General features: G+C 72.3%; 53 protein-coding genes and 2 pseudogenes (1 of these 55 only partly in view). 35 read left to right on the forward strand and 20 right to left on the reverse strand.

The features are described from left to right. The first annotated feature begins 91 nt into the window (after nt 1-91). Genes EOT10_RS01910 through EOT10_RS01920 form a run of 3 tightly spaced genes read left to right on the forward strand, consistent with a single transcriptional unit; the run spans nt 92 to nt 4430 of the window. On the forward strand, nt 92-2947 hold the full coding sequence (locus EOT10_RS01910) for a DEAD/DEAH box helicase (protein WP_189490978.1): 2856 nt from the start codon (nt 92-94) through the stop codon (nt 2945-2947). Next, the gene (locus EOT10_RS01915) at nt 2944-3147 is read left to right on the forward strand and encodes a hypothetical protein (RefSeq protein ID WP_127826244.1); all 204 of its coding nucleotides are present in this window, start codon (nt 2944-2946) and stop codon (nt 3145-3147) included. Before EOT10_RS01910 ends, EOT10_RS01915 begins: the two co-directional genes overlap by 4 nt. Further along, the gene (locus EOT10_RS01920; RefSeq protein ID WP_127826245.1) at nt 3144-4430 is read left to right on the forward strand and encodes an SWIM zinc finger family protein; all 1287 of its coding nucleotides are present in this window, start codon (nt 3144-3146) and stop codon (nt 4428-4430) included. Before EOT10_RS01915 ends, EOT10_RS01920 begins: the two co-directional genes overlap by 4 nt. A 58-nt stretch (nt 4431-4488) precedes the next feature. Here the strand turns inward: EOT10_RS01920 and EOT10_RS01925 are convergent, their stop codons facing one another. After that, entirely contained in the window at nt 4489-4947 is a 459-nt protein-coding gene (locus EOT10_RS01925) for a hypothetical protein (RefSeq protein ID WP_127826246.1), read from the reverse strand. A gap of 72 nt (nt 4948-5019) precedes the next feature. Here EOT10_RS01925 and EOT10_RS01930 point away from each other — a divergent pair, with 72 nt between their 5' ends. Continuing rightward, nucleotides 5020-5754, forward strand: coding sequence for a DUF7873 family protein (locus EOT10_RS01930; RefSeq protein WP_127826247.1), 735 nt, complete (start codon nt 5020-5022; stop codon nt 5752-5754). Nucleotides 5755-6149: 395 nt separating this feature from the next. Here the strand turns inward: EOT10_RS01930 and EOT10_RS01935 are convergent, their stop codons facing one another. After that, the gene (locus EOT10_RS01935) at nt 6150-7358 is read right to left on the reverse strand and encodes a pyridoxal phosphate-dependent aminotransferase (RefSeq protein WP_127826248.1); all 1209 of its coding nucleotides are present in this window, start codon (nt 7356-7358) and stop codon (nt 6150-6152) included. Between the two features lie 104 nt (nt 7359-7462). Here EOT10_RS01935 and EOT10_RS01940 point away from each other — a divergent pair, with 104 nt between their 5' ends. Next, nucleotides 7463-8188, forward strand: a complete 726-nt coding sequence (locus EOT10_RS01940; protein WP_127826249.1) for a winged helix-turn-helix transcriptional regulator — start codon at nt 7463-7465, stop codon at nt 8186-8188. A gap of 57 nt (nt 8189-8245) precedes the next feature. On the opposite strand, the gene EOT10_RS01945 is transcribed toward EOT10_RS01940, so the two are convergent. The 3 genes from EOT10_RS01945 to EOT10_RS01955 all read right to left on the reverse strand — a co-directional run bounded on the left by EOT10_RS01945 (nt 8246) and on the right by EOT10_RS01955 (nt 11703). Next, nucleotides 8246-9046 (reverse strand): hypothetical protein, encoded by an 801-nt coding sequence (locus tag EOT10_RS01945; protein WP_127826250.1) that lies wholly within the window; start codon nt 9044-9046, stop codon nt 8246-8248. Continuing rightward, on the reverse strand, nt 9046-10317 hold the full coding sequence (locus EOT10_RS01950; protein WP_127826251.1) for a VWA domain-containing protein: 1272 nt from the start codon (nt 10315-10317) through the stop codon (nt 9046-9048). The genes EOT10_RS01945 and EOT10_RS01950 overlap by 1 nt, the downstream gene beginning before the upstream one ends. 117 nt (nt 10318-10434) lie before the next feature. Further along, nucleotides 10435-11703, reverse strand: a complete 1269-nt coding sequence (locus EOT10_RS01955; RefSeq protein ID WP_317617321.1) for an FAD-dependent monooxygenase — start codon at nt 11701-11703, stop codon at nt 10435-10437. Between the two features lie 168 nt (nt 11704-11871). Here EOT10_RS01955 and EOT10_RS01960 point away from each other — a divergent pair, with 168 nt between their 5' ends. Further along, nucleotides 11872-12786 carry a HipA family kinase gene (locus EOT10_RS01960; protein WP_127826253.1) on the forward strand — a complete coding sequence of 305 codons (915 nt, stop codon included), beginning with the start codon at nt 11872-11874 and terminating at the stop codon, nt 12784-12786. A gap of 208 nt (nt 12787-12994) precedes the next feature. Here the strand turns inward: EOT10_RS01960 and aceB are convergent, their stop codons facing one another. Both aceB and EOT10_RS01970 read right to left on the reverse strand, forming a co-directional pair. Continuing rightward, entirely contained in the window at nt 12995-14626 is a 1632-nt protein-coding gene (gene aceB / locus EOT10_RS01965; protein ID WP_127826254.1) for a malate synthase A, read from the reverse strand. A gap of 227 nt (nt 14627-14853) precedes the next feature. Then, nucleotides 14854-15450, reverse strand: a complete 597-nt coding sequence (locus tag EOT10_RS01970; protein ID WP_127826255.1) for a nucleotidyltransferase family protein — start codon at nt 15448-15450, stop codon at nt 14854-14856. Nucleotides 15451-15694: 244 nt separating this feature from the next. On the opposite strand from EOT10_RS01970, the gene EOT10_RS01975 reads away from it, so the two are divergent. Beyond that, nucleotides 15695-16009: a DUF5955 family protein gene (locus EOT10_RS01975; RefSeq protein ID WP_127826256.1), complete on the forward strand. Its 315-nt coding sequence runs from the start codon at nt 15695-15697 to the stop codon at nt 16007-16009. Nucleotides 16010-16223: 214 nt separating this feature from the next. Here the strand turns inward: EOT10_RS01975 and yczR are convergent, their stop codons facing one another. Beyond that, nucleotides 16224-17717 carry a MocR-like transcription factor YczR gene (gene yczR / locus EOT10_RS01980; RefSeq protein WP_127826257.1) on the reverse strand — a complete coding sequence of 498 codons (1494 nt, stop codon included), beginning with the start codon at nt 17715-17717 and terminating at the stop codon, nt 16224-16226. 110 nt (nt 17718-17827) lie between these two features. Between yczR and EOT10_RS41640 the strand changes: the two genes are divergently transcribed. Together EOT10_RS41640 and EOT10_RS01985 are read left to right on the forward strand one after the other, a co-directional pair. Next, entirely contained in the window at nt 17828-17971 is a 144-nt protein-coding gene (locus tag EOT10_RS41640; RefSeq protein WP_223280706.1) for a hypothetical protein, read from the forward strand. Then, complete coding sequence (locus EOT10_RS01985; protein WP_223280707.1) at nt 17968-18525, forward strand: universal stress protein; 558 nt, start codon at nt 17968-17970, stop codon at nt 18523-18525. The genes EOT10_RS41640 and EOT10_RS01985 overlap by 4 nt, the downstream gene beginning before the upstream one ends. 346 nt (nt 18526-18871) lie before the next feature. Here EOT10_RS01985 and EOT10_RS01990 read toward each other — a convergent pair whose 3' ends face one another. Then, nucleotides 18872-19501: a response regulator gene (locus EOT10_RS01990; RefSeq protein WP_127826259.1), complete on the reverse strand. Its 630-nt coding sequence runs from the start codon at nt 19499-19501 to the stop codon at nt 18872-18874. Continuing rightward, nucleotides 19498-20691, reverse strand: coding sequence for a sensor histidine kinase (locus tag EOT10_RS01995; protein ID WP_127826260.1), 1194 nt, complete (start codon nt 20689-20691; stop codon nt 19498-19500). Before EOT10_RS01995 ends, EOT10_RS01990 begins: the two co-directional genes overlap by 4 nt. Nucleotides 20692-20826: 135 nt before the next feature. On the opposite strand from EOT10_RS01995, the gene EOT10_RS02000 reads away from it, so the two are divergent. Both EOT10_RS02000 and EOT10_RS02005 read left to right on the forward strand, forming a co-directional pair. Next, the gene (locus EOT10_RS02000; RefSeq protein ID WP_127826261.1) at nt 20827-21903 is read left to right on the forward strand and encodes an ABC transporter permease; all 1077 of its coding nucleotides are present in this window, start codon (nt 20827-20829) and stop codon (nt 21901-21903) included. Next, nucleotides 21900-22658: an ABC transporter ATP-binding protein gene (locus EOT10_RS02005; protein ID WP_127826262.1), complete on the forward strand. Its 759-nt coding sequence runs from the start codon at nt 21900-21902 to the stop codon at nt 22656-22658. Before EOT10_RS02000 ends, EOT10_RS02005 begins: the two co-directional genes overlap by 4 nt. On the opposite strand, the gene EOT10_RS02010 is transcribed toward EOT10_RS02005, so the two are convergent. Next, on the reverse strand, nt 22601-23401 hold the full coding sequence (locus tag EOT10_RS02010; protein WP_127826263.1) for an IclR family transcriptional regulator: 801 nt from the start codon (nt 23399-23401) through the stop codon (nt 22601-22603). The genes EOT10_RS02005 and EOT10_RS02010 overlap by 58 nt on opposite strands. A gap of 301 nt (nt 23402-23702) precedes the next feature. On the opposite strand from EOT10_RS02010, the gene allB reads away from it, so the two are divergent. Both allB and alc read left to right on the forward strand, forming a co-directional pair. Next, on the forward strand, nt 23703-25043 hold the full coding sequence (gene allB, locus EOT10_RS02015; RefSeq protein ID WP_127826264.1) for an allantoinase AllB: 1341 nt from the start codon (nt 23703-23705) through the stop codon (nt 25041-25043). Nucleotides 25044-25047: 4 nt separating this feature from the next. Next, nucleotides 25048-26172 (forward strand): allantoicase, encoded by a 1125-nt coding sequence (gene alc, locus EOT10_RS02020; protein ID WP_127826265.1) that lies wholly within the window; start codon nt 25048-25050, stop codon nt 26170-26172. 137 nt (nt 26173-26309) lie between these two features. Here the strand turns inward: alc and EOT10_RS02025 are convergent. After that, nucleotides 26310-26885, reverse strand: a pseudogene (locus EOT10_RS02025) (SDR family oxidoreductase); the annotation flags it as partial. 183 nt (nt 26886-27068) lie between these two features. After that, nucleotides 27069-27248, reverse strand: a pseudogene (locus EOT10_RS02030) (SDR family NAD(P)-dependent oxidoreductase); the annotation flags it as partial. Between the two features lie 151 nt (nt 27249-27399). Between EOT10_RS02030 and EOT10_RS02035 the strand changes: the two are divergent. The 3 genes from EOT10_RS02035 to EOT10_RS02045 all read left to right on the forward strand — a co-directional run bounded on the left by EOT10_RS02035 (nt 27400) and on the right by EOT10_RS02045 (nt 29602). After that, complete coding sequence (locus tag EOT10_RS02035; RefSeq protein ID WP_127826267.1) at nt 27400-28008, forward strand: dihydrofolate reductase family protein; 609 nt, start codon at nt 27400-27402, stop codon at nt 28006-28008. 168 nt (nt 28009-28176) lie between these two features. After that, complete coding sequence (locus EOT10_RS02040; RefSeq protein ID WP_127826268.1) at nt 28177-29085, forward strand: DMT family transporter; 909 nt, start codon at nt 28177-28179, stop codon at nt 29083-29085. 109 nt (nt 29086-29194) lie between these two features. After that, nucleotides 29195-29602, forward strand: a complete 408-nt coding sequence (locus EOT10_RS02045) for a guanyl-specific ribonuclease (RefSeq protein ID WP_127826269.1) — start codon at nt 29195-29197, stop codon at nt 29600-29602. A gap of 27 nt (nt 29603-29629) precedes the next feature. Here EOT10_RS02045 and EOT10_RS02050 read toward each other — a convergent pair whose 3' ends face one another. After that, complete coding sequence (locus tag EOT10_RS02050) at nt 29630-29830, reverse strand: hypothetical protein (protein WP_127826270.1); 201 nt, start codon at nt 29828-29830, stop codon at nt 29630-29632. A gap of 242 nt (nt 29831-30072) precedes the next feature. Here EOT10_RS02050 and EOT10_RS02055 point away from each other — a divergent pair, with 242 nt between their 5' ends. Together EOT10_RS02055 and EOT10_RS02060 are read left to right on the forward strand one after the other, a co-directional pair. Then, a complete protein-coding gene (locus EOT10_RS02055; protein ID WP_189490981.1) occupies nt 30073-31338 on the forward strand; it encodes a sensor histidine kinase in 1266 nt (421 codons plus the stop codon). Between the two features lie 154 nt (nt 31339-31492). Further along, nucleotides 31493-32158, forward strand: a complete 666-nt coding sequence (locus EOT10_RS02060) for a response regulator transcription factor (RefSeq protein WP_223280708.1) — start codon at nt 31493-31495, stop codon at nt 32156-32158. 223 nt (nt 32159-32381) lie between these two features. Here EOT10_RS02060 and EOT10_RS02065 read toward each other — a convergent pair whose 3' ends face one another. Continuing rightward, a complete protein-coding gene (locus tag EOT10_RS02065) occupies nt 32382-33386 on the reverse strand; it encodes a Gfo/Idh/MocA family protein (RefSeq protein WP_127826272.1) in 1005 nt (334 codons plus the stop codon). 127 nt (nt 33387-33513) lie between these two features. Between EOT10_RS02065 and EOT10_RS02070 the strand changes: the two genes are divergently transcribed. From EOT10_RS02070 to EOT10_RS02100, 7 genes are all read left to right on the forward strand, one after another. Further along, nucleotides 33514-34251 (forward strand): GntR family transcriptional regulator, encoded by a 738-nt coding sequence (locus EOT10_RS02070; protein WP_127826714.1) that lies wholly within the window; start codon nt 33514-33516, stop codon nt 34249-34251. Nucleotides 34252-34391: 140 nt separating this feature from the next. Continuing rightward, nucleotides 34392-35399, forward strand: a complete 1008-nt coding sequence (locus EOT10_RS02075) for a sugar ABC transporter substrate-binding protein (protein WP_127826273.1) — start codon at nt 34392-34394, stop codon at nt 35397-35399. A gap of 116 nt (nt 35400-35515) precedes the next feature. Then, nucleotides 35516-36520: a sugar ABC transporter substrate-binding protein gene (locus tag EOT10_RS02080; protein WP_127826274.1), complete on the forward strand. Its 1005-nt coding sequence runs from the start codon at nt 35516-35518 to the stop codon at nt 36518-36520. Next, nucleotides 36517-37566, forward strand: a complete 1050-nt coding sequence (locus tag EOT10_RS02085; RefSeq protein ID WP_189490984.1) for an ABC transporter permease — start codon at nt 36517-36519, stop codon at nt 37564-37566. Before EOT10_RS02080 ends, EOT10_RS02085 begins: the two co-directional genes overlap by 4 nt. After that, on the forward strand, nt 37533-38372 hold the full coding sequence (locus EOT10_RS02090) for an ATP-binding cassette domain-containing protein (RefSeq protein ID WP_127826275.1): 840 nt from the start codon (nt 37533-37535) through the stop codon (nt 38370-38372). Before EOT10_RS02085 ends, EOT10_RS02090 begins: the two co-directional genes overlap by 34 nt. A 188-nt stretch (nt 38373-38560) precedes the next feature. Continuing rightward, nucleotides 38561-39745 carry an ROK family glucokinase gene (locus EOT10_RS02095; RefSeq protein WP_223280710.1) on the forward strand — a complete coding sequence of 395 codons (1185 nt, stop codon included), beginning with the start codon at nt 38561-38563 and terminating at the stop codon, nt 39743-39745. Then, nucleotides 39746-40321 (forward strand): sugar kinase, encoded by a 576-nt coding sequence (locus tag EOT10_RS02100; protein ID WP_127826276.1) that lies wholly within the window; start codon nt 39746-39748, stop codon nt 40319-40321. A 9-nt stretch (nt 40322-40330) separates the two neighbouring features. Here the strand turns inward: EOT10_RS02100 and EOT10_RS02105 are convergent, their stop codons facing one another. Next, entirely contained in the window at nt 40331-41536 is a 1206-nt protein-coding gene (locus tag EOT10_RS02105; protein WP_189490987.1) for a hypothetical protein, read from the reverse strand. 101 nt (nt 41537-41637) lie between these two features. On the opposite strand from EOT10_RS02105, the gene EOT10_RS02115 reads away from it, so the two are divergent. Genes EOT10_RS02115 through EOT10_RS02125 form a run of 3 tightly spaced genes read left to right on the forward strand, consistent with a single transcriptional unit; the run spans nt 41638 to nt 44518 of the window. Next, nucleotides 41638-42543 (forward strand): glycosyltransferase, encoded by a 906-nt coding sequence (locus EOT10_RS02115; RefSeq protein ID WP_223280711.1) that lies wholly within the window; start codon nt 41638-41640, stop codon nt 42541-42543. Beyond that, nucleotides 42540-43832 carry a bifunctional 3-oxoadipate enol-lactonase/4-carboxymuconolactone decarboxylase PcaDC gene (pcaDC, locus tag EOT10_RS02120; RefSeq protein WP_127826279.1) on the forward strand — a complete coding sequence of 431 codons (1293 nt, stop codon included), beginning with the start codon at nt 42540-42542 and terminating at the stop codon, nt 43830-43832. Before EOT10_RS02115 ends, pcaDC begins: the two co-directional genes overlap by 4 nt. 50 nt (nt 43833-43882) lie before the next feature. Next, nucleotides 43883-44518: an MBL fold metallo-hydrolase gene (locus EOT10_RS02125; protein WP_127826280.1), complete on the forward strand. Its 636-nt coding sequence runs from the start codon at nt 43883-43885 to the stop codon at nt 44516-44518. 88 nt (nt 44519-44606) lie between these two features. On the opposite strand, the gene EOT10_RS02130 is transcribed toward EOT10_RS02125, so the two are convergent. Then, entirely contained in the window at nt 44607-45179 is a 573-nt protein-coding gene (locus EOT10_RS02130) for an isochorismatase family protein (RefSeq protein WP_127826281.1), read from the reverse strand. 140 nt (nt 45180-45319) lie between these two features. On the opposite strand from EOT10_RS02130, the gene EOT10_RS02135 reads away from it, so the two are divergent. Continuing rightward, nucleotides 45320-46099 carry an exodeoxyribonuclease III gene (locus tag EOT10_RS02135; RefSeq protein ID WP_127826282.1) on the forward strand — a complete coding sequence of 260 codons (780 nt, stop codon included), beginning with the start codon at nt 45320-45322 and terminating at the stop codon, nt 46097-46099. A 111-nt stretch (nt 46100-46210) separates the two neighbouring features. Here the strand turns inward: EOT10_RS02135 and EOT10_RS02140 are convergent, their stop codons facing one another. Beyond that, nucleotides 46211-48028: an SGNH/GDSL hydrolase family protein gene (locus EOT10_RS02140; RefSeq protein WP_127826283.1), complete on the reverse strand. Its 1818-nt coding sequence runs from the start codon at nt 48026-48028 to the stop codon at nt 46211-46213. 122 nt (nt 48029-48150) lie between these two features. On the opposite strand from EOT10_RS02140, the gene EOT10_RS02145 reads away from it, so the two are divergent. The 5 genes from EOT10_RS02145 to EOT10_RS02165 all read left to right on the forward strand — a co-directional run bounded on the left by EOT10_RS02145 (nt 48151) and on the right by EOT10_RS02165 (nt 51896). Further along, nucleotides 48151-48591: a DUF6278 family protein gene (locus tag EOT10_RS02145; protein WP_127826284.1), complete on the forward strand. Its 441-nt coding sequence runs from the start codon at nt 48151-48153 to the stop codon at nt 48589-48591. A 106-nt stretch (nt 48592-48697) separates the two neighbouring features. Then, nucleotides 48698-49441, forward strand: coding sequence for an amino acid ABC transporter ATP-binding protein (locus tag EOT10_RS02150; protein WP_127826285.1), 744 nt, complete (start codon nt 48698-48700; stop codon nt 49439-49441). 17 nt (nt 49442-49458) lie between these two features. After that, nucleotides 49459-50376 carry a glutamate ABC transporter substrate-binding protein gene (locus tag EOT10_RS02155; RefSeq protein ID WP_127826286.1) on the forward strand — a complete coding sequence of 306 codons (918 nt, stop codon included), beginning with the start codon at nt 49459-49461 and terminating at the stop codon, nt 50374-50376. A 9-nt stretch (nt 50377-50385) separates the two neighbouring features. Next, nucleotides 50386-51030: an amino acid ABC transporter permease gene (locus EOT10_RS02160; protein WP_127826287.1), complete on the forward strand. Its 645-nt coding sequence runs from the start codon at nt 50386-50388 to the stop codon at nt 51028-51030. Next, on the forward strand, nt 51027-51896 hold the full coding sequence (locus EOT10_RS02165) for an amino acid ABC transporter permease (protein ID WP_127826288.1): 870 nt from the start codon (nt 51027-51029) through the stop codon (nt 51894-51896). The genes EOT10_RS02160 and EOT10_RS02165 overlap by 4 nt, the downstream gene beginning before the upstream one ends. Nucleotides 51897-52102: 206 nt before the next feature. On the opposite strand, the gene EOT10_RS02170 is transcribed toward EOT10_RS02165, so the two are convergent. After that, nucleotides 52103-52867, reverse strand: coding sequence for a hypothetical protein (locus EOT10_RS02170; protein WP_189490990.1), 765 nt, complete (start codon nt 52865-52867; stop codon nt 52103-52105). Nucleotides 52868-52970: 103 nt separating this feature from the next. On the opposite strand from EOT10_RS02170, the gene ggt reads away from it, so the two are divergent. After that, on the forward strand, nt 52971-54788 hold the full coding sequence (ggt, locus tag EOT10_RS02175) for a gamma-glutamyltransferase (RefSeq protein WP_127826289.1): 1818 nt from the start codon (nt 52971-52973) through the stop codon (nt 54786-54788). A 114-nt stretch (nt 54789-54902) separates the two neighbouring features. On the opposite strand, the gene map is transcribed toward ggt, so the two are convergent. Then, nucleotides 54903-55456 carry the 3' portion of a type I methionyl aminopeptidase gene (map, locus tag EOT10_RS02180; protein WP_127826290.1) on the reverse strand. The gene runs 214 nt beyond the window's last position, so 554 of the gene's 768 nt are visible here — the last part of the coding sequence; its start codon lies beyond the right edge, outside the window; the stop codon is at nt 54903-54905.

Raw genomic sequence — 55456 nt, forward strand, 5'->3', positions numbered from 1 at the left:
GACGTCGCCGGTCCCACCGGACGAGGACGACGCACGCCGCATCGACCAGGGGGACCGCATGCCGTACCGGATCAGGGAAAGGAGCCCGGCCATGACGGAGCAGGCCGACCACACGGGGATCACCGTCTCCGCGGCCGCCGTGTTCCTTCCCGCGCCCCTGCCGCGCGAGAGCACCGTCGCGTTCTGGCACCCGGACGGTGCGGACCTGCCCGGCGCCACCTCGCTCACCGTCGTCCGGCCGCACGGCGCGGGCGCCCGTACAGGTACGGTCCCCGCCCTCCGGCTGCCCGTCGCCGACGCCCTGCCCCATCTCGTCCGGGCCCGGCACGCGCCCGGCGCGCATCCCGCGGCGGCCTGCTGGGGCGCCGCCGCGCTGCACGCCCTGCACCTCGTGGCCCGCGGCCGTCTCCTGCCCGGCCTCACCACGTCCGACCACGACGCGTGGCGCGCGGGACCGCTCGACGCGGACGACATCGCCCAGCTGCGCGCCATCGCCGCCGCCATGCCGTACGAGGCCCATGCCGTGCCCGCCGAGGGGATCGAGCCGCTCGCGCTGACCGAGCCCGAGGCACTGGTGCGCGCGTTCCTCGACGCGGTCGCCGACTCCCTGCCGCGCAGCCCCGCCGCCCCGTTCGCGGCCGGCGCCCCCTTCGCCTCCTTCGCACCGCAGCACCTGCCCCACGCGCGTGCCTGGGCGGCGGAGGCGGCCGCCGGGATGGACGCGGGCGTCCGGGTCTCCCTGCGGCTCGACCTGTCCAACTTCACGCTCTTCGACACCGACGACACCCCCGACGACATCGCCCACGCCGAGGGCGACCCGGCAGGGGAGGGGGCCGAGGAGCGCCGCCGCGCCGGGGCCGCCCTCGTCCAGGTGCACAGCCTCGCCGACCCCACCCAGGTCGCCGACGCCGCGCGGCTCTGGGCCGGTGAGGGCGGGACGCACTTCGGCCCGCGCGCCAGGATCGACGCCGTCCTCGCCCTGCGCCGCGCCGCCCGCGTCTGGACACCGCTCGGGCGCGTCCTGGAGCGCGACGTGCCGGACGTCCTCGCGCTCTCCGAGGGCGAGCTCCTCGACCTGCTCGGCCCGGCCGCGGCCCGCCTCGCCGACGCGGGCGTCGAGGTCCACTGGCCCAGGGACCTGGCCCGCGCCCTCACCGCCACCGCCGTGGTGCGCGCCCCCGCGCCCGGCTCCGCGACCGACGGGACCCCGTTCTTCGACGGCGAGGAACTCCTCAAGTTCAACTGGCAGCTGGCGCTCGACGGCGACCCCCTCACCGAGCGCGAGATGGACGAACTCGCCGAGTCCCACCGGCCCGTCGTCCGGCTGCGTGACCAGTGGGTCGTCGTCGACCCCGACCTCGTCCGCAAGGCCCGCAAGCGCGAACTGGGGCTGCTCCAGCCCGTCGACGCCCTCGCCGCGGCCCTCACCGGCGAGGCCGAGATCGACGGCGAGCGCGTCGAGGCCGTCCCCACCGGAGTCCTCGCCCACCTGCGCGACCGCCTCGTCGAGGGGCCCGGGGCGGCCGAACAGCCCGCCGGGCTCGACGCCACGCTCCGCGACTACCAGCTGCGCGGCCTCGCCTGGCTCGACCTCATGACCTCCCTCGGCCTCGGCGGCTGCCTCGCCGACGACATGGGCCTCGGCAAGACGGTCACCCTCATCGCGCTCCACCTGCGCAGGGCCAGGCCGGCACCCACCCTCGTCATCTGCCCCGCGTCCCTCCTCGGGAACTGGCAGCGCGAGATCACCCGCTTCGCCCCCGGCGTCCCCGTACGCCGCTTCCACGGCACCGACCGCACCCTCGACGGCCTCGACGGCGGCTTCGTCCTCACCACGTACGGCACGCTGCGCAGCCGCGCCGCCGAACTGGCCGGGTGCACCTGGGGCATGGTCGTCGCCGACGAGGCGCAGCACATCAAGAACCCGTTCTCCGCCACCGCGAAGGCGCTGCGCACGATCCCGTCGCCCGCCCGCGTCGCCCTCACCGGCACCCCCGTGGAGAACAACCTCTCCGAGCTGTGGGCCCTGCTCGACTGGACGACCCCCGGCCTTCTCGGCCCCCTCAAGGCCTTCCGCGCCCGCCACGCGCGGGCCGTGGAGACCGGCGAGGACGCCGACGCCGTCGAGCGGCTCGCCCGGCTGGTGCGGCCGTTCCTGCTCCGCCGCAAGAAGTCCGACCCCGGCATCGTCCCCGAGCTGCCGCCCAAGACCGAGTCGGACCACCCGGTCCCCCTCACCCGCGAGCAGGCCTCGCTCTACGAGGCCGTCGTCCGAGAGGCGATGGCGTCGATCGAGGCCGCCGAGGGCATCGCCCGCCGCGGCCTGATCATGAAGCTCCTCACGTCCCTCAAACAGATCTGCAACCATCCTGCGCAGTTCCTGAAGGAGGCCGGCGGCCCGCGCGCCCGCCTCGCCGGCCGCTCCGGCAAGCTCGCCCTGCTCGACGAACTCCTCGACACGATCCTCGCGGAGGACGGCTCCGTCCTCGTCTTCACGCAGTACGTGTCCATGGCCCGCCTCCTCGCCGCCCATCTCGACGCCCGCGCGGTCCCCTCCCAGCTCCTGCACGGCGGCACCCCCGTCGCCGAGCGCGAGCGCATGGTGGACCGCTTCCAGTCCGGTGACGTCCCCGTCTTCCTGCTCTCCCTGAAGGCGGCCGGTACGGGCCTGAACCTCACCCGCGCGGGCCACGTCGTCCACTTCGACCGCTGGTGGAACCCGGCCGTCGAGGACCAGGCCACGGACCGCGCGTACCGCATCGGCCAGACCCAGCCGGTCCAGGTCCACCGCCTCATCACCGAGGGCACGGTCGAGGACCGCATCGCCGAGATGCTCACCGCGAAGAAGGCCCTCGCCGACGCGGTCCTGGGCTCGGGCGAGGCAGCTCTGACGGAGCTGACCGACCGTGAACTCGCCGACCTGGTCTCGCTCAGGAGGACGGCATGACATCCCGCACCCCGGGCCGCGCCGCCCCGCACGCGTCTGGCCGGGTCACGCCACACGCCCACGCCCGCGCACGCGAGGACAGCGTCGCCGAGATGCTCACCGCGAAGAAGGCCCTCGCGGACGCGGTCCTGGGCTCGGGCGAGGCGGAGCTGACCGACCGCGAGCTAGCCGACCTGGTCTCGCTCAGGAGGACGGCATGACACCCCACGCCCCCCACACCCCGGGCCGTGCGGGACGGCATGTTCAGGCTCGGGCCCGGCACGACGACCACCGGCGTACGTTCCCGCCGCTGCCGCCCCGTGCCCGTACCGCCGACGACTTCGCGCTGACCTGGTGGGGGAACGCGTGGGTGGACGCCCTCGTGGACACCGCGCTCGACCCGGCCCGCCTCACCCGCGGCCGCGCGTACGCCGACCGCGGACACGTGGACGCCATCACCGTGACCCCGGGCCGCGTCATCGCCTACGTGCACGGCTCGCGCCCCCGCCCGTACCGCGCGGAGATCCGGCTGCGCACCCTCTACGACGACGACTGGGAGCGCGTGCTCGACACGGCGGCCGCGCGCCCCGACCACATGGCGGCGCTCCTCGACAAGGACGTGCCGCACGCGCTCGCCGCCGTCGCCGGCCTGCTGCCCGCCGCCGGTGATCTGATCCCCGACTGCTCCTGTCCGGACGACGGCCACCCCTGCAAGCACGCGGCGGCGCTCTGCTATCAGACGGCCCGGCTCCTCGACGAGGACCCGTTCGTCCTGTTCCTGCTCCGCGGCCGGGGCGAGCAGGAGCTCCTCGCCGACCTGACCCGGCGGAACGAGGCGATGGCGGCCGTCGAGCGCGCCGCGACGGCCCCCGCCCTGCCCACGGTCACGGCCCGCGACGCCCTCGCCCCGCGCATGCTGCCGCGCCTGCCGCCGCCGTTCCCGGCCCCCGCGCACCCTGGCCGTCCCCCCGTCTACCCGCACGCGTCCGGCGCCCCCGACCCGCTCGCCCTCGACCTGCTCGCCACCGAGGCCGCCGCCCGCGCGCACACGTTCCTCACGCGAGGCATCGACCCCATCGCCGGACTCACCCCGTGGCAGGACGCGGTCCGGCTCGCCGCGGCCCATCCCGGTTCGGGCCTCGCGGCGTCCACGCGCGCGCTGTACAAGTCCCTCGCCCGGGGCACCGGACGCACGGCCACGGACCTGGCCCGCGCCGTCGCCGCCTGGCGCCAGGGCGGTCTCGCGGGCCTGGACGTCCTCGAAGAGGAGTGGGACCCCCCGGCCGGCCCCTTCGACCGGGCCCGCCCGGCCCTCATCGCCTCGGAATTCTCCGGCTTCCGCCCCCACCGCAACAGACTCTCCACCGACAACCTCCAGCTCCGTCTCGGCCGCGACGGACTCTGGTACGGCTACGAGTCGGACCGGGGCCGCGAGGACTGGTGGCCCAGAGGCACCCCCGGCACGGACCCGGTGGGCGCGCTCATGGCCCTGCTCGGCCGCTGACCCGCACAGCACCCGGGCCCACGTCCAGGCCCAGCCCCAGGCCCAGACCCACCGGAGGTCACCGCACGCTCGGCGCCGCAGTCTCCACGAACCGGGTCAGAGTCTCCTTGCACCGCCGTGAGCGCCGGTCACGGTCCGCCTCGTCCACCGCCTCGTGCAGACAGTTCGCCAACTCGAAGGACTGCTCGGCGAGTTGACGGATGGCCGGCTCGTCGCACACCAACTGCAGTCTTACGAGGGCCTGCCGGGCGCTGATGCGCGCCTCGTACGAGGCGAAGCGGGCCGCCTCCGCCTGCGCGGACCCCGGCGCCTCATCCGCGCGGAACCACCGGTCGTTCTGGCTGCGCCGGTAGTCGTACAGCACCCCGGCGAACGACGTGTAGCTGGCGATGCGCTCCTGCCGGAGCTGTTCGGCGCGGGCGAGTCCGGCGGTCCGGTCGGCGGCACGGCCCGAGAAATAGTGGGTGATGACGGAACCGAGCAGGGTGCCGACCACGGCTATCAGCGCCGCATCCATGGGGGTTGCTCCTTGAAAGCCGGGTGAAAAACCATTCGATTCACGGTGCGGTGCGTGACTACCGTTCTCGATGTGGCAACGAAACTCAATCAGATCATCGCAGTGGAGAAAGGCGTCAAGTCCAAGGCGCACCAGGACCTGACGGCGGCCCACCACGGGCTCCAGAAGCCGGCGCTCCTGGCCGGGATCTCGCGCACCTACCAGCCCAAGGACGAGGAGGGCGAGCAGCTGCCGCCCGAGTCGACGCGGGTCCAGGTGAAGGCCGAGCACGTGCTGCGGGACACCGCGAAGACGCTCACCCGGCTGTTCGATGTGACCGCCACGAAGGACTGGGCGAACTGCGAGGCGCGCGCCGACGTGAGCGTCAACGGGCAGGTCGTCCTCCGGGAGGTGCCGGTCGCGTATCTGCTCTTCCTGGAGAAGCAGCTCACCGACCTCAACACCTTCGTGCGCAAGCTGCCCGTGCTCGACGCCTCCGAGTCGTGGACGCAGGACGCGTCCACCGACGACTGGAAGACGGAGCCGGTGCGGACGCTGCGTACGAAGAAGGTGCCGCGCAACCATGTGAAGGCGGAGGCGACCGAGAAGCACCCGGCGCAGGTCGAGGTGTACTACGAGGACGTGCCTGTCGGGTACTGGACGACGGTGAAGTTCTCCGGGGCGCTGCCCGCCCGCCGGGTCAACGAACTCCTCGACCGGGTCGAGAAGTTGCAGCAGGCCGTCAAGTTCGCCCGCGAGGAGGCGAACGCGGCGGAGGTGACGGACCGGCGCGCCGGTGACCCCGTGTTCAGCTACCTGTTCGGCTGAGCCGGCAGACACACATACTCATAGACTCCCCGGGCGCCGCTCAGCCGGCGGCCGGGGTGCGCGAGGAGCGCAAAGCTGAAGCTGAAGCTTGTCGTGACGGTGCGGTCCGCACAGCACACGCGGACCGCCATGAATCTCAGACTCTTGCTCCAGACTCAGTATTCGCCATTCATCGCCGACTCGACCGGACCCGGGCCCCAGGCCCCGAATTGCCGGTTCGAATCCGGCCCGCCCAGCTCGATGGGCGGTAGTCCAACGGCAGGACGCAGGGCATTGACACTGACCCGGGTCCTCAAGCGCGTCGGCGTGTGATGTGAGTGGCATTCATGGGGCCCGGGGGCCGGCTACGCCCTCGGGCCCGCTCCCGTTCTACCGGCGGTACCAACTGGCGGTACCTACTGGCGGTACCCACTGAGGAATCGCCCGATCCGGCTGATCGCCGCGTCGAGGTCGTCCGCGTGCGGGAGGGTGAGGATGCGGAAGTGGTCCGGGTGCGGCCAGTTGAAGCCGGTGCCCTGGACGACCTGGATCTTCTCCTGGAGGAGCAGGTCGAGGACGAACTTCTCGTCGTCGACGATTCGATGGACCTTCGGGTCGATGCGCGGGAACGCGTACAGGGCGCCCTTGGGTTTCACGCAGGACACGCCGGGGATCTCGTTGAGCTTCTCCCAGGCCTTGTCGCGCTGTTCGAGGAGGCGGCCGCCCGGCGCGGTGAGCTCGCGGATGGACTGCCGGCCGCCGAGCGCGGCCTGGATGGCGTACTGGGCGGGGGCGTTGGCGCACAGTCGCATGGAGGCGAGCATCGTCAGGCCCTCCAGATAGTTGCGCGCGTGCTGCTTCGGTCCCGTGACGACCAGCCAGCCGGAGCGGAAGCCCGCGACGCGGTACGTCTTGGAGAGGCCGCAGAAGGTGAGGACGACCAGGTCGGGGGCGAGGGCGGCGGCGCTGTGGTGCACCGCGTCGTCGTACAGGATCTGGTCGTAGATCTCGTCGGCGAGGACCATCAGGCCGTGGCGGCGGGCGAGGTCGAGGATGCCCTCGATGATCTCCTTGGGGTAGACCGCGCCGGTGGGGTTGTTCGGATTGATGATGACGACGGCCTTCGTACGGTCCGTGATCTTGGACTCCATGTCGGCCAAGTCCGGGTACCAGTCGGACTGTTCGTCACAGAGGTAGTGCACGGCCTTGCCGCCGGAGAGTGTGGTGACCGCCGTCCAGAGTGGGAAGTCCGGAGCGGGGATGAGGACTTCGTCGCCGTCCTCCAGGAGTGCCTGTACGGCCATGGAGACCAGCTCGGACACGCCGTTGCCGAGGAACACGTCGTCGACGCCGACGTCCAGGCCGAGCGCCTGGTAGCGCTGGGCCACCGCGCGGCGGGCGGACAGGACGCCCCGCGAGTCGGTGTAGCCGTGGGCCTGCGGGAGCATCCGGATCATGTCCTGGACGATCTCCTCGGGCGCCTCGAATCCGAAGAGCGCGGGATTTCCCGTGTTCAGGCGCAGGACGCTGTGGCCCGCCTCCTCAAGGGCGTTGGCGTGCTCGATCACCGGGCCCCGGATCTCGTAGCAGACCTCGCTCAGCTTGCTCGACTGCCGGAACTCCATGTCGTGCCCTCCCGGACCTGCCCGTGACGTGTGTGACCCCTGTGTGACTTGGTTTTACCAAGTGACTCCTTGGAAAGTCCAACAAGTTGCATAGACTGCGATCCATGCCACGTCGAAGCTACGACCAGTACTGCGCCGCCGCCCGCGCCCTCGACGCCGTCGGGGACCGCTGGACGCTCCTGATCGTCCGTGAGCTCCTCGCGGGGCCGCGCCGCTACACCGATCTGCACGCCGACCTGCCCGGCGTCAGCACGGACGTGCTCGCGTCGCGCCTGAAGGACATGGAGCGCGAGGGCGTCGCCGAACGCCGCAGGCTGCCGGCGCCCGTCTCCGCGTACGTGTATGAACTCACGCCACGCGGGCGGCAGTTGCTGCCCGTGCTGCAGGCGCTCGGTGAGTGGGGGGCGTCCGCGCTGGAGGAGCGCAGGCCGACGGACGCCGTGCGCGCGCACTGGTTCGCCCTGCCGCTCCTGAGCCGTCTGGAGCGGCTCGGCGCCGAGGGGGTCGTGGAAGTGCGCCTGGACGAGGGGGAGTTCCACCTGCGCGTCGGCGGCGGAGGCGATGCCCACGGAGATGCCCACGGAGATGTCCACGGGACCGTCCAGGGGAATGTCCACGGGAATGTCCACGGGAATGTCCACGGGAATGTCCACGGGAATGTCTACGGAGAGGGGCCCGTGGCCGGTGAGCCCGACGCGCGGCTCGTCCTCGGCGCGCAGGTGTGCGTCGCCGTGACGCGCGGCGAGCTGGGCCTCGTGGAGGCCGTGCGGGCGGGGCGGATCGAGGTCTCGGGGGAGGGGGCGCTCGCGAAGGCGCTGCGGGACGCGTGAGGTGAAAAGGCCCATGACGCCCGGCATATGAGGTGCGCGGGCGCCATGGGCGGGGTGTCACATGCCCGGCGGGACGCGGGACGGGCGGCCCGTGCCACGCGTCAGGGCGTAGCCGCCGATGCCGGCGAGCGCGGCCAGGACGCCGCCCGCCGCGGTCCAGACCCAGCGGTCCGACCACCAGCCGGACGACCAGCCGTTGTCGGGCTCACCGGTCGCGAGGGCCTGCGAGCCCGTTGCCCCCGTCGCCCCCGGCACGAGCGGCGCCGCGAGCGAGCCGTCGACCGCCGCCGGGCCGCCGATCTCCTTCGACGCGGCCTCGACCGCGACCGACACCGGAAGCCCCTGGTCGGCGGGGCTGAGGTCGACCGCCGTGAGCCTCACGTAGTACGTGCCCGGCAGCGGGTCGTTCGCCCACGGCTCCGCCCAGGCCCGCACCGTACGCAGCGTGCAGGACAGCTCGACGGACGTCGCGTCCGGCGCGGCCGCCCTCGACTGCGTGCCGTACATACAGGCCTGACGGCGCCTCAGCCCGTCGTACACGTCGACCCGCCACGTCGCGCCCGAAGGCCCCGCCGCCGAGTCCGGCAGTTTCACCGTGGCCTTGACCGTGGGCCGCTGGCCGGCGTCCGCGGGGAACGACCAGTACAGGTAGTCGCCGGTGGAAGCGTCGGCCGTGGCCCGCTGCCCCTGCGCGACCTCCTTCGCCGTACGGAAGGAGGTGCCCGCCTCGGTGGGTGCCTTCTGCTGGTCGTCGCCCGCCGCGAACGCGGGTCCCGCGACGGCGGTGAGCGTGGCGGCCGCCCCGAGCGTCGCGGCGGCGCCCACCAGGGCGCCCGTCAAAAGCCTTGCGATCCGCATCAGTTGGTCCTCCAGACCGCGATCCGCCAGCGCGAGATCCAGCCCCACAGCACACCCGCGACGAAGCCGGTGAGCACCAGGGCGGCGAGCAGCCACCAGCCGCGGCCGAGGCCGAACGCGGCCACGTCGGAGGCGGCGCTCGGGGCATCCACGACGTCCACGGTCAGCTCGACCGGGAGGCCCGGCGTCGTCTTGACCGAGGCGGGGGCCGCGTAGGAGTTCGACACCTGGAGGCAGACGGTCTCGGCGGTCGCCTCACCGTCGCTCCGCTCCGGCTTCGGGTAGCGCAGGCCGGTCGAGATCACGTCCGTACGCCCGTCGCCCGCCTCCGCACCGCGGACGATCTCGCGGCCGTGCGCGGTGACCGCCCGCAGCAGGACGCCGTAGTCGCGGTTGACGGCACGGTCGGCGGCCACGCTCACCGAGGCGCGCAGCTCCTGCCCGGGGTCGACGGCCACGCGGTAGAAGCGGTGCTCGCCGAACCGCTCGCGGTCCGTGTACAGGCCGGGCTTGATCTCCGGTGCGTTGGCGCACTGCGCGGCGCCCTCGACGGCCACGGGGTTGACCACCGGGTCGGCCGCACGGTCGACCAACTGGCCGACGCGGTCGGTCAGCTGGTCGGTGTGGGTCACGGAGGTGTACGTGCCGCCGGTGGCCTCGGCGATGCAGCTGAGCTGGTCACGGGTCTTGGCGTCCGGGACCAGGCCGAGGGTGTCGATGGTGAGGTTGATGCCCTTGGCGGCGATGTCGCGCGCGACCTCGCACGGGTCGAGCGGCTGACAGGTGTCCTCGCCGTCGCTGATGAGGACGATGCGGCGCGATCCGTCGCCGCCGTGGAGATCGTCGGCCGCCTTCAGGAGCGCGGGGCCGATCGGCGTCCAGCCCGTCGGCGAGAGCGTCGCGACGGCGGTCTTCGCCTCCGTGCGGTCGAGCGGTCCGACCGGGTAGAGCTGCGCGGTGTCCTTGCAGCCCACCTTCCGGTCCTCGCCGCGGTAGTCGGCGCCCAGCGTGCGGATGCCGAGCTCGACCTCCTTCGGCGTCGCGTCGAGCACCTCGTTGAACGCCTGCTTCGCGGCGGCCATCCGGGTCCCGCCGTCGATGTCACGCGTGCGCATCGACCCGCTCACGTCGAGCACGAGCTCGACCTTCGGGGCCGTCGCGGGCTGGTCGTCGGGATTGTCCGCAGCGGACGCGCCGACGGGCTGCAGCCCCAGGGTCAGGGCGGCGAACAGGACACACGTTCCTGCCGTCCGCCGTCTTCTTATGATCATCGCCGGATCTTATGGATCAAGCGGCGCGCACAACAAAACGCCAGCTCAGACGACTGCTTTATCGCCAGCCCAGAACTCTGCTCAATCGCCGGCTCAAACCAATGCTCAAACGGCTGCTCAGCGGGGCCCGTTCCCGGCCCCCGGATCCAGCCGCTTCCCGCCGAAGACCCCGGTGCCGTCCGCCCGTTCCCACCAGGCCGCGAGGCCGCCCGCGTCGAGCGCCCGCCAGTCCGGCGTCTCCTGGACGAGGGCGCGCCCGAGGCTCCGGCCGAGGCCGACCATCGCCGCGCCCGACGGGGCCCGCGCCCCGTCGTACGCGGCGAGCGCCCCGTCGAAGCCGGACGCCGAACGGAACGCGGACTCCAGCGCGGTGGCGTCCTGCAACGCCTTCACCGCGCCCGCCCCCGTGTGCGGGCGCGCGACCGTCGCCGCGTCCCCGGCGAGCGCGAGGCGGCCCGACGCGTAGTGCGGAGCCGTGAAGTCGTACAGCGGCTGGAGGGAGAGCTCGGCGGGGGTCGTCAGGCGGACCAGGTCGCTCCAGTAAGGGGGCATCAACTCGTCGGCCACGTACGCGAGATGGGAGCGCAAGGCGTCGGTGAGGGTGCCGGGCGGCAGGCTCGTCGGCAGGTCGGCGCGCAGGCCCGCGTCGAGGCCGGACGGCGGCGCCGTGTACAGGACCCAGTTGACGCGCAGCCCGCCCTCCGGGCCGCCGTCGGGGATCCGGTACGTGATGAGGTGCCCGCCGGGGAACACGACGTACGCGCAGTCCTCCCGGGCCCAGAGGTCCGGCGCGGGCAGCCGCCCGGCGGGGAACGCGCCCCGCCACGCCAGATAGCCCGCGTACCGCGGCTGTACGTCGGGGAACGCGCAGGCCCTGACCACCGAGCGGTAGCCGTCCGCGCCGACGGCCACGTCGAACTCCTCGCAGCCGCCCGCCGCCGTATGCACCCGCACCCCGCCGGGCGTGGCCTCGACGCGCGTCACCGCCGCCCCCGCGCGGAACTCGACGGCCGAGGGCACGGCCCGGCGCAGCGCGCGCCAGAGCGGCCCCCAGCCGTACGTACGGAACGGGAACGGCATCTCGGCGATCTCCCGCCCCAGCGCTGTGCCCCCGGCGGACCGGGCGGACCCCGCGGACCCGGCGCGCACGTACCAGCGGCGGCGCACGAGGCCCACCCAGGGCATGCTCGCGTCCAGGTACCCGGCGGACTCCAGCTCGGCGTACCGCGCGTCGTGAACGGCGAGGCCCAGGCCGCGCTCCGCGAGCCTGTCGCCCGAGCGCTCGTACACGACGATCTCCCGGGCGCCCCCGCGCCGGGCCGCGCGTGCCGCCGCGCACCCGGCGACGCTCCCGCCCACGACCGCGACCCTGCCACCGTCCACCATGCGTACCGTCCCCCGTGGTCGGACCCATCTCCCGTTCCCCGTACGGGAGATGACGCTACCGGCAGGCGGCGGCCGGCACGCGTGACACACGGACGGTGTCCGGATCGGACACCCCCTGGGGAAGCGGTGCCCGACGCGCGGAGGGTGCCGCCGGTTACGCTGGCGGGTGTGCTGCGAGAAGTGACGGCTGTCCGGTATCTGACCCCCCTGCGAACCGGCGGCTCCGTGCCCGGGATCGTCGAGGCCGACGACCTGGGGACCTATGTCGTGAAGTTCACCGGCTCCGCGCAGGGACGCAAGGCCCTCGTCGCCGAGATCGTCGTCGGTGAGCTGGCCCGTCGGCTCGGCCTGCGCTTCCCCGAGCTGGTCCGGGTCCACTTCGACCCCGAGGTGGCCGCGCACGAGCCGCACCAGGAGGTCCAGGACCTGCTGCGCGCGAGCGACGGGCTCAACCTCGGCATGGACTTCCTGCCGGGCGCGAAGGACTTCACGCCCGAGGTCGCCGAGGCGTTCACGGTGGACCCGCTGGAGGCCGGCAAGATCGTGTGGCTCGACGCCCTCACGGTCAACGTGGACCGCACGGTCCATAGCTCGAACCTGATGATCTGGCCCACGTTCGGCATCCAGGAGCCGAAGCTGTGGCTGATCGACCACGGCGCGGCCCTGGTCTTCCATCACCGCTGGGACGGGTCCGCGCCCGACAAGGCGTACGACTTCCGCCATCACGCCCTCGGCGCCTACGGCCCGGACACGGCCGCGGCCGACGCGGAGCTCGCGCCGCTCGTCACGGAGGCGATGCTGCGCGAGGTCGTCGCCCTCGTCCCCGACGCGTGGCTGGCCGACGAGCCGGGGTTCGGCGGGCCGGACGAGGTCCGTGAGGCGTACGTGGCCTATCTCGCGGCCCGCGCACGCAGCTCCGCCGCCTGGCTGCCCACGGACTTCCCGTCGCGCGCCCAGCTGGCCGCGGCGGACGCGCGGCGGGCTGCCGATACGGAGAAGGGCCGGCCGGCCTGGCTGAAGCGGGTGCCGGACCTGCACGGCAAGCCCGGCGCGGAGCAGGACTGGTCGGTCCACCTCGGCTGACGGCCCGGTGGGGGCTGGTCGCGCAGTTCCCCGCGCCCCTTGAAGGCATGCGGCTTCGCCGCGCCTTCATCGGGGAAATGCGGCATGTAGTGTCTGCATTTCAGGGGCGCGGGGAACTGCGCGACCAGCCCCCACCGGGCCGCAGCCGGCGACGCAACGCAAAGGCCCCCGGCGCTGTGCGGTGCCGGGGGCCAAGGGTGCGGGTCGCTCAGCGCAGCTGCTCGTACGCGGGCAGCGTCAGGAAGTCCGCGTAGTCCGCGTCCAGGGAGACCTGGAGGAGCAGGTCGTGGGCCTGCTGCCACTTGCCGGCCGCGAAGGCCTCCTCGCCGACCTCGGCGCGGATGGCCGCGAGCTCCTGGGCCGCGACCTCGCGGGCCAGCTCCGCGGTCGCGGTCACGGCCTTGCCGTCGTGCTCGAACACGACGCCGGCGTTGATCCACTGCCAGATCTGCGAGCGGGAGATCTCGGCGGTGGCCGCGTCCTCCATCAGGTTGAAGATGGCGACGGCGCCGAGGCCGCGCAGCCAGGCCTCGATGTAGCGGATGCCGACCTGGACGGCGTTGACCAGGCCGTCGTAGGTGGGCTTGGCGTCGAGGGAGTCGATCGCGATCAGGTCGCCGGGCGCGACGGACACGTCCTCGCGCAGGCGCTCCTTCTGGTTCGGCTTGTCGCCGAGGACCGCGTCGAAGGACGCCATCGCGATCGGGACCAGGTCGGGGTGGGCGACCCACGACCCGTCGAAGCCGTCACCGGCCTCGCGGTCCTTGTCGTTCTTGACCTTCTCGAAGGCGACCTTGTTGACCTCGGCGTCGCGGCGCGACGGGATGAACGCGGCCATGCCGCCGATCGCGTGCGCGCCGCGCTTGTGGCAGGTACGCACGAGCAGCTCGGTGTACGCGCGCATGAACGGGGCCGTCATCGTGACCAGGTTGCGGTCCGGCAGGACGAACTTGGCGCCGCCGTCACGGAAGTTCTTGACGATGGAGAACAGGTAGTCCCAGCGCCCGGCGTTCAGGCCGCTCGCGTGGTCGCGCAGCTCGTAGAGGATCTCGTCCATCTCGTACGCGGCCGTGATCGTCTCGATCAGGACGGTCGCGCGGACGGTGCCCTGCGGAACGCCGACGTAGTCCTGCGCGAAGACGAAGATCTCGTTCCAGAGGCGCGCCTCCAGGTGCGACTCCGTCTTCGGGAGGTAGAAGTACGGGCCCTTGCCGAGCTCGATGAGGCGCTTGGCGTTGTGGAAGAAGTACAGGCCGAAGTCGACGAGCGCGCCGGGGACGGGACGGCCCGTCTCGTCCTGGAGGTGGCGCTCCTCGAGGTGCCAGCCGCGGGGGCGCATCACGACGGTCGCGAGCTCGTCGTTGCCCTTGAGGGCGTACGACTTGCCGGTGCGCTCGTCGGTGAAGTCGATGCTGCGGGTGTAGGCGTCGATCAGGTTGACCTGGCCCAGGACGACGTTCTCCCAGGTGGGGGCCGAGGCGTCCTCGAAGTCGGCGAGCCAGACCTTGGCGCCGGAGTTGAGGGCGTTGATCGTCATCTTGCGGTCGGTGGGGCCGGTGATCTCGACGCGGCGGTCGTTCAGCGCGGCCGGGGCGGGCGCGACGCGCCAGGTGGTGTCCTCGCGGATATGAGCGGTCTCCGGGAGGAAGTCGAGCGTGGAGGTGCGGGCGATCTCGGCGCGACGCTCCGCGCGGCGGGTGAGGAGCTCGTCACGCCGGGGCGTGAACAGCCGGTGCAGCTCGGCCACGAAGGCGAGGGCCGCGTCCGTGAGCACCTCTTCCTGCCTGGGCAGGGGCTCTGCGTCGACGATGGCCAGCGGGGACGGCGCTGGTGTGGACATGAGCTGTCACTTCCTTCAGCGAACGGGCGCGGACGGCACCGAGTGCCGTGGGCGCCGGGATACGACTACGGACCCCACGCGGGGAACCGGCCCTTCTGAACAGTGGATATTAGTTTCCTTATCGTGGAAGTTCAAGGGTCTGTTGATGTCGAGATTCTCCGGGTCGACATAACGTGGCGCTCGGTGCCAGGCCCCTCACGCCGCGTTCACCCTCCCCTCGCTCCCCCTCACTCAAGGTGCTCCAGGTCCGCCTCCGTGTCGATGTCGTAGTCATCGGCCACATCGCCGCACTCCACGAGCGTGAGCGCCGACGCGTGCTCCTTCAGGTACGCGCGCGCCCCGCGGTCCCCGGCCGCGCTCGCCACGATCCCCGCCCAGTGATCGGCCCCGAACAGCACCGGATGCCCCCGCTCTCCCTCGTACGCGGCCGCCGCGAGCGACCCCGCCGAGCGGTACGCCGCCCGGACGCGGGCCACCGCCGCGGCCCCGATCCCCGGTTGGTCCACAAGGAGGACGAGCGCGGCCGACGCCCCCGTCCCGGCGAGCGAACCGAGGCCCGCCCGCAGCGACGACCCCATCCCCTCCTCCCACGCCGGGTTCTCCACGAGCACGCACCCCGCGAGGTCCGCCCGTGCCCGTACGTCGTCCGCCGCCGCGCCGAGTACGACGTGGACGCGCTCGCAGCCGCCCGCGCGCAGCACCGCCACCGCGTGCTCGACCAGGGGGCGGCCGCGGTGCGTCAGGAGGGCCTTCGGCCGCCCGCCGAGGCGCCGGCCGCCCCCCGCCGCGAGCAGCAGTCCCGTCACCGGATGGTCATCCGTCATGTGTGTCATGCAGCCTGGATACCTCACCCGGCGGCCCCTGCGGCCCCCGCGCCGAGCGCCGAAGACACTCGTGCGGCCGGAATTCCGTCGGCGGAGTGGCGGGCGTGGCAGAAAGTGGCGTTTACTGGCCCGCGACCCCACTGAGGCGCGTCCGACCAACGCCCCGGCGGGGGCGGTGGAAAGCGTGCGACGTGCGGAACGCGCACGGGAGCCGTCGCACAAAGGTGTGCGAGGGGGGAGAGCTGTGTTGCGGAGCGTGGGGCAGAAGCTGGTGGCCGGCAGCGAAGAGGATCCGCGGGTGACGGAGTTGCGCACCGCGGTGTCCCGGCTGCGGCGTGAACTGGCCGCTCATCCGGCCGAGTTCCCCGATCGGGCCGTCGCCGAGGACGAACTCGCCGCCCTGGACGCGATGGCCGCCGGCGGTCTTCCCGAGGTCCCGCGGCTGCGCCGCTCCCTGCTGGTCGTCGCGGGCGCGATCGGCTCGGTCAGCGCGCTGGCGAAGGGGCTCGGTGACGTGCGGAACGCGGTGGAGCTTTTCGGCGGGCCGCCTCCGCGGTGACGCTGCGCGGTGCGTGCCGTGGGTTGAGCGGTGACCGGGGGTGTGGGGGGGGCCGGGGTTTCTTTTGCGCAGTTCCCCGCGCCCCTTGAGGGCGAGTGCGGGTGGTCTGTGGCTGAGCGCGCAGTTCCCCGCGCCCCTGAAGGTGTGTAGGTCACCGCGCCCCTGGAGGTGGGCGTCGTCACCCTGCATGCTTCGTGCGGGACTTGATGGGCTGTCACGCCACCCAGTGGGGGCGTCCCGAGTCCTCGGCCGTCGGGCCGAGGCCGTTCGTGAGCGTCTCGGCGAGTCGCCGTACCGCCTCCCGGGCGATCTCCGGCGACTGCGTGTACGGGAAGCGGAGCCGGTGTTCGTGCGTCCCGGGGTCCGCGCCGAAGCGGGAGCCGCCCTCGATGCGCACCCCGTGCCGCAGCGCCGCCCGCGCGAGCGCCGAGGCGATCGGGCGGCCCAGGTCGATCCACAGCGACAGGCCGCCCGGCGGCAACTGCCAGCGCCACTCCGGCATTTCACGTGCCAGATCCTCGGCGAGCGCGTCCCGCTGGGCCCGCAGCCGGGGCAGCCGCTCACGCAGGACCTCGTCCATCCGGTCCAGCAGCCGCAGCGCGACCAGCTGGTCGAGCACGGAACCCGACATGTCGACGGGCACCCGCGCCGTCGCCAGCTCCGTGATCAGCCGTGACCCGGCCCTGACCCAGCCGATGCGCAGGCCGCCCCAGTGCGTCTTGCTCAACGAGCCCACGGTGACGACCTGTTCGCCCGCGCCGTGCGTCGCGAGGGAGGCGAACGGGGCGGGCGCCGGCACGTCGAGCGCGATGTCGGCCACCGTCTCGTCCACGACCAGCCAGGTCCCGGTCGCCCGCGCCGCGTCGAGAAGCCGCACCCGCTGCTCGCGCGGCATGAGGCGTCCGGTCGGGTTCTGGAAGTCCGGGATCAGATAGGCGAGCCGCGGCGCGGTCTGCCGCAGTGCCGACTCGAAGAGGTCGGTGTCCCAGCCGCCGTCCGTGACGGGCACCGGCGTGGCCCGCATCCCGCCCCTGCGCAGCGCGTCCAGGGCGTTCGGGTACGACGGGTTCTCGATCAGGACGCGGTCACCGGCCCGGGCGAGGAGCCCCAGGGTGAGGGACACGGCCTGCTGGGCGCCCGACGTGATGAGGATCTGCTCGGGGAGCGTCGGCAGGCCGCGCCGCGTGAACCGCTCCGCGACCGCGGCCCGCAGCTCGGGAAGGCCGTACGGGTGGTAGCCCGGCGTCGACGCGTGGCGGGCGAGCAGCGGGCCCGCGGCGGCGAGCGCGTCGGCGAGTTCCGCCGCCGGCGCGCCCGGCGCCGCGACGGCGAGGTCGATCACGTCGTCGCCCGCGGGGAACACGGCCACGTTGGCCGGCCGCTGCCCCTCGGGGAGTTCGGTCCAGGTGCCGGCGCCGCGCCTGCTGCGGGCGTAGCCGCCCTCGCGCAGCAGGTCGTAGGCCGCGGTGACCGTGGCCCGGCTGACCCCGAGTGCGGTGGCCAGCTCGCGCTCGGCGGGCAGGCGGGTGTGCAGCGGGATGCGGCCGTCGAGCAGCAGGGTGCGCACGCCCTGGGCGAGCGCCCGGTAGCCGGGCCGGTCCCCGGCGGTCCCGGTCAGCAGGTCCGCGAGACGCCGGCTCCCCAGGGATCTGTTCATGCTGTCCGCGCTCAGGGTGTTCAAGGCGTGGACCACTCGATTGCCTGCCATGCCAACTCTCCGTTATTGGCCCTGCTGTCCAGGCCAATCAGCGTACAGACTCGACGCAGGAGCAGAGCTTTCGGGCGGTTTGGCCTGGAGAGCGGCGGAGGAGGCATGCCATGGAGGGGTACGAGGCGGGCTGTGTCACGGACCGTTTCGAACGGGAGATGCAGCGCCGCGCGGAACAGCGCGGCCCGCGACCGGTCGGCGCCTGGGTGCGGGCGCTGGTGCGGGGGACGCGGCGCAGGGGGAGGAAGTCGTGAACGGGGAGTGGGGGACGGCGGCGCCGGCCGGGCGTGGGGGAGAGGTGACCGGTCAGGTCGTCGTCGGGGTGAGTGACTCGCTCGGCGGGCTCGCGGCGCTGCGCGCGGCCGCCGAGGAGGCCCGCCGCTCCGGCCGGGTCCTCGTCGCCGTCGCCGCGTGGGAGCCGCCGGAGGGCGAGGGCCTGTACGCCCGGCGCCCTGATCCGGAGTGGGCCCGTCACTGGTACGGCGAGGCCCGCGCGGCCCTGGACCGGGCGTTCGACGAGGCGCTCGGCGGGCCGCCGACGGACATGGACGTACTGCGCCGCGTGGTCAGGGCCCGGCCCGGCCGCGCCCTGTGCGAGACGGTGACGGGCCCGGACGACCTCCTCGTCATCGGCGCCCACCCCCGCAGACTGTGGCGCGGCCGAACCCACCGCTACGTCGCCGCACACGCCACCTGCCCGCTCCTGACGGTCCCCGCACCGCCCGGTCCGAGCCGTCACGAATTGCGGGCGCTGCGCCGGGCGAGGGCGGGCGACTTCGTTACGGCTGGGCCGTCGGCGGCGGGCTGAACCCGAACGCCCGGCTCGGCGGCGGGCTGAACCCGCACCCTCGGCTCAGCGGTGCCGCATCAGGCCGCCGGCGGGCGCCCGGCTCAGCGGCGTCCGTGCTGTCACGAATTGCGGGCATTGCGCCGGGCGAGGGCGGGCGACTTCGTTACGGCTGGGCCGTCGGCGGCGGGCTGACCCCGAACGCCCGGCTCGGCGGCGGGCTGAACCCGAACCTCCGGCTTGGCGGCGGGCTGACCCCGAACCTCCGGCTTGGCGGCGGGCTGAACCCGAACCTCCGGCTCAGCGGCTGGCTGAGCCGAATCTCCGGCTCAGCCGCGCCGCATCAGGCCGCCGCCGGGCGCCCGGCTCAGCCGCGTCGCATCAGGCCGCGGGACGTCGCCGTCGCCACCGCCGCCGTTCGCGAGTCGACGCCCAGTTTGGCGTAGATGTGCACGAGGTGGGACTTCACCGTTGCCTGGCTGAGGAACAGTTCCTTGCTGATCTGCTGGTTCGACAGGCCGTCCCGGACGAGCTGGAGGACCTCCAGCTCGCGTCGGCTGAGCGCCTCGGCCGGGGCCCGCATGCGGTCCATCAGGCGGTGGGCGATCGCCGGGGCGAGCGCGGACTGGCCGGAGGCCGCCGTGCGGACCGCCGCCGCCAGTTCCTCCGGCGGCGCGTCCTTCAGCAGATAGCCGGCCGCGCCCGCTTCGACGGCGGCGAGGATGTCCGCGTCCGTGTCGTACGTCGTCAGGACGAGGACGCGTGGCGCCCCCGGCCGCGCCGCGATCGCCGCGGTGGCCTCCGAGCCGTGCATCCCGGCGCCGAACTGGAGGTCCATGAGGACGACGTCGATCCCGCCCGCCGCGGCCAGTTCCACGGCCCGCTCCGCCGTGGCGGCCTCCGCGGCGATCGTGAAGTCGGGTTCGGCGTCGAGGACCGCGCGCAGCCCGGCCCGTACGACAGGGTGGTCGTCGGCGAGCAGAAGACGGATGGTCATGCGGCGCCCCCCATAGGAACCGGCAGCGGCAGTGGCAGTGGCAGCGTGATCGCGATCGCGGTGCCCTGCCCCGGCGCCGACTCCACCGTGAACGTGCCGCCAAGGGACTCCGCGCGCGAGCGCATCGCGGGCAGCCCGAACCCGCCGTCGCCGGACGGCGCGGACGCGGGGTCGAAGCCGTGGCCGTCGTCCACGATGTCGAGCGCCACAGCCGTGTCCATGAAGCTGAGGGTGATCTCGGCGCGGCGCGCCCCCGCGTGCCGCACGGTGTTGGCGAGCGCCGACTGCGCGATCCGCAGCAGGGCGACCTCGTACGGCGTCGGCAGTTCGGCCGGGGTGCCGCTCTCGGTGAAGCGGGCGGTGAGCCCGGGAGCCGTCGCGCAAAGGCGCTCCAGGGCGGCGGCGAGGGACCCGCTCTCCAGGTCGGGCGGGGACAGGGCGCGGACGAAGCGGCGGGCCTCGGCCAGGTTGTCCTGGGCCGCCGCGCGGGCCTGTTCGATGTGCGGGGCGGCCGGTGACCCGTCCGGCAGGGCGCGCTGGGCGGCGCGCAGCAGGAGCTGGATCGAGGACAGGCCCTGCGCGAGCGTGTCGTGGATCTCGCGGGCCAGGCGTTCACGCTCGGCGAGGGTGCCCGCGGCGCGCTCCGCCTCGGCGAGTTCGGCGCGCGTCGCGATCAGCTCCTCGATGAGCCGCCGCCGTCGCTCGCTCTCGCGGTACAGCGTCTGGTAGCCGATGACGGTCGCCACGGCCACGGCCGCGCCGAGGATCGGCCCTATGAACGCCCCCGGGTTGAGCGGCTGGCCATGACGTACGTACGAGGCGATGGCGGCGCCCGCGGTGAGGGCCACGGCGGGCAGCGCCCAGCGGGTGGGCAGCAGGTGCAGCTGGAGGAAGTAGAGCGGGAACGCCAGCCACAGGGCGTCGGGGGAGAGGGCGAGGAGCACCAGCCACACCGCGCACAGCACCCCGAGCCACAGCGCGGCCCCGGCCCGGGTGTCCCGTACGGCGGGGACGACCGGGCCCGCGCCGTACACGACCGCCATCACCACGGCGGCGGTCACCACGGCGCCCGCGCCCGTCGTGGGACCGGCGAGGGCCCGGGCGGCGACGAGCACGAGCAGCCCGGCCATCAGCAGATGCAGGCACAGGCGCAGGACGCGCAGAACGGGGGTCAGGGAACGTGGATCCATACCGTCACCAGCGTAGGTGGAGGATCCCGGTCCGCGGTCAACCGAAAGTTTGAAAGGCGGCTCCCTCCTTCGATTCGGGTGAAGCGTGCTGTGGCGCGATGCCCGGCACGGGGGCCCGGCCGCAGGCTGGGGAGCATGTTCGTCGCATGGAGAGACCTACGGTTCGCCAAGGGGCGCTTCGCGCTGATGGGCAGCGTGATCGTGCTGATCACGCTGCTCGTCGGCCTGTTGTCCGCCCTCACCGCCGGCCTGGCACGGGCCAACACCTCGGCACTGACCGGGCTGCCCGCCGACCACCTGTCCTTCGCCCGGCCCCCGGCCGGCCAGTCGGTGTCGTTCACCGCGTCGTCGGTCGGGGAGCGGCAGTGGCGCGCGCTCGCCGGCCGGCCGGGCATCGAGAGCGCCCAGCCGATCGGGATCAGCACGGTCAACGCCGAGGCGGGCCACCACACGGCGGCCGTGTCCGCGTTCGGCGTGCGGCCCCGGTCGGGGCTCGCACCCGGTGAGACGGCGCCGGGCACGGCCGTCCTGTCGCAGCGCGCCGCGGACGACCTGGGCGCGCGGCCCGGAGACCGCGTCTCCCTGTCCGGTACGACGCTCAGGGTGAGCGCGGTCGCGGGCGACGCCTCGTACAGCCACACCCCCGTCGTCTGGATCGACCTCGGCGACTGGCAGCACGTGGCACCGGGCGGCCAGCGGGCCGGCGAGCGGGCCACCGTGATCGCCCTGCGCAGCGGGGGCGGCGCCGACCTGGCCGCCGCCGACCGCGCCGCGGGCACCGAGACGCGGACCGTGGACGGGGCGCTCGAAGCCATAGGGTCCTACCAGGCCGAGAACGGCTCGCTCCAGCTGATGCGGGGCTTCCTCTTCGTCATCTCGGCGATGGTCATCGGCGCGTTCTTCACCGTGTGGACGATCCAGCGCAGCGGCGACATCGCCGTCCTCAAGGCCCTCGGCTCCTCCACGCCCTATCTGCTCAGGGACGCGCTCGGACAGGCCGTGATCATGCTCGTCGGCGGTACGGCTCTGGGGACCGTGCTCGCGGCGCTCATCGGGGCGTTCGTACCGGACAGCGTGCCGTTCGTCATGGAGCCGCTCACCACGATCGGCCCGGCCGTCGTCATGACCGTCCTGGGCGCGGCCGGCGCCGCGCTGTCCATCCGGCGCATCACCGCCGTAGACCCCCTCACCGCACTCGGGAGCGCCCGATGAGCCTGCAGCTCGACGACATCACCCTCACCTACCCGGACGGCGACGGCCGTGTCACAGCGCTCGACCGGGTCACGCTGCACGTCCCGGCCGGCACGGTCACCGCGGTCGTCGGACCATCGGGCTCGGGCAAGTCCAGCCTGCTCGCGGTCGCGGCGACGCTGGTCACGCCCGACAGCGGCACCGTGACGGTGGGCGGTACGCCGACCGGCTCGATCGGCCGCGCCGAACGCGCCGAGCTGCGGCGCCGCCGTCTCGGCATCGTCTTCCAGCAGCCGAACCTGCTGCCGTCCCTGACCGCCCTGGAACAGCTCCAGGTCATGGCCCATCTGGACGGCCACAGGCCGCGCGAAGTGCGGGAGCGGGCCGAGGAGTTGCTGGCCGCGGTCGGCCTCACGGACCAGGCGCGCCGCCGCCCCCACCAGTTGTCGGGCGGTCAGCGGCAGCGCGTGAACATCGCCCGGGCCCTGATGAACGAGCCGTCGGTCCTGCTCGTGGACGAACCGACCAGCGCCCTGGACCACGAGCGAGGGGCGGCCGTACTCGATCTGCTGGCCCGCCTCACCAGGGAGCGCGGCACCGCGACGGTCCTGGTCACGCACGACAGGGCGCATCTCGCGGTGGCCGACGACGTGCGCGAGATGGTGGACGGGCGGCTCACGGCGGCCGGCCCGGCCCGTGACGCGGCGGGCGGTGCGCCCTACGCGCCGACCCCGGAGCTCGACAGCGCCTCCGACAGTTCGACGGCCACCTGCTGAAGCACCGGCACGATCTTGTCGGTCGCCGCCTCGGTGACGCGGCCCGCCGGGCCCGAGATCGAGATCGCGGCGGCCGTGGGGGAGTTGGGCACGGAGACGGCGAGGCAGCGCACACCGATCTCCTGCTCGTTGTCGTCGACCGCGTATCCGGCGCTGCGCACCTCGGCGAGCGCGTCGAGGAAGCCCTCGGGCGTGGTGATCGTCTTCTCCGTGGCGGCCGGCATGCCGGTCCGCGCGAGCAGCGCGCGCACCTCGTCGGCCGGGGTGTACGCGAGGAGGGCCTTGCCCACACCGGTGGAGTGGGGCAGGACGCGGCGGCCCACCTCGGTGAACATGCGCATCGAGTGCTTGGACGGCACCTGTGCGACGTAGACGATCTCGTCCCCGTCGAGCAGCGCCATGTTCGCGGTCTCGCCGGTCACCTCGACGAGGCGCGCCAGGTAGGGCCGGGCCCAGGTGCCGAGGAGGCGCGAGGCGGACTCGCCGAGGCGGATGAGGCGGGGGCCGAGCGAGTACCGCCGGTTGGGCTGCTGGCGCACGTAGCCGCAGGCGACCAGGGTGCGCATGAGGCGGTGGATCGTCGGCAGGGGCAGGCCGCTGCTGGCGGAGAGCTCGCTGAGACCCACCTCGCCCCCGGCGTCGGCCATCCGCTCCAGGAGGTCGAAGGCGCGCTCGAGGGACTGGACTCCGCCGGTCGGGGCGGAAGGGCCAGAGGACTTGGTGCTGGCGCTTGACGTCGGCACGGGCGCGTTCCTTTCGGGGCGGAAGGGCAAGGCAGCAGCCTACCCGGCGGCCAAGAGGCGGGTCGTGGTCCGTCCCGGGTTGTTCCGGCCGGTCAGGGCCTTATGTCCGGGTGTCTGCGGACCGGTCCCGTGTTCTCTTGACGCTGCCGTCGTAGGTAGCTACGTTCTGTTTTACGGAATTCTAATTCCACTTTGTGGAAACGTCCAGGACGAGGACCCCCTGTAGGGCGGGTCTTGACGGACTCTGGACGGAAGTGAAAACTCCTTCAACAGAACGTTGAAATTACTGAGAGGGGTTCGGGTGTCCGACGTCGAACTGGTGCTGCGCTCGACCCGCGTCATCACCCCCGAAGGCACGCGGCCCGCGTCGGTCGCCGTGTCCGGGGGAAAGATCGCCGCCGTACTGCCGCACGACGCGGAGATTCCGGCGGGCGCCCGGCTCGAGGACTTCGGTGACGACGTCCTCATGCCCGGAATCGTGGACACCCATGTCCATGTGAACGACCCGGGCCGCACGGAGTGGGAGGGCTTCTGGACGGCCACCCGCGCCGCGGCCGCCGGCGGCATCACCACGATCGTCGACATGCCGCTCAACTCGCTGCCGCCGACGACGACCACGGCCAACCTCCGTACCAAGCAGGACGTCGCCGCCGCCAAGGCGCACATCGACGTCGGCTTCTGGGGCGGCGCGCTGCCCGACAACGTCAAGGACCTGCGGCCCCTGCACGACGCCGGTGTCTTCGGCTTCAAGTGCTTCCTCTCGCCGTCCGGCGTGGACGAGTTCCCGCACCTGAACGGCGACCAGCTCACCGCCTCCATGGCCGAGATCGCCGGATTCGGCGGCCTGCTCATCGTGCACGCCGAGGACCCGCACGAGCTGGACGTCGCCCCGAGCAACAGCGGCCCCAAGTACGACGACTACCTGGCGACCCGCCCCCGGATCTCCGAGGACGTGGCGATCAGGGGCCTCATCGACACCGCCAAGCGGATCGGCGCCCGCGTCCACATCCTGCACCTGTCCTCCTCCGACGCGCTGCCGCTGATCGCCGCCGCCAAGGCCGAGGGCGTCAAGCTCACCGTGGAGACCTGCCCGCACTACCTCACGCTCACCGCGGAGGAAGTGCCGGACGGGGCCAGCGAGTTCAAGTGCTGCCCGCCCATCCGTGAGGCCGCCAACCAGGATCTGCTGTGGCAGGCGCTCGCCGACGGCACGATCGACTGCGTCGTCACCGACCACTCGCCGTCGACCGCCGACCTGAAGACCGACGACTTCGCCACCGCGTGGGGCGGCATCTCCGGCCTCCAGCTGAGCCTCTCGGCCATCTGGACCGAGGCCCGCAAGCGCGGTTACTCCCTGGAGGACGTGGTCCGCTGGATGTCCTCGCGGACCTCCGAGCTGGTGGGCCTCGACGACCGCAAGGGCGCCATCGCCGTCGGCCGCGACGCCGACTTCGCGGTCCTCTCGCCCGACGCGACCTTCACCGTCGACCCGGCCGAGCTCCAGCACCGCAACCGGGTCACCGCCTACGCCGGCAAGACCCTGCACGGTGTCGTCCGGTCGACCTGGCTGCGCGGCGAACGCATCGTCGCCGACGGCGAGTTCACCGCCCCGCAGGGCAAGCTGCTCGAAAGGAACAAGTAAAAACATGTCCGGGACTTCTGGGATACCCCACTTCACCGGTGACGCCAGCCCCTATGGCGGCGGCGACCCGTACGCCGACTACCGCACCGCGGACTTCCCGTTCACGCAGTACGCCGACCTCGCCGCGCGCCAGCTCGGCGCCGGTGTGATCGCCGCCAACGACGAGTTCTTCGCCCAGCGCGAGAACCTCCTCGTGCCCGAGCGCGCCGAGTTCGACCCCGAGCACTTCGGCCACAAGGGCAAGATCATGGACGGCTGGGAGACCCGCCGTCGCCGCGGCGTCTCGGCCGGGCACCCCTGGCCGACCGAGGACGACCACGACTGGGCGCTCGTCCGCCTGGGCGCCCCCGGCGTGATCCGCGGCATCATCGTCGACACCGCCCACTTCCGCGGCAACTACCCGCAGGCCGTCTCCGTCGAGGCCACCTCCGTGGAAGGCGCGCCGACGCCCGAGGAGCTGCTCTCGGACGACGTCAAGTGGACGACGCTCGTACCGCGCACGGCCGTCGGCGGCCACGCGGCCAACGGCTTCGCCGTCGACGTCGAGCAGCGCTTCACGCACCTGCGCGTCAACCAGCACCCCGACGGCGGCATCGCCCGCCTGCGCGTCCACGGCGAGGTCGTGCCCGACCCCAAGTGGCTCGCCACGCTCGGCACGTTCGACGTCGTCGCCCTGGAGAACGGCGGCCGCGCCGAGGACGCCTCGAACCTCTTCTACTCGCCCGCGAGCAACACCATCCAGCCGGGCCGCTCCCGCAAGATGGACGACGGCTGGGAGACCCGCCGGCGCCGCGACCAGGGCAACGACTGGATCAGCTACGGCCTGGCCGCCCAGTCGCAGATCCGCGCCCTGGAGATCGACACCGCGTACCTCAAGGGCAACTCGGCGGGCTGGGCGTCGGTTTCGGTGAAGGACGGCGAGAACGGGAACTGGGTCGAGGTCCTGCCCCGCACCCGCCTCCAGCCCGACACCAACCACCGCTTCGTCCTCGACACCCCGGCGGTCGGCACCCACGCGCGCGTGGACATCTACCCGGACGGCGGCATCTCCCGCCTGCGCCTCTTCGGCTCCCTCACGGAGCAGGGCACGTCGGCGCTCTCGGCCCGTCACCAGGAACTGGGCGGCTGACACGGCCTGTCCGAACAGCGGGCCGGGCGGCCGACACCGCCCGTCCCACAGTCCCGCGCGGGGGCGCACCGACCTGACAGCACCGGTGCGCCCCCGCGCGCGTTCCCCCATCACGCGCCATCACGCGCGCGAGAGCGCTACGCCGCGTGCCCGCCGTCCACCGCGAACTCCGCACCCGTGACGTAGCCGGCCTCGGGCCCCGCCAGATAGGCGACCATCGACGCCACCTCGTCCGCCGTGCCGAACCGCGCAAGCGCGAGGGACGCCGTCTGCCCCTGGGCATGCGGACCGTCCGCCGGGTTCATGTCCGTGTCGACCGGCCCCGGGTGGACGATGTTCGCGGTGATGCCCCGGGCGCCCAGCTCACGCGCGAGCGCCTTCGTCAGGCCGATCAGGGCCGCCTTGCTCGTCGCGTAGAGGGTCCCGCCGGGGCCCGGCACACGCTGGGTCAAGCACGTGCCGATCGTGACGATCCTGCCGCCGTCGGACAGCCGGCTCGCCGCCGCCTGCGAGGCGAGCAGGACGCCGCGCACGTTCACCGCGAGCGCGCGGTCCACGTCGTCGAGGGTGAAGCTCTCCAGCGGCCCGAGCACACCGACGCCCACGTTGTTGACCAGCACGTCGAGCCGGCCGAACGCGTCCGCCGCCCGCTCCACCGCTCCGGCCGCCTCGCCGGCGTCCGCCGAGTCGGCGCGCAGGGCTAGGGCCTCTCGTTTGGATCATGCCGGGCTCGCGGGGCCTGGCACCGCACCTCGCGGCGTTGTCGTCAGTCGCCTACTCCCCCAGCTACCGCTGGGAGGTGCCCCCACCGCGTGGGCTCCTTCCTCCGCCTTGCGATGCACGGCACCAGGCCCCGCTCCCTGATCCGGCCTGATCCAAACGAGAGGCCCTAGGCCGCGCCGGCCCATCGCCTCGACGCGGCGCACGACGCCCTCGGCCGCCTCTTTGCCGCTGACGTACGTGACCGCCACGTCCGCGCCCTCGCGGGCGAGCCGCAGCGCGGTCGCCGCGCCGATCCCCCGGCTGCCACCGGTGACGAGTGCCGCCTTGCCGTTCATGGGTCCTCCTGAAGCCATCGGTCGTTACGGCTTCAAGTAAATGGACGGGCGGGGCCCCGCGCTGGCGGCAAACGGACGTCGACGACAGTCCCCGAGCACATCGATGAGTTACGGGCGAGGGTGGGGTCGTAAGGGGCACAGCGACTCTCACTCACCGAAGGGCAGTGCCATGAAGCTCACCCTCACCCAGTTCGTCAGCCTCGACGGCGTGTACCAGGCCCCGGGCGGCCCCCAGGAGGACACCAGCGGCGGCTTCGAGCAAGGCGGCTGGACGTTCCCGTACGCGGACGAGGACTTCGGCGCCTTCGTGACCGAGAACTTCGCCCGGGTCGACGCCTTCCTCCTGGGCCGCCGCACCTACGACATCTTCGCCGGGTACTGGCCCCACCACACCGACCCGGCCGACCCGGTCGCGGGCAAGCTGAACGCCCTCCCGAAGTACGTCGCCAGCACCACCCTGACCAGCGCCGACTGGGCGGGCACGGAGATCGTGGGCGCGCAGGACGTCGTCAAGGACGTCACCGCGCTCAAGGAACGGCCCGGCGGCGAACTCCAGATCCACGGCAGCGGGGCGCTCGCGCGGACGCTGTTCGCCCACGGCCTGATCGACACGGTCCACCTGATGACGTTCCCGGTCGTCCTCGGCACCGGCAAGCGCCTCTTCCCCGAGGGCGCCGTCCCGACCGCGTTCCGGCCGAGCCGCTCCCTCCTCACGAGCAAGGGCGTGGTCATCACCTCGTACGAGGTCGACGGACGCCCTACGTACGGCAGTTTCTGAGCGGCCGCCGTACGGCAGTTTCTGAGCCGCCCCGTGAGCGCCGGTCGCCGGGCTGGTCCGGCGCGGGCAAAGCGGTGGTCCGGGCGATCTTGACCTGGGTACGGTGGGCCTCCCCCGTGCGAGCCGCCGCCGTCTCCACGCCCGCCGCCCGCCGCCGGAGACCGCACCTTGGCCACGCTCACCGTCACCGTCACCGCGCCCCGCCGTGCCTGGCTCACCGACCTGCCCGTCCTGCTCGTGGCCGTCGTCTGGGGAGCCAGCTATCTCGCCGCCAAGGGCATCATCACCGACACGACGGTGCTCGCGGTCCTCGTCCTCCGGTTCGCCGTCGTCCTGCCGGCGCTCGCCGTGGCCGGGTGGACGGCGCTGCGCGGGCTGAGCGTGGCGCAGTGGCGAGGGGCGGGCCTCCTCGGGCTGATCCTGAGCGGGATCTTCCTCCTGGAGACGTACGGCGTCGTGCACACGTCCGCGACGAACGCGGGCCTGATCATCAGCCTCACCATGATCTTCACGCCCCTCGCCGAGGCCGCGGTGACCCGGACCAGGCCCTCCCGGACGTTCCTCGCCGCTGCCGCTCTCTCCGTGGCGGGCGTCGTCCTGCTCACCCAGAGCGGCGGCATCACGGCGCCCTCCGCCGGTGACCTCCTGATGCTGCTCGCCGCCCTCGCCCGCACGGTCCACGTCCTCGCCATGGCCCGGATCAGGTCCGTGCGGGGCGCGGAGGCGCTGCCGCTGACGACGGTTCAACTCGGCGCCGCCGTCGTGGTGTTCGCGCTCCTGTGCGCGGCGCCGGGGGCGGGCGCCACGCCGTGGGAGGCGGCCGCGGCCTTCGGTCCCGGGCAGTGGGCGGGGCTCGTCTTCCTGTCCGTCTTCTGCACGCTCTTCGCCTTCTTCGTACAGATGTGGGCGGTCCACAGGACGTCGCCGTCCCGGGTGAGTCTGCTCCTCGGCACGGAACCGCTGTGGGCCGCGGCGGCCGGCATCGCCATCGGCGGCGAACGCCTGGGCCCGCTGGGCCTGTTGGGGGCCGTGTTCGTGCTGGCGGGCACGGCGTGGGGGCGCCGCGCCACCGCCTGAGACGCCCGCGCGAGACGCCCGAGCGGGTGTCTCCCGTGGGTTAACTTCCGTAAAACTTCGCCGACTTGACGTTGACACGACACGCTCTACGCGCGTCACACTAGGGGGCATGCGAATCCCCCCACGAATCGCCAGTGTCACTGCCCTCGCCGCCGCCCTGCTCATCGGCGGACCCGTCCTCGCCGGCCAGGCGACCGCGGCCCCGGCCCCCGTCACGTACTCCGTGACCGCCGTCGGCGACATCTGCTACTCGGCGCTGCCGTCCCAGGCCCACGACACGCTCGACCTCATCGAGCAGGGCGGCCCCTATCCCTACTCCCAGGACGGCACCGTCTTCCAGAACCGGGAGGGCGTCCTGCCGTCACAGTCCGCCGGCTACTACCACGAGTACACCGTCATCACCCCCGGCTCCCCGACCCGCGGCGCCCGCCGCATCGTCACCGGCGAGCAGTCCAAGGAGGACTACTACACCGGCGACCACTACGCGACGTTCGACCTCGTCGACTTCGGCTGCTGAGCCCGCCCGGCGGCCGGGCGGGCGCCGTCAGCTCCTGACGCTCTCCGCAGCGGCGAACAGGGCGAACGCGAGCACGACCAGCGCGATGCTCCCGTACACCTCGTGGCCGTCGAGGAAGCCGATGTGCCGGATGACGCCCCAGCTCAGCCACCCGGTGAACTCGTGCAGCAGACCGATCACGCCCTGAATGAGCGCGATCGCGCCGATGAACTCCAGAACCTTCTTCATGGGTGAGAGCCTCGCCCCGCGGACCCCCCACGCACATCGGCCGCGGGGCGAGGCGCACCCGCCCGAAGACGGTCCCGCCGACCGGGCGCACCGACCGACGTATGCGACGCACCGACCGACGTATGCGGCGCCTCGACCGACGTATGCGGCGCCGCGACCGAAGTAGACGGCGCCCCGACTTTCGTCCACGGTCACCGCCGCGAAGGGGTGTGCGCTGCCCCAGGTGCGTAGATTTGTCGACCATGGAGGTTCAGGAGCGGACAGGGCCGGCCCCGCCGGCGCAGTGGTACCGGTGGCGGCGCAGGCTGCTGCCCTCGGCGGTCGCCGAAGAACTGGACCTGGACCCGGACGGCCGCCCCGGCCGCCGGCGCCGCACCCTGCGCGACTGGGTCGTCGACTTCGCCTGCTTCCTCGTCGCCGTGGGCATCGGCCTCCTCAGCGCCGACTCCGTCACGAACGACCCGAACACCCCCGCGAGCCTGGCCGCACTCGACCAGTGGCTCGGCGCGCTCGCCTGCGCCGTCGTGTGGCTGCGCAGACGGTGGCCGCTCGGCCTGGCCATCGTGCTCGCGGCTGTCAGCATGGTCTCGAACGTCGCCGGCGGTGCCTCCCTGGTCGCGCTCTTCACCCTCGCCGTGCACCGCCCGTTCCGGTACGTCGCCTGGGTCGCCGGTGTTTCCGTCGCGCTGATCCCCGTCTTCTTCTGGCTGCGTCCCGACCCTGACGCGCCGTACGTCCTCGCCGTCGTCTTCACCGCCGTCCTCACCGTCACGGTGGTCGGCTGGGGCATGTTCGTACGCTCGCGGCGTCAGCTCCTGCTGTCGCTGCGGGACCGGGCCCGGCGCGCCGAGACCGAGGCCGGGCTGCGGGCCCAGCAGGCGCAGCGCCTCGCCCGCGAGGCCATCGCGCGCGAGATGCACGACGTGCTGGCCCACCGGCTCACCCTGCTCAGCGTGCACGCGGGCGCCCTGGAGTTCCGGCCCGACGCGCCCCGGCAGGAGGTCGCCAGGGCCGCGGGCGTCATCCGGGAGAGCGCCCACGAGGCGCTGCAGGACCTGCGCGAGATCATCGGCGTGCTGCGCGCCGACGACCACGGCGACGAGTCGGGGCGGCCCCAGCCGACGCTGGCCGCGCTCGACTCCCTCGTCGCCGAGTCCCGCGAGGCGGGCATGAAGGTCGGCCTCGACCACCGGATCGCCGACCCGGACGCCGTTCCCGCGTCCGTCGGCCGCACCGCCTACCGCATCGTCCAGGAGGCCCTGACCAACGCCCGCAAACACGCCCCCGGCGCCGGCGTCGACGTCCTCGTCGCCGGCGCGCCGGGCGACGGGGTCACCGTCTCGGTCCGCAATCCGGCGCCGCCCGGCGAGGTCCCGCACGTACCCGGTTCGGGCCAGGGCCTGATCGGTCTCAGGGAACGGGCCACACTGGCGGGCGGCCGGCTCGGCCACGGAGCGTGCGACGACGGAGGCTTCGCCGTCGAGGCGTGGCTCCCGTGGCCCGCGTGACCCGGTCCCGGCGCCCGGCGTCCGTGGACCACGTGATCACCGGCTCGCTACGGTGGGCCCCGGGGACGGCGACGACGGCCACGACGGCCACGGCAGGGATCGTCGCCACGACGACCGCGGTACGACGGTGCGAAGGCGGGACTGGGTGAATCCGGTGGAACCGATCAGGGTGCTCCTCGTGGACGACGACCCGCTGGTGCGCGCCGGGCTCTCGTTCATGCTCGGCGGCGCGGCCGACCTCGCGATCGTCGGCGAGGCGGCCGACGGCTCGGAGGTGCCCGCCCTGGTCGCCGAGACCCGGCCCCACGTCGTCCTCATGGACATCCGCATGCCGGACGTCGACGGTCTCGCGGCGACCGAGGCGCTGCGGGCGCGGCCCGACGCCCCCGAGGTCATCGTCCTCACCACGTTCCACGCCGACGAACAGGTCCTGCGGGCGCTGCGCGCCGGAGCCGCGGGCTTCGTCCTCAAGGACACCGCGCCCGCCGAGATCGTCGAGGCGGTCCGCCGCGTCGCCTCCGGAGCGCCCGTCCTGTCGCCCGGCGTGACCCGGCAGCTCATCACGCGGGCGACCGGCCCCGACCCGCACCAGGACCGCCGGGCACGCGCGCGTGAGCGGCTCGCGGAACTGGCGGAGCGCGAGCGCGAGGTGGCCGTCGCCGTGGGGCGCGGCGCCGCCAACGCGGAGATCGCCGCCGAGCTCTACATGAGTGTCGCCACCGTCAAGGCGCACGTCTCCCGCATCCTCGCGAAGCTCGGCCTGAACAACCGCGTCCAGATCGCGCTCCTGACGCACGACGCGGGACTCCTGGACGACTGATCCGGGACCGCGATTTCGGGTTGGCCGGGTACTGGTCTGCCGCGCCGGTGGAGGCTGGTCGCGCAGTTCCCCGCGCCCCTGAAACGCCTGCGCTGCGCGCAGCATTTCCCCGATGAAGGCGCGGCGAAGCCGCAAGCCTTGAGGGGCGCGGGGAACTGCGCGACCAGCCCCCACCGGCCCGCAGTCGGCCCGCACCCGTGGCCATCCATCCCCCCCCGGAACCTCAGCCCCCAGCGATCTCCGACATCCGCACCACCCGCCGCTCGCGCCGCGACAGTTCGCAGGCCTCCGCGATCCGCAGTGCGTGCAGCGCCTCGCGGCCGTCGCACGGGTTCTCCCGTTCACCGCGCACCACGTCGACGAACGCGACGAGCTCCGCCTCGTACGCGGGCGCGAAGCGCTCCAGGAAACCGGGCCAGGGCCGGTCCGCGGCGGGCGGGCCCTTGGGCTCCGTGGAGGCGACCGGCGTGCGGTCGTCGAGGCCGACGACGACCGTGTCGAGCTCGCCCGAGAGCTCCATACGGACGTCGTAGCCCGCGCCGTTGCAGCGCGTCGCCGTCGCCGTGACCAGCGTGCCGTCGTCAAGCGTGAGGACGGCGGCCGCCGTGTCGACGTCCCCGGCCTCGCGGAACATGGCGGGCCCGGCGTCGGACCCCGTCGCGTACACCTCGGTCACCTCGCGTCCGGTGACCCAGCGCAGCATGTCGAAGTCGTGGACCAGACAGTCCCGGTAGAGCCCGCCGGACAGCGGCAGATACGCGGCCGGCGGCGGCGCCGGGTCGGACGTCATGGCCCGTACGGTGTGCAGCCGGCCGAGACGGCCCGAGCGCACCGCCTCGCGCGCCGCCGTGTAGCCCGCGTCGAAGCGGCGCTGGAAGCCCAGTTGGAGCACCGTCCCGGCCCGGTCGACCTCGTCGAGCGCCGCGAGCGTGCCCGGCAGGTCGAGGGCGATCGGCTTCTCGCAGAACACCGGGAGCCCGGCCCGCGCCGCCCGCCCGATCAGCTCGCCGTGCGCGGACGTCGCCGCCGTGATGACCACCGCGTCCACGCCCCAGGTGAAGATCTCGTCCACCGTGGGCGCCGCGGTCGCTCCTATCCGGGCCGCGAGCGCGACGGCCCGTGCCGGGTCCGCGTCCGTCATCACGAGCTGGCCGACCTCGCGGTACCGCTCCAGAACCGCTGCGTGAAAGGTGCCGATACGGCCCGTTCCGATAAGTCCGATGCGCATGGAGTCAAGGTGCCGCCCCTGACACCCTCTGTCAACGATTTGTCCGGACAACCGAACTTCACGACTTCCCGTCAACATGGCGTGCGGCTACGCTCGGCCCGTGGCCAAACCCGTAGTCGACCCGACCGTGTCGCTCCAGCTCAGCGTCGATCGCAGCAGCCCGGTCCCGCTCTACTTCCAGCTCTCCCAGCAGCTGGAGGCGGCGATCGAGAGGGGCTCGCTGACGCCCGGCAGCCTCCTGGGCAACGAGATCGAGCTCGCGGGCCGGCTCGGCCTGTCCCGGCCCACGGTCCGTCAGGCCATCCAGTCCCTCGTCGACAAGGGCCTCCTCGTCCGCCGCCGCGGCGTCGGCACCCAGGTCGTGCACAGCCAGGTCAAGCGCCCACTGGAACTGAGCAGCCTCTACGACGACCTGGAGGCGGCCGGCCAGAAGCCCGAGACGCGCGTCCTGGCCAACGTGCTCGTGCCGGCGTCCGCCGAGGTCGCGGCCGCGCTCGGGGTGGGGGAGGGCGACGAGGTGCACCGGATCGAACGCCTGCGGCTGACCCACGGCGACCCGGTCGCGTATCTCTGCAACCACCTGCCCACCGGGCTGCTCCCGCTCGACACGGACCGCCTTGAGGCGACGGGGCTCTACCGGCTGATGCGCGCGGCCGGGATAACCCTGCACAGCGCGCGCCAGTCCGTCGGCGCCCGCGCGGCCACGGCCGAGGAGGGGGAGCGGCTCGGCGAGCCCGAGGGCGCCCCGCTCCTGACGATGCGGCGCACGACGTTCGACGACACCGGCAGGGCGGTGGAGTTCGGGGCGCACACCTACCGGGCGTCCCGCTACTCCTTCGAGTTCCAGCTTCTCGTGCGGCCGTAGAAACTCCGTAGAAACTCCCGTACCCGCACAACCCCGTCAGGCCGTAAGAATGTTATGACAAAGTCATTGACGGTGCCGGGTACCCACCGCTAGAACTCCCTCCAGCCGCACACCGGCGGCGCGGAGAGGGGTGGCACACCATGCGCACAGCCCGTTCGGCCCGCACAGCCCGCACGGCAGCAACTCTCATAGCGGTCGTCGCACTGGCGGCCGGGTGCAGCGGCTCCGGGGGCAAGTCCTCCGAGGACCGGTCCGGTGGCCAAGGAGGCGGCAAGGCCGCCGGCACGCCCCGCCTGAAGATCGCGATGGTCACCCACTCCGGCGAGGGCGACACCTTCTGGGACATCGTCCAGAGCGGCGCAAAACAGGCCGCGGCCAAGGACAACGTCCAGTTCCTCTACTCGAACGACAAAGAGGCCAAGGGGCAGGCGGAACTCGTCCAGTCCGCGATCGACAAGAAGGTCGACGGGATCGTCGTCACCCTGGCCAAGCCCGAGGCCATGAAGGCCGTACTCGCCAAGGCGGAGGCCGCCGGGATCCCGGTCGTCACGATCAACTCCGGCGGCGAGTTCTCGCAGAAGTTCGGCGCGCTCACCCACATCGGGCAGGACGAGTCCGTAGCCGGTGAGGCCGTCGGCACCGAACTCGGCAAGCGGGGCAAGAAGAAGGTCCTCTGCGTCATCCACGAGCAGGGCAACGTGTCCCTGGAGCAGCGCTGCGCGGGCGTGCGGAAGACCTTCAAGGGCACCGTCGAGAACCTCAACGTCGAGGGCACCGACGCCCCCTCGTCCCAGTCGTCCATCGAGGCCAAGCTCCAGGCGGCGAAGGACATCGACGCGGTCGTCGCGCTCGGCGCCCCGATCGCCGACCTCGCCGTCAAGGCCCGGCAGGACGCGCACAGCGGGGCAGAGGTCGACACCTTCGACCTGAACGCAGCCGTGGTCAAGAGCCTCAAGGCCAGGGACGTCGGCTTCGCCGTCGACCAGCAGCCCTACCTCCAGGGCTATCTCGCCGTCGACGAACTGTGGCTCTACCGGACCAACGCCAACGTGATCGGCGGCGGAAAGCCCGTCCTGACCGGCCCGGCGATCGTCACCGAGAAGGACGTGCCGAAGCTCGAGAAGTACACCGCGCGCGGCACCCGGTGAACGGATGGATGATCCCCGTATCCGATACTTGGACGTTCGGGGCCGGTCGTAGAGCCCCCGGGGCCGGTCCGCCGGCCGCGCAGGACCAAGCGTCAGAAGAAGAAGGGCACGGCCTCGTGGCACGGTTTCGGAGCTGGGTGAGCATCGCCCTCGCAGGGGCGGTCGGCCTCACCCTCGCGGGATGCAGCAGCACCGGCGGCAAGCGGGCGGAGGACGCCAGGAAGGCGGCCTCGGCCCAGGGCAGGGCCGCGGTGAACACCCCGCGCTGGACCATCGCGATGGTGACCCATTCGGGCGACGGCGACACCTTCTGGGACATCGTCCAGAGCGGCGCCGAGCAGGCCGCCGTCAAGGACAACATCAACTTCCTGTACTCGCACAGCGACCAGGCCCAGCAGCAGGCCGAGCTCGTCGACGCGGCCGTGGACAAGAAGGTCGACGGCATCATCGTCACGCTCGCCAAGCCCGACGCGATGAAGGCCGCCGTCGCCCGCGCCGAGAAGGCCGGCATCCCCGTGATCACCGTGAACTCCGGCTCCGCGGAGTCCAGGAAGTTCGGCGCGCTCACGCACATCGGCCAGGACGAGACGATCGCGGGCCAGGCCGTCGGCGACGAACTGAACAAGCGCGGCCGCAAGAAGGCCCTCTGCGTCCTGCACGAGCAGGGCAACGTCGGCCACGAGCAGCGCTGCGCCGGCGCCAGGTCGACGTTCAAGGGCCAGATGCAGAACCTGTACGTCGAGGGCACCAACATGCCGGACGTCCAGTCCTCCATCGAGGCCAAGCTCCAGGCCGACAAGTCCATCGACTCCGTCGTCACGCTCGGCGCGCCCTTCGCCGCCACCGCCGTCAAGGCCCGGCAGGACGCGGGCAGCAAGGCCGAGATCGACACCTTCGACCTCAACGCGAAGGTCGCGAAGGGTCTGGAGGACGGCTCGCTCGGCTTCGCCGTCGACCAGCAGCCCTACCTCCAGGGCTACGAGGCCGTGGACCTGCTGTGGCTCTACCGCTACAACGCGGACGTGCTCGGCGGCGGCAAGCCGGTCCTGACCGGCCCGCAGATCGTCACCAAGGACCAGGCCGCGAAGCTCGAGGAGTACACGAAGCGGGGGACCCGATGATCGCCGCGTCACCCGAGACGCCACCGGTGATGGACGAGCGGCTCCTGAAGACGTCGCCGCTGCGCAAGCTCATGGGCCGCCCCGAACTGGGCTCCGTCGTCGGCGCCGTCGCCGTCTTCCTCTTCTTCGCGGTCTTCGCGGACAGCTTCCTGCGGGCGTCCAGCCTCGCCACCGTCCTGTACGCGTCGTCGACGATCGGCATCATGGCCGTACCCGTGGCGCTGCTGATGATCGGCGGCGAGTTCGACCTCTCCGCCGGCGTCATGGTCACGACGTCCGCGCTGGTCTCGTCGATGTTCAGCTACCAGATGACGGCCAACGTCTGGGTGGGCGTAGGCGTCTCCCTCCTGGTGACGCTCGCCATCGGCGTGTTCAACGGCGTGATGCTCACCCGTACGGACCCGCCGAGCTTCATCATCACGCTCGGCACCTTCCTGATGCTGACCGGCATGAACCTCGGCTTCACCAAGCTGATCAGCGGCACCGTCTCCACCAAGTCGATCTCCGACATGGAGGGCTTCTCCTCCGCGAAGGACGTCTTCGCCTCGACCCTCACCATCGGCGGCGTCGACTTCAAGATCACCATCCTGTGGTGGCTCGCCCTGGTCGCCGTCGCCACCTGGATCCTGCTGCGCACCCGCGTCGGCAACTGGATCTACGCGGTCGGCGGCGGCGAGGACGCGGCCCGCGCGGTCGGCGTCCCGGTGAACAAGACCAAGATCGGCCTCTACATGGGCGTCGCCTTCGGCGCCTGGATCTCCGGCCAGCACCTGCTGTTCTCGTTCGACGTCGTGCAGTCCGGCGAGGGCGTCGGCAACGAACTGATCTACATCATCGCGGCCGTGATCGGAGGCTGCCTGATCACCGGCGGCTACGGCTCCGCGGCCGGCGCGGCCATCGGCGCCCTGATCTTCGGCATGACCAGCAAGGGCATCGTGTTCGCCGAGTGGAACCCGGACTGGTTCAAGTTCTTCCTCGGGGCGATGCTGCTCCTCGCGACCCTCCTCAACGCATGGGTCCGCAAGCGCGCGGAGGCGACGAAATGACGGAGACCGGCACCGAGACCGCCGAGCGCACGGCCCTCGTGGAGCTCGACGGCGTCAGTAAGTACTACGGCAACATCCGGGCCCTCGAAGACGTCTCCCTCGTCGTGCACGCGGGCGAGATCTCCTGCGTCCTCGGCGACAACGGCGCGGGCAAGTCGACCCTCATCAAGATCATCGCGGGTCTGCACCGGCACGACTCGGGCTCCCTGCGGATCGAGGGCGACGAGACGAAGCTCGCCAACCCGCGCGACGCCCTCGACCGCGGTATCGCCACGGTCTACCAGGACCTCGCCGTCGTCCCGCTGATGCCGGTCTGGCGCAACTTCTTCCTCGGCTCCGAGCCGACCAGGGGCTCGGGCCCGTTCAAGCGCATGGACGTCGACCTGATGCGCAGGACGACCCACGCGGAGCTGCTGCGGATGGGCATCGACCTGCGCGACGTCGACCAGCCCATCGGCACCCTCTCCGGCGGCGAACGCCAGTGCGTGGCGATCGCCCGAGCCGTCCACTTCGGCGCCAAGGTCCTCGTCCTCGACGAGCCGACCGCCGCGCTCGGCGTCAAGCAGTCCGGCGTCGTCCTCAAGTACGTCGCCGCGGCGCGTGACGCGGGTCTCGGCGTGGTCCTCATCACGCACAACCCGCACCACGCGTACCTCGTCGGCAACCGCTTCGTCCTCCTCAAGCGGGGCACGATGTTCGGCAGCTACGCCCGCGACGAGATCACCCTGGACGAACTGACCCGCCAAATGGCAGGCGGCAGCGAACTCGACGACCTCCGCCACGAACTGGAGAACCCCCCGTCATAAGGCGCTCCTCGAGCAGCGCGCCCCCGTAAGGGGCGCGAGGCTGTGACATTTGCGGCTCCGCCGCGGGGCGCGACAAGCCACACACGACCCGCACCCGAAACCGAACCCGCGGAAGCGCCACGGCACGCGGCCCACCCAGAACCGCACCGAGACGCCCGAGCGGCGAGCGAACTGGCACAATCGGCGCGATGAGCACCTACCGCGACCTAGCGCACCGCGGCTCCGCACGAGCCACCGTCCTGCGGACCGTCGGCACGCGTGAGCGCCGTTCCCACCTGACGGCGCCCCGCGTCCCGACCGTCGGCATCGACATCGGCGGTACGAAGGTGATGGCGGGTGTCGTCGACGCCGACGGCAACATCCTGGAGACCCTGCGCACCGAGACGCCGGACAAGTCCAAGAGCCCCAAGGTCGTCGAGGACACCATCACGGAGCTGGTGCTCGACCTCTCCGACCGGCACGACGTGCACGCCGTGGGCATCGGCGCGGCGGGCTGGGTGGACGCGGACCGCAACCGCGTCCTGTTCGCCCCGCACCTGTCCTGGCGCAACGAGCCGCTGCGCGACCGGCTCGCGGGCCGCCTCTCCGTCCCCGTACTCGTCGACAACGACGCGAACACGGCCGCCTGGGCCGAGTGGCGTTTCGGCGCGGGCCGGGGCGAGGACCACCTCGTCATGATCACCCTTGGCACCGGCATCGGCGGCGCGATCCTGGAGGACGGCCAGGTCAAGCGCGGCAAGTTCGGCGTCGCCGGTGAGTTCGGCCATATGCAGGTCGTGCCCGGCGGCCACCGCTGCCCGTGCGGCAACCGCGGCTGCTGGGAGCAGTACAGCTCCGGCAACGCCCTCGTGCGCGAGGCCCGCGAGCTCGCCGCCGCGGACTCCCCGGTCGCGTACGGGCTCATCGAGCGCGTCAAGGGCAACGTGTCCGACATCACGGGACCGCTCATCACCGAGCTGGCCCGCGAGGGCGACGCCATGTGCATCGAGCTGCTCCAGGACATCGGCCAGTGGCTCGGCGTCGGCATCGCGAACCTCGCGGCCGCCCTCGACCCGTCCTGCTTCGTCATCGGCGGCGGCGTGTCCGCGGCCGACGACCTTCTGATCGGCCCGGCCCGCGACGCCTTCAGGCGCCACCTCACCGGCCGCGGCTACCGCCCCGAGGCCCGCATCGCCCGTGCCCAGCTCGGCCCCGAGGCGGGTATGGTCGGCGCCGCGGACCTCGCCCGGCTCGTCGCGCGACGCTTCCGCCGCGCCAAGCGCCGTCGCGTGGAACGCTACGAGCGCTACGAGCGTTATCACCAGGGCCAGGGCTTCGGCCCCGGCCCGCACAGCCCGGCGAGCGCCGCCGGCGAGACTCAGGGACCCCAGTAGATGACCGTGCCACGCCAGCCCTCGTCCCCCGACGGGCAGCGCCCCCCTGAGAGCCGCCGCTGCGTGATACGCCGCCGCGCGCTGACCCTGCTCACGATCGTGCTGCTCATCGGCGTACCCGCCGGCTATCTGGTGATCTCCGCGAACCAGAGCCGCAACAGCGGCAAGGACAAGGAGGCCAAGTACTCCGCGACCGGCCTCACCATCGGCTGGCCGTCCAGGGTCCAGCGCCGCCTGTACCAGGTGCCGATCCCGCTCTCCTCGGCCAAGGGCGTCGCCTACTACGAGACGAACAACCTCAGGACGAGCCGCCTCTACGTCCGCTTCAGCGTGTCGAACGCGGGCCTGGACACGTTCCTGAAGGACATCGGGACCAGCTCGTCCAAGCTGGTGAAGGACGACATCACGATCAGTCACCGCAACCAGAAGGTCGTCGGCTGGGTCTTCAACGGCCCCGGCCCGTACTCGGGCCTCACCTACGAGCAGAAGGACCCCGAGCCGACCCTGGACATCGTGGTCAACCGCTCCGACCCGGCCCGCCCCTTCGTGTACGTGGTGTCGACGACGACGCCGTAGCGCCCGCGCTCACCGGCGCCGCCGGGGCCGGGTGAGCCACCACGTGCCGCCCACCACGAGCAGCGCGAACACGGCGAGCCCCGCCCCCTGCGCGGCCACCAGCCACAGCCGGTCCCGCAGCGGCATCGTCCCGGTCAAAGTGACCTGGAGGGAGCCGACCGAGAAGGCGATGGCCGCCGTGAAGACGGCGACGAGCTCCACGGCCCGCACGGTCGAGGAGCGCATCGTCTCCTCGATGGAGCGGTTCGCCGACTCCTGGTCCGCCCAGCGCCGCTGCTGTTCGGCGTCGCGGTGCGCGCGCAGCAGACCGTCCTGGATCGCGTTGCGCATCGCCAGGTACTGCTCCTGGAGCAGCTTGTGGCTGACGCGGCTGCCCGTCGCGGGCAGCCGCCGCAGCGCCTCGTCGACGCTGCCGAGCGCGGCGTCGTACTCCCCGCACATGTACCGGCCGCTCGCGAGGCGGAAGAGGAACATGTGGTCCCCCGGATGATCGCGGACGGCCTCCGTGGCGCGGTCGCGCAGCAGCTCCCCGCGGCCCTCGAAGGGCGCGGCGAACTGGAGCCCGTTGAGACAGATGTCGACGACGTACCGGGTGCGCCGCGGGGACGTCCACGCGGTGTCGAGCAGGGCCGTCGCATGCTCGGCGGTCACCTCGCGGCTGCCGAACGCGGCGAACGAGCGCAGCGCCACGAAGAGCGGTTCCTCGCGGTGGCTGCCGCAGGCCAGGGCGAGCAGCGACGACTCCAGGAACTGCCGCAGCTCGTCGAAGCAGAAGTTCGAGCGGAGCTTGCCCGCGTGGTAGAGCACCGCGAAGTGGGCGAGGTCACCGGACGCGGTGTCACGGCCGACGATGTCCTCGGTCGCCTCGGAGAGTTCACCGACGGACTCGACGGTGTCCCGGGTCACGAACGCGTACCCCAGCGCCCACCGCTCGACGACCGCCTCGCGCACGTCGCGGGCCACATGCGAGCCGATCCACCGCGCGCACAGGGCGGCGGTGCGCACGTCGGGCCGTGCCAGGAACCTCAGCCGCCAGTAGCGGTCGGCACAGATCAGCCGGGCGTCGCCCGCGAAGTCCGCCGACGTCACGTCGAACGGCGGCACGACGCCCTCCCGTACGAGGGCCTCGGCCGCCTCCTCGCAGATCCGGTCGAGCGCGCGGGAGTCGGCCGCCGAGGCCGTGTCGAGGGTCGCCGAGACCGAAGCGGCATCCATGAAGCAAGTTCCCCCGTACGTCCGGCCGTTGGCGCCCCGGCAGCGCCCCCACCCCTTTGCCTATCACGATCACGCACGTCACAGGGCCCTATCATCCGGACATGCGAGCGAACGGGCGGGCGGAAGTGAGCGTCGTGACGGCGGTGCATGCGCCGCACGCGCCGTTCCTTCCCGACGCCTGGGAGTCGCTGCGCGGCCAGGACCACGACGGCTGGGAGTGGCTCGTCCAGATCGACGGCCCGCACGCGCCCGTGACCGCGGCCCTCGACGCGTGCGGGGCCGCCCGCGACCCGCGCGTGTCCGTCGCCGCGAACGGGACCGCCGAAGGCCCCGCCGTCACCCGCAACGTCGCTCTCGGCCGCTCCCGCGCCCCCCTCGTCCAGAACGTCGATGCCGACGACGTCCTCGAACCCGGCGCCCTCACCGCCCTCACCGCCGCGCTCGCCGCCCGCCCGCAGGCGGGATTCGCCGTGGGCCGCGCCCGCGACCTGCTGCCGACCGGCGAGCTGCGCGAGCACGCCCTGCCGCTCGACCCCGGACCGCTGCCCCGCGGCAGCCTCGCCGACCGCTGGCTGACCGAGCCCGGCCGCTACCGCCTCCCCGTCCACCCCGCCGGCGTGCTCTGGCGCCGCTCCCTGCTCCTGGCCCTCGGCGGCTGGTCCGCGCTGCGCGGCATGGAGGACACCGGTCTCCTCATGGCCGCCTCGGCCGCCGCCCCCGGCGTCCTCGTCGACGCCGACACCCTCCGCTACCGCAAACACCCCGGCCAGGGCACCGCGCAGGCCACGGAATTCGCCGGGGGGGGGGCCACAGATAGCGCTGATACGACAGCGCGTGGCCCTGCTCGCCGGCCTCCCGGCGTGGCGCGAGACCCCCGCCCGGCGACCCGCCTTCACACCGTCCCCCTGAGCCCCGCACCAGACCACCCCAACAGGGACACACCGCCCACACTCACCGCCCCCGCCCCGAACCCTCACACGGCGGGTGGATTAGCGTGGAGCAAGTGAGTGAGACGAAGACACCTGCCCTCCAGTACCGATTCGACGGCCCGGACGACGCCCCGGTGCTCATCCTGGGACCCTCGATGGGCACCACCTGGCACATGTGGGACCGGCAGGTTCCCGAGCTCGCCAAGCAGTGGCGGGTGTTCCGTTTCGACCTGCCCGGGCACGGCGGCGCCCCCGCCCACCCGGCCGGTTCCGTCGCCGAGCTCGCCGCGCGGCTCCTGGCCACGCTCGACGAACTCGGCGTGCAGCGCTTCGGCTACGCGGGCTGCTCCCTGGGCGGCGCCATCGGCGCGGAGCTGGCCCTGCGCCACCCCCAGCGCGTGGCCTCGCTCGCGCTGATCGCGGCCTCGCCCCGGTTCGGCACCGCCGACGAGTTCCGCCAGCGCGGCGTCATCGTCCGCAGCAACGGCCTCGACCCCATCGCCCGCACCTCCCCCGAGCACTGGTTCACCAGTGGCTTCGCGGCCGCCCAGCCCGCCATCACGGACTGGGCCGTGCAGATGGTGCGCACCACCGACCCCGGCTGCTACATCGCGGCCTGTGAAGCGCTCGCGTCCTTCGACGTGCGCGCGGAGCTCAGCGCCATCGGCGTCCCCACGCTCGTCCTCGTCGGCTCCGACGACCAGGTGACGGGCCCCGCCCAGGCGCGCACGCTCGTCGCCGGCATACCCGACGCCCGCCTCGCCGTCGTGCCCGCCGCCTCGCACCTCGCCCCGGTCGAGCAGCCGGCCGCCGTCACCGACCTCCTCGTCCGGCACTTCTCCACCGCCTGGCAGCCCGCGTACGAGACCGGGCAGCACGCGATCCCGGCCGCCCCGGTCAAGCCCGTCCTGGCGCCGCCGCCCCCGCCGGTCGCCCCCGTGGCGGAGATCGGCCCCACCGAGTCCCAGCCCGAGGCGGCGGTCCGGCCCGACCGCCACGACCTGGGTCTCAAGGTGCGCCGCGAGGTGCTCGGCGACGCCCACGTCGACCGGGCGCTGGCCTCCGCGGACGCCTTCTCCGGCGACTTCCAGGAGTTCATCACCCGCTACGCGTGGGGCGAGGTCTGGAGCCGTCCCGGCCTGGACCGCCGCATGCGCAGCTGTGTCACGCTCACCGCGCTCGTGGCGGGCGGCCACCTCGACGAGCTGGCCTTCCACACCCGCGCCGCCCTGCGCAACGGCCTCACGGCCGACGAGATCAAGGAAGTGCTCCTCCAGGCCGCCGTGTACTGCGGTGTGCCCGCGGCGAACTCGGCGTTCAAGGTGGCCCAGGCCGTGATCCGCGAGGAGACGACGCCGCAGGAGTAGGTGTGCGCCGGGGCGGGCCGGGCGCGGGCCGGGGGAGCAGGATGGTGCCCATGAAGCTCACGAAGAAGATCCACGCCTGTGTCCGCCTGGAGAAGGACGGGCGGACGCTCGTCATCGACCCGGGCGGCTTCAGCGAGGAGAACGCGGCGGTCGGCGCCGAGGCGATCCTCGTCACGCACGAGCACCCCGACCACTTCGACGAGGGCCGGCTGCGGGCGGCCCTCGACGCCGACCCGGCCACCGAGATCTGGACCCTGAAGTCGGTGGCCGACAAGATCTCGGCGGCGTTCCCGGGCCGGGTGCACACGGTCGGGCACGGCGACACGTTCGAAGCCGCCGGTTTCGACGTCCAGGTCCACGGCGAGTTGCACGCCGTCATCCACCCGGACATCCCGCGCATCACCAACGTCGGCTATCTCCTCGACGGCGGACGCGTCTTCCACCCCGGCGACGCGCTCACCGACCCCGGCCGGCCCGTCGAGACGCTGATGCTGCCCGTGATGGCCCCCTGGAACAAGATCGCCGAGGTGATCGACTACGTCCGCGAGGTCAGGCCGCAGCGCGCGTACGACATCCACGACGCGCTCCTGACCGACCTGGCGCGGCCGATCTACGACCGGCAGATCGGCGAGCTCGGCGGGACGGACCATCTGCGGCTCACACCGGGGGAGTGCGCCTCGCTCTGAACTCCCGCCGTCGGCCGAGGAGTGCGAACTCCCGCCGTCGGCCGAGGAGTGCGAACTCCCGCCGTCGGCCGAGGAGTCCGAACTCCCGCTACCGGCCGAGGAGTTCGACGACCTCGTCGGTCGTGGCGAGTTCCGCAATGCGCGGGAAGATCTTGCCGAAGCTGTGCTCGTGGGAGGCGGCGTCCGTGTCGGTCGTCGCGTCCTCGACCACCGTGAGGTGGTAGCTGAGCTCGAAGGCGGACCGGGCCGTCGACTCGACGCCGATCGAGGACGAGATCCCCGCGAGCACGATCTGCGTCACGCCGCGGCGGCGCAGCTGGAGGTCCAGCTCCGTACCCGTGAACGCGCCCCAGTGCCGCTTGGTGATCACGATGTCGTCGCCGAGAGGGCCGAGCTCGTCGGGGAACTCGGAGAACGCGGCGGGCGGCGCCTGGGTGAGCCCGGGGGCGGCCGACCGGCTCACGGGCAGGTCGCCGCCGTCGGGGGACCAGGCGACCCGCACGCGTACGACGGGGAGGCCCTTGGCGCGGAAGGCGTCCGCGAGCGTGGCCGCGTTCTTCAGGACATCGCTCGTGGGATGGACCGTGGGCAGTCCGAGGATGCCGTTCTGGAGGTCGATGAGGACGAGGGCGGTGCGCTCGTCGAGGGCGGTGGCGGGCATGGGGGGTGCTCCTCGCGGATCCGGCGAAAATACTTCGACAGGCTAACTGTCCAACAGGGAAACTTGCAAGGTTACCTGTCTATCCGTGTGCCCTCGCGGGCTCGGCGGGCGTTGTCGTACCCGCCCGGTAGGTTGTGGGCATGCGGATTGCTACGTGGAACGTGAACTCGATCACCGCCCGGCTGCCGAGGCTCCTCGCCTGGCTGGAGAGCACCGGGACGGACGTCCTGTGCGTCCAGGAGACCAAGTGCACGGCCGAGCAGTTCCCCACGGACGAGCTGCGCGAGCTGGGCTACGAGTCGGTGGTGAACGCGACGGGGCGGTGGAACGGCGTGGCCCTGATCTCCCGCGTCGGCATCGAGGACGTCGTGACGGGCCTGCCCGGCGACCCCGGTTACGAAGGCGGGCCCGAGCCCCGCGCGATCTCCGCCACCTGCGGCCCCGCCCGCGTCTGGTCGGTGTACGTGCCGAACGGACGCGAGGTGGACCACCCCCACTACGCCTACAAGCTCCAGTGGTTCGAGGCGCTGAAGGCCGCGGTCGCGGGCGACGCGGCGGGCTCCCGCCCCTTCGCCGTGCTCGGCGACTACAACGTGGCGCCGACGGACGACGACGTCTGGGACATCTCCCTCTTCGAGGGCGCCACGCATGTCACCCCCGCCGAGCGGGCCGCGCTCGCCGCGCTCCGCGAGACGGGCCTGACCGACGTGGTGCCGCGCCCCCTCAAGTACGACCACCCCTTCACGTACTGGGACTACCGCCAGCTCGGCTTCCCCAAGAACCGCGGCATGCGCATCGACCTCGTCTACGGGAACGCGGCGTTCGCGGGAGCCGTGAAGGACAGCTACGTGGACCGCGAGGAGCGCAAGGGCAAGGGAGCGTCGGACCACGCGCCGGTGGTCGTGGACCTGGACGTGTAGGCGGCCTTCGGCGCCGGACGGGAGAATTCAGCCCGTCCGGCGCCTGAGGACCGGGGTCGGGGGCGGAGCCCAAGGATCTTGGGAAGGGGAGGGCCGGGGAGAGGACAGCCTCTACGGCGCCAGGGCGCTCAGATCGACCGCACGGGCCATCGCCTCGAGCCCCGCGTCGCCCGGGTGCAGATGATCGCCGCTGTCGTACGCGGGCAGGATCCGCGCCGGATGGCCCGGGTCCCGTACGACCGCGTCGAAGTCGGTCACCGCGTCGAAGTCGCCGCCGCTGTCGCGGATGTACGCGTTGACCACCTCGCGCTCCCGGTTCGCGGCGGCCGTGCACAGGAGTTCGCCCTCGCACGGCGCGACCGTCGCCCCGACCACTCGCAGGCCCCGCGCGTGCGCCCGCCGCGCGATCTCCCGCAGCCCGGCGACGACCTGGGCCCCGGAGAAGCCGGCCCGCACGTCGTTGACCCCCTGGAAGACGACGACCGTCCGCGCCGACGTCTGGGACAGCACGTCACGGTCGAGCCGGTGCAGCGCGCTCACACCGCCCGTGTCCGAGGAGACACCGTCCCCCGGATACCGGTCGCCGGTCACACGGTTCGCCGAGATGCCCTGGTTCAGCACCCCGTAGCGCGGGACCGCGTCCTGCTCGCGCAGGCGGGTGGCGAGCACGTCGCCCCAGCGGTGGTTCGCGTCAGGCGTCGACTTCACGCCGTCCGTGATGGAGTCGCCGAGCAGCACGACCGAACCGGGCCCGCCGCCCACGTCGACCCCGGTGAGCAGCGGCCAGTATGTGATCGTCGACGTGTACGACGCCGGGGAGGCCTCCGCCGCGTGGTCGCCCGGCAGGCTCACGTACGAGCGCTGGATCGCCTGGCTGTGCACCGGCGCGCTCGCCACCGCCTCCGGAAGGTGGAAGCTCACCAGGAGGTTCGCCCCGGTCGGCACGTCGAAGCTCACCGGGTCGCTGAACGCCTGTGCCCCCGCGGGGATCCCGGTGCCCGCCGCGCCCCGGAACGTCAGCGGCACGGGCTCGCCCTTCGCCCCGGCGCCCGTGTCCTGCACGGCCACCGTCGCGCTCCCGACCCGCACCGGCGCCGACGCGAACGTGTTGTCGAGACGGATCCGCACGCGCGGGCCGCCCACGCTGGTGTGCACGACGAGCCGCACCGTACGGTCGGCCCAGGGTCCGACGGCCGCGTACCCGGCGGTGGACGCCGACCAGGTGCCGGTCCAGCCGGGCGCGGGCGAGCGCACCGACAGGGCGAACACGTGCAGATCGGCGGCACCGGGGTCGCGAGGGAGGTCCACGGAGGCGATCTCGCGGCCGCGGGTGACGGGCACCGTCACGACGTACAGCCGTGTCTTCTCGGCGAGTTGGCCGCCGGGGGTGTTGCGGTGGGGCAGGGCCACGGACTTCGTGGCGAGCGGGCCCGTGCGCCAGTCGGGCGCGGTGAGGCGGTACGAGGAGCGCGAGCCGTCCCGGTAGCGCACGGTCCCGGACCCCGTCGCGTCGCCGCCCGTCCCGGCCACCAGGAAGGCCAGCGCGTCGCCCCGGCCGTGCACCCGCACGCTCTGGCCGTCGGCGCGCACGTTGTCGGGCCCGCTCGCCGCCGTGCGCGGCCAGGTGAGGCGCGCGCCCTCAACACCCAGGACGCGCCCGGGAGTCCAGCCCGCGGCCGTCAGGTCCCCGGCGGACAGCGAGCTGACCGAACCGTCGAAGTCGGCTTCCCCGGCCCGGTCGTCGGCGCTCACCGCCCTGTTGTCGAAAAGCCGCTCCAGGGGGAGCGGCTCGGGTCTGTGCGGGGCGGCCTGGGCGACGGCCGTGGAGGTGAAGCCCGTAAGGAGTATGAGTACAGCTGCCGTTCCCCAGACGCGTCGGCGCACGACCGACTCCCTCCGCTTGTGGGTGAGACGTGACAGGTGCGCCATGAAGTTAGGGAGGAGGCGGGAGCGCGTCAATGAGCCGCGTGCGAAGGTGGCTCGAACTCTCCGCGGCGAGGGCCCGCGCGCCCAGTGGTGCGACGGCCTGCGGGGATGTCAGGGTGAGTGGTATGAACATCCCTTTCTTGGGCAACTGGCGCAAGAGGCACGGCTCCGCGTTCGGCGTGGCCGTCTTCGCGGAGGGTGACGGCGGGGCCGAGGGCGTCGCCGAACTGCTCTCCGAGTGCGAGCTGCTGCGTTCACAGGCGCAGCGGGCCGGTGTCGAACTGGACGACTCCGTCGCGTCGTTGGAGGCGCTCGACCAGCTCGTGCCCCGCTGGCGCGAGGACGCGGAGAGCCTGCCGTGGCTCGGCAACGACGCGGGCCTGTACCTGGGGACGGTGCTGGTCCGGCAGGTGCCCGGCGCGAGCTGGGTGATCTGGCCGAACGGGCAGCCCGTGGTGCGGCTCGGCTCGGGCCGCGAGGTCGATGTCGTCGCCGCGGGCCACGAGTGGGCGACGAGCGGGGTGCCCGAACTGTCGCAGTTCTACGCCGAGGCATCAGAGACGTAGAACCGCAAATACGGTTAATACCCATACGTGCGTGTCGTCGGTCAAGTCCCAAATCTCCATGGGTAGTTTGCGCGGACTGACACACCTGAGATGGGGCACACCTGCCATGGCCGTCGATCCGTTGATCGAGCTGCGCGACGTGAACAAGTACTACGGGGAGCTGCATGTCCTCCAGGACATCAATCTCACCGTCGGCAAGGGGGAGGTGGTGGTGGTCATCGGCCCCTCGGGGTCGGGCAAGTCGACGCTCTGCCGGACGATCAACAGGCTCGAGACGATCCAGTCGGGGAACATCCGGCTCGACGGACAGCCCCTGCCGGCGGAGGGCAGGGCCCTCGCGCAGCTGAGGGCCGAGGTCGGGATGGTCTTCCAGTCCTTCAACCTCTTCGCGCACAAGACGGTCCTCCAGAACGTCTCCCTCGCCCAGATCAAGGTCAGGGGACGCAAGCGGGACGACGCGGACAAGCGCTCGCACGAACTCCTCGACCGGGTCGGCCTCGCCTCGCAGGCCGCCAAGTTTCCCGCCCAGCTCTCCGGCGGCCAGCAGCAGCGCGTGGCCATCGCCCGCGCCCTCGCCATGGACCCCAAGGCCCTCCTGTTCGACGAGCCGACCTCGGCCCTCGACCCGGAGATGATCAACGAGGTCCTGGAGGTGATGCGGCAGCTCGCCCGCGAGGGCATGACCATGGTCGTCGTCACCCACGAGATGGGCTTCGCCCGCTCCGCCGCCAACCGCGTCGTCTTCATGGCCGACGGCCGCATCGTCGAGGACCGCACCCCGGAGGACTTCTTCACCAACCCGCACAGCGAGCGGGCCAAGGACTTCCTCTCCAAGATCCTCAAGCACTGACGGGGGTGGACCGATCCATGCCGCGCACCACACGTGTGTTCCGCGCCCTGACCGCCCTCGCCCTCACCGCCCTGGCCGCCGCGGCCTGCGGCAAGGAGGGCAGCCCGCCGGTCAAGGGCCCGGCATCGGCCCAACTGCCTACGTATCAGGTGGCGCAGGGGTTCCAGCTGACCGACTCCAAGACGTGGAAGAAGGCGAAGAAGCGGGGCCACTTCGTCGTGGGGGCCAAGGAGGACCAGCCCTACCTCGGCGAGAAGGATCCGGCCACCGGCGTCTACTCCGGCTTCGACATCGAGATCGCCAAGATGATCTCGGCGTCCCTCGGCTTCCCTCCCTCGTCGGTCTCCTTCAAGACCATCGCCTCGGCCAACCGGGAGACCGCCCTGCAGAACGGGCAGATCGACTACTACGTCGGCACCTACACCATCAACGACAAACGCAAGAAGCTCGTCGGCTTCGGCGGCCCCTACTACATGGCCGGCCAGTCGCTCCTCGTCCGCACCGACGAGCACGACATCCACGGACCGCAGGACCTGAACGGCAAACGCGTCTGCTCGGCCGCCGGCTCGACCCCGTACCAGCGCATCAAGCAGGACTACCCGAAGGCCGTCCTCGTCGCCTACGACACGTACTCGGTCTGCGTCGACAACCTGCTCACCTACCAGGTCGACGCCGTTACCACCGACGACGCCATCCTCCTCGGCTACGCGGCCAAGGTGCCGAGCGAACTCAAGCTGGTCGGCAAGCCGTTCTCCAAGGAGCCCTACGGCATCGGCGTCCCGAGGAGCGACAACGCGCTGCGGTTCGCGATCGACACCGCGCTCCAGGCCCGCGAGAAGAACGGCGACTGGAAGAAGGCGTACGACGCGACGCTCGGCCTCTCCGGGGTGCCCGCGCCGAAGCCCCCCGCCATCGACCGCTACCCGGCGAGCTGAGGAGGCCCCGTGGACGTACTGACCAGCAACTTCTCCACCTTCGCCAAGGGATTCCTAGGGACCGTCGAACTCACCGTCTACTCCTCGGTCCTCGCGCTCGTGCTCGGCTTCGTGATGGCGTCGTTCCGGGTCGCGCCCGTCGGCTCCTTCCGGGTGTTCGGCACCGTATGGGTCACGGTCCTGCGCAACACCCCGCTCACCCTGCTGTTCTTCGCGGTCCTGCTCGGCCTGCCGCGCTTCGGACTCGTCCTGCCCTTCAAGGTGTTCGCCATCCTCGCGCTCGGCTGCTACACCTCGGCGTTCATCTGCGAGGCCCTGCGCTCCGGCATCAACACCGTGCCCAGGGGCCAGGGCGAGGCGGCCCGCAGCCTCGGCATGACGTTCGGCCAGACGCTGTCCATGGTCGTGCTCCCGCAGGCCTTCCGCTCCGTCATCCCGCCCGTCGGCTCGACCATCATCGCCCTCGCCAAGAACTCGGCCATCGCCGGCGCGTTCAGCGTCACCGAACTCCTCGGCACCTACAAGACCCTCAGCGAGCTCGGCTACAACATCATCTGGACGTTCTTCTGGATCGCCGTCGGCTACCTGATCATCACCCTCACCATCAGCGCGATCTTCAACGTGCTCGAAAAGCGCTGGGGAGTACCCCGATGAAAGCCCTCGCCCACGACGCCACCGCCCTCTACGACGTCCCCGGACCCCGCACCGAGCGCCGGCACCGCCTGTACGGGGTGCTCTCCACTCTGATCGTGCTCGGGCTCCTCGCCTGGATCCTCTACCTCCTCTTCGACACCGGCCAGTTCACGTACACGAAGTGGATGCCCTTCGAGTACAAGGGCATCCAGCGGCTGCTTCTGCGCGGGCTCGGGAACACGCTCAAGGCGTTCGCCATCGCCGCCGCGCTCTCGCTCGTGCTCGGCACCGTCCTCGCCGTGGGCCGCCTGAGCGACCATCGCGCGGTGCGCTGGCTGGCCACGCTCGTCGTCGAGTTCTTCCGCGCCATGCCCGTCCTGGTGATGATCTTCTTCATCTTCGTGGCGCTGAAGGTCCAGCCGCTGCCCGCCCTCGTCGCGGGCCTCACCCTCTACAACGGCTCCGTGCTCGCCGAGGTCTTCCGCTCCGGCGTCAACGCGGTCGAACGCGGCCAGGGAGAGGCCGCGTTCGCGCTCGGCATGCGCAAGACGCAGGTCATGACCCATGTGCTCGTGCCGCAGGCCGTGCGGGCCATGCTGCCCGCCATCATCAGCCAGCTGGTCGTCGCCCTGAAGGACACGTCGCTCGGCTATCTCATCACCTACGAGGAGTTCCTCCACGCCGGGAAGCTCATCGCCTCGAACCTCGACTACGATTTGCCTTTCATCCCTGTCGTGATGGTGATCTCTCCGATCTACATCGGGATGTGCATGCTGCTTTCGTGGTTCGCCCAGTGGGTGTCCAAGCGCCAGCGGCGCAACCCCAAGGTCGAGGCGGCCGTAGTCGCCCCGGCCGAACCGGGGACGCTGCTGCCGGGGGTGCAGTAGCAGGGGGCTCCTCACGGAGACCACAGGGCCATGCCCGCCCGGCGGCAGCCGGAGATCACTGCTCGCGCAGGGGGTCGACTCGTATCACGTATGACGGGTCGTCCGCCGGCGAGGGGAAGGTCAGCTGCACGCCGGTCGGGTTGTGCTCCGTATCCCGGCCCATATAACCGGCCCGTATCCCGGCCGGATGGTGCTCCGTACAGAGGTCACTTCGCTCGGTGGGAGGCGCGGGACGCCGTCGTGGCCGGAGCGGGGGCCGGGGTCTGGGCGGCGCGGGTGACGTCCCCGACCAGCTCGACCACGTCGGGACCGTACGCCTGGGAGTTGACGACCTTCAGCAGGAGCGCGAACGCGTTGTCGCCGTGCTTGCGGGCCAGGCGCTCGTGGTGGCGTGCGAGATAGCGGGTCGCCGCCTGGTTGGTGACCGGCAGCTGGCCGCAGAAGAGGAAGACCGGACGGGCACCCTGCCCCTGACCCGCCGTGAGCCGCGCGAGGAGCACGTACTCCGTACTTCCCGGCTCCAGGCGGTAACGCTCACTGCCTATCTGGAACGCGCCGCGGTCGGGCCCGGGCTCCGGGTCCGTGTTGACGCGGACGCCCGGCAGCAGGCTCTGCATATGGGCGAGCATCCGGCGGTTCGACGCGGGCCCGCCCACGCAGAACTCCGTGCGCTCCCCGAAGCCCTGGTGGGCCGCGTCGTGGGCGATGACCTGGGCGTGCGCCCCGCAGTCCTTGATGATCGCCGAGAGTTCGAGCAGGGCGAACACATCGTGACGCTTCACCATCAGCTCGGGGCCGCCCGCGTCGCGGTTGACCACGAGAAGCGACTCGGCGTTGTCGGGCAGGCCGAAAAAGGTCTGCTTGCGGCGGAGTTTGCGATTCCACAGGTGGGTGCGGACGAGCCAGCCGATGAGGGCGCCGACCCCGACCGCGACCACACCGAGGGCGATGTTGCGCACGTCTTCCGTCATGGGGGCGCATGCTAGCGGGCGGACGGACTCGTGTTCGAGGGGGTCCTGACGGTTCGCGAATCTGAAGTTACGCTGCGCGGACGGTTGTTGACTGGAGGTACGGATGAGACGTCCTGTTGCGCGGAATCTCTCGGGTTTGGCCGTCGCGGCCGTGATGGTGACGGTCGGGGCGGCCGCGCCCCCTTCGTCCACGACCGGCGCCACCGGCACTCCGCCGAAGGTGCCGCTGGCCGTCGGGTACGGCGGCGCGGTCTCCAGCGTCGACGCGGACGCGTCGGCCGCCGGGATCGAGGTGCTGCGGCGCGGCGGCAACGCGGTGGACGCGGCGGTCGCCACGGCCGCGGCGCTCGGGGTCACCGAGCCGTACTCCGCGGGGGTCGGCGGGGGCGGCTACTTCGTCTACTACGACGCGAAGACCCGCCAGGTGCACACGATCGACGGCCGCGAGACGGCCCCCCTCACCGCCGACTCGGGGCTCTTCCTGGAAAACGGCAAGCCCCTCGCCTTCGGCGACGCGGTGACGAGCGGCCTGAGCGTGGGTACGCCCGGCACGCCCGCCACCTGGCAGACCGCGCTCGACACCTGGGGCAGCGAGCGGCTCGGCTCGGTCCTGCGGCCCGCGCAGAAGCTGGCGCGCGACGGCTTCACGGTCGACCCGACGTTCCGCTCCCAGACCGAGGGCAACCAGGCGCGGTTCAAGGACTTCCCCGACTCGGCGAAGCTGTTCCTGCCGGGCGGCGCGCTCCCCGTGGTCGGCTCCACGTTCAAGAACCCCGATCTCGCCCGCACGTACGAGGAGTTGGGGCGTGACGGCGTCGGCGCGATCTACCGCGGTGACATCGGCGACGACATCGTGCGTACGGTGAACAAGCCGCCCGTGGACCCGGCTTCGGGCCGTGTCGCGCGCCCGGGCAAGCTGTCCGTCGAGGACCTGAAGGCGTACGGGACGAAGCTGCAGGCCCCGACGAAGACCTCGTACCGCGGGCTCGGCGTCTACTCGATGGCGCCGTCCTCCTCGGGCGGTACGACAGTCGGCGAGGCGCTCAACATCCTTGGGCGGACGGACCTTTCGAAGGCCACGCAGGAGCAGTACCTGCACCGCTACATCGAGGCGAGCCGGATCGCGTTCGCGGACCGGGGGCGCTGGGTCGGTGACCCGGCCTTCGAGGACGTACCGGCGAAGGACCTGCTCTCGCAGCGGTTCGCGGACTCGCGCGCGTGCCTCATCAAGGACGACGCTGTCCTGACGAGCCCGCTGGCGCCGGGGGACCCGCGGCACCCGGGCGCGTGCGGCAAGCCGGGCGACAAGGCCGCCCCGACGACCTTCGAGGGCGAGAACACGACCCATCTGACGGTCGCCGACAAGTGGGGCAACGTCGTCGCGTACACGCTGACGATCGAGTCGACGGGCGGCAGCGGCATCACGGTCCCCGGCCGTGGCTTCCTGCTCAACAACGAGCTGACGGACTTCTCGTTCGCGCCGGCCAACCCGGCCGTCCACGACCCGAACCTGCCCGGGCCCGGCAAGCGCCCGCGCTCGTCGATCTCCCCGACGATCGTGCTCGACCGGCACAACCAGCCGGTCGTGGCCCTCGGTTCGCCCGGCGGCGCGACGATCATCACGACCGTCCTGCAGACGCTGACCGGATTCGTCGACCGCGGGCTTCCGCTGGTCGACGCGATCGCGGCCCCGCGCGCGAGCCAGCGCAACGCGGCGGCGACGGAACTCGAACCCGGCCTGTGGAACAGCCCGCTCCGGTCCGACCTGGAGAAGATCGGCCACGTCTTCAAGCAGAACCCGGAGATCGGCGCGGCGACGGGCGTACAGCGGCTGAAGAACGGCGAATGGCTGGCGGCGGCCGAGAAGGTACGGCGCGGCGGCGGCTCGGCGATGGTGGTCACCCCCGCCCCCGGCGACTGACCCCGCACGAGCGCCCTCCGGCGCAGGGTTTACGCTGCGGCGTCGCGTGATCGTCCCGACCACGCGACGCCGCAGACGTGGCCCTCGGGGGGGCAGGACAGGGGAGTCCTTCCGTCACAGAACCGTCAGGATGCGTGGGCCCGCGTCGGTGATCGCCACCGTGTGTTCGGCGTGGGCGGCGCGGGTGCCGTCGCCCGTGCGGAGGGTCCAGCCGTCCGGGGCCGCGTAGTAGTCGTCCATGCCGCCGGCGATCACCATCGGCTCGATCGCCAGCACCATGCCGTGCTTGAGGCGCATGCCCCGGCCCGCGCGGCCCTCGTTCGGGACGCCCGGGTCCTCGTGCATCTTGCGGCCGATGCCGTGGCCGCCGAAGCCGTCCGGGATGCCGTACCCCTGCGCGCGGCACACCTTGCCGATGGCGTGGGCGATGTCCCCGATGCGGTTGCCGACGACCGCCGCCGCGATGCCCGCCGCGAGCGCGCGCTCCGCCGTCTCGATGAGGCGTACGTCCTCGGGGCGCGGTGTGCCCACGGTGAAGCTGATCGCCGAGTCGCCGACCCAGCCGCCGAGCTCGGCGCCGAAGTCGGCCGAGACCAGGTCGCCGTCCCGCAGCCGGTAGTCGTCGGGGACACCGTGCACGATCGCGTCGTTCACCGAGGCGCACAGGA

Origin of the sequence: Streptomyces antnestii (genome assembly GCF_004005495.1) — a bacterium.
In the GTDB taxonomy this organism is placed as follows: domain Bacteria; phylum Actinomycetota; class Actinomycetes; order Streptomycetales; family Streptomycetaceae; genus Streptomyces; species Streptomyces antnestii.

What these genes read in the sequence shown, in the direction of transcription:
- EOT10_RS01910 (WP_189490978.1), top strand. Translation starts at nt 92, where the DNA reads ATGACGGAGCAGGCCGACCACACGGGGATCACCGTCTCCGCGGCCGCC.
- EOT10_RS01915 (WP_127826244.1), top strand. Translation starts at nt 2,944, where the DNA reads ATGACATCCCGCACCCCGGGCCGCGCCGCCCCGCACGCGTCTGGCCGG.
- EOT10_RS01920 (WP_127826245.1), top strand. Translation starts at nt 3,144, where the DNA reads ATGACACCCCACGCCCCCCACACCCCGGGCCGTGCGGGACGGCATGTT.
- EOT10_RS01925 (WP_127826246.1), bottom strand. Translation starts at nt 4,947, where the DNA reads ATGGATGCGGCGCTGATAGCCGTGGTCGGCACCCTGCTCGGTTCCGTC.
- EOT10_RS01935 (WP_127826248.1), bottom strand. Translation starts at nt 7,358, where the DNA reads ATGGAGTTCCGGCAGTCGAGCAAGCTGAGCGAGGTCTGCTACGAGATC.
- EOT10_RS01940 (WP_127826249.1), top strand. Translation starts at nt 7,463, where the DNA reads ATGCCACGTCGAAGCTACGACCAGTACTGCGCCGCCGCCCGCGCCCTC.
- EOT10_RS01945 (WP_127826250.1), bottom strand. Translation starts at nt 9,046, where the DNA reads ATGCGGATCGCAAGGCTTTTGACGGGCGCCCTGGTGGGCGCCGCCGCG.
- EOT10_RS01950 (WP_127826251.1), bottom strand. Translation starts at nt 10,317, where the DNA reads ATGATCATAAGAAGACGGCGGACGGCAGGAACGTGTGTCCTGTTCGCC.
- EOT10_RS01955 (WP_317617321.1), bottom strand. Translation starts at nt 11,703, where the DNA reads ATGGTGGACGGTGGCAGGGTCGCGGTCGTGGGCGGGAGCGTCGCCGGG.
- aceB (WP_127826254.1), bottom strand. Translation starts at nt 14,626, where the DNA reads ATGTCCACACCAGCGCCGTCCCCGCTGGCCATCGTCGACGCAGAGCCC.
- EOT10_RS01970 (WP_127826255.1), bottom strand. Translation starts at nt 15,450, where the DNA reads ATGACGGATGACCATCCGGTGACGGGACTGCTGCTCGCGGCGGGGGGC.
- yczR (WP_127826257.1), bottom strand. Translation starts at nt 17,717, where the DNA reads ATGGCAGGCAATCGAGTGGTCCACGCCTTGAACACCCTGAGCGCGGAC.
- EOT10_RS41640 (WP_223280706.1), top strand. Translation starts at nt 17,828, where the DNA reads ATGGAGGGGTACGAGGCGGGCTGTGTCACGGACCGTTTCGAACGGGAG.
- EOT10_RS01990 (WP_127826259.1), bottom strand. Translation starts at nt 19,501, where the DNA reads ATGACCATCCGTCTTCTGCTCGCCGACGACCACCCTGTCGTACGGGCC.
- EOT10_RS01995 (WP_127826260.1), bottom strand. Translation starts at nt 20,691, where the DNA reads ATGGATCCACGTTCCCTGACCCCCGTTCTGCGCGTCCTGCGCCTGTGC.
- EOT10_RS02000 (WP_127826261.1), top strand. Translation starts at nt 20,827, where the DNA reads ATGTTCGTCGCATGGAGAGACCTACGGTTCGCCAAGGGGCGCTTCGCG.
- EOT10_RS02005 (WP_127826262.1), top strand. Translation starts at nt 21,900, where the DNA reads ATGAGCCTGCAGCTCGACGACATCACCCTCACCTACCCGGACGGCGAC.
- alc (WP_127826265.1), top strand. Translation starts at nt 25,048, where the DNA reads ATGTCCGGGACTTCTGGGATACCCCACTTCACCGGTGACGCCAGCCCC.
- EOT10_RS02035 (WP_127826267.1), top strand. Translation starts at nt 27,400, where the DNA reads ATGAAGCTCACCCTCACCCAGTTCGTCAGCCTCGACGGCGTGTACCAG.
- EOT10_RS02045 (WP_127826269.1), top strand. Translation starts at nt 29,195, where the DNA reads ATGCGAATCCCCCCACGAATCGCCAGTGTCACTGCCCTCGCCGCCGCC.
- EOT10_RS02050 (WP_127826270.1), bottom strand. Translation starts at nt 29,830, where the DNA reads ATGAAGAAGGTTCTGGAGTTCATCGGCGCGATCGCGCTCATTCAGGGC.
- EOT10_RS02055 (WP_189490981.1), top strand. Translation starts at nt 30,073, where the DNA reads ATGGAGGTTCAGGAGCGGACAGGGCCGGCCCCGCCGGCGCAGTGGTAC.
- EOT10_RS02065 (WP_127826272.1), bottom strand. Translation starts at nt 33,386, where the DNA reads ATGCGCATCGGACTTATCGGAACGGGCCGTATCGGCACCTTTCACGCA.
- EOT10_RS02075 (WP_127826273.1), top strand. Translation starts at nt 34,392, where the DNA reads ATGCGCACAGCCCGTTCGGCCCGCACAGCCCGCACGGCAGCAACTCTC.
- EOT10_RS02085 (WP_189490984.1), top strand. Translation starts at nt 36,517, where the DNA reads ATGATCGCCGCGTCACCCGAGACGCCACCGGTGATGGACGAGCGGCTC.
- EOT10_RS02090 (WP_127826275.1), top strand. Translation starts at nt 37,533, where the DNA reads ATGGGTCCGCAAGCGCGCGGAGGCGACGAAATGACGGAGACCGGCACC.
- EOT10_RS02095 (WP_223280710.1), top strand. Translation starts at nt 38,561, where the DNA reads ATGAGCACCTACCGCGACCTAGCGCACCGCGGCTCCGCACGAGCCACC.
- EOT10_RS02100 (WP_127826276.1), top strand. Translation starts at nt 39,746, where the DNA reads ATGACCGTGCCACGCCAGCCCTCGTCCCCCGACGGGCAGCGCCCCCCT.
- EOT10_RS02105 (WP_189490987.1), bottom strand. Translation starts at nt 41,536, where the DNA reads ATGGATGCCGCTTCGGTCTCGGCGACCCTCGACACGGCCTCGGCGGCC.
- EOT10_RS02115 (WP_223280711.1), top strand. Translation starts at nt 41,638, where the DNA reads ATGCGAGCGAACGGGCGGGCGGAAGTGAGCGTCGTGACGGCGGTGCAT.
- EOT10_RS02125 (WP_127826280.1), top strand. Translation starts at nt 43,883, where the DNA reads ATGAAGCTCACGAAGAAGATCCACGCCTGTGTCCGCCTGGAGAAGGAC.
- EOT10_RS02130 (WP_127826281.1), bottom strand. Translation starts at nt 45,179, where the DNA reads ATGCCCGCCACCGCCCTCGACGAGCGCACCGCCCTCGTCCTCATCGAC.
- EOT10_RS02135 (WP_127826282.1), top strand. Translation starts at nt 45,320, where the DNA reads ATGCGGATTGCTACGTGGAACGTGAACTCGATCACCGCCCGGCTGCCG.
- EOT10_RS02140 (WP_127826283.1), bottom strand. Translation starts at nt 48,028, where the DNA reads ATGGCGCACCTGTCACGTCTCACCCACAAGCGGAGGGAGTCGGTCGTG.
- EOT10_RS02145 (WP_127826284.1), top strand. Translation starts at nt 48,151, where the DNA reads ATGAACATCCCTTTCTTGGGCAACTGGCGCAAGAGGCACGGCTCCGCG.
- EOT10_RS02150 (WP_127826285.1), top strand. Translation starts at nt 48,698, where the DNA reads ATGGCCGTCGATCCGTTGATCGAGCTGCGCGACGTGAACAAGTACTAC.
- EOT10_RS02155 (WP_127826286.1), top strand. Translation starts at nt 49,459, where the DNA reads ATGCCGCGCACCACACGTGTGTTCCGCGCCCTGACCGCCCTCGCCCTC.
- EOT10_RS02165 (WP_127826288.1), top strand. Translation starts at nt 51,027, where the DNA reads ATGAAAGCCCTCGCCCACGACGCCACCGCCCTCTACGACGTCCCCGGA.
- EOT10_RS02170 (WP_189490990.1), bottom strand. Translation starts at nt 52,867, where the DNA reads ATGACGGAAGACGTGCGCAACATCGCCCTCGGTGTGGTCGCGGTCGGG.
- ggt (WP_127826289.1), top strand. Translation starts at nt 52,971, where the DNA reads ATGAGACGTCCTGTTGCGCGGAATCTCTCGGGTTTGGCCGTCGCGGCC.